The organism is Streptomyces sp. ISL-1 (genome assembly GCF_018614585.1).
Lineage (GTDB): Bacteria > Actinomycetota > Actinomycetes > Streptomycetales > Streptomycetaceae > Streptomyces > Streptomyces maoxianensis.
Window position 1 is genome coordinate 1 of record NZ_JAGGOI010000043.1, and the last position, 49,914, is coordinate 49,914.

A 49,914-nucleotide genomic window follows, 5' to 3' on the forward strand; every position below is an offset into this window, starting at 1 on the left:
CGGCGGCTCACCCGGCTCGTCGACGCCGCCGAGGAGGCCGCCCGCGCCGCCCGCGCGGACCTGGCGATGCGCGCCGCGACCGATCTGCTCGCCCGCGACGCCGCACCGGCCGACCGGGTCCGCGCGCGGCTCGCGGTACTGGACACGGCCGGGCAGGGACTGAGCGGCCTCGACGAGATCTATGTGCACGCGATGGAGGACTCGGAGGACGACACATCCCTGCGGGCTGCCGTCCAGCTCCGGCTGGCGCTGAAGTACGTGCTGGCCGACGGCGATCCGGCACGGTCCCAGGCCGCCGCCGTCGAATCCGCCGCACTTGCCGCCTCGGTGGGCGACCGGAAGACGGCGGCCAGGGCGCTGACCGTACAGGCGCGCATGGAGCGGGTCCTCGGCTCACCGGACGCGGAGCGGATCCTCGCCGAGGCGCGGGCCCTCGAAGTGTTCGAGCGCCCGCTCGGGATCCGTAACGCGGCCCAGATACTGACGATCCGTCATGCGATGTTCGACGACCGGCTCACCGATGCCCGCGACCAGTTGAACGCCCTGCTGCCGCTGGTCGAGCGGCGCGGTTCGGTCGAGGACGCCATCGAACTGTTCCGTACGCTCGCGGAGGTCGAGGCCAGGCAGGGGCAGTGCGCGGCGGCGCTCTCGCACGCCGGACGCTCGCTCGCCCTGACACTGGAGGCCGGCCTCTCTCCGGGGCCCGCCTGGTACGCGCTGGCTCTCGCCGAGACCGCGGGCGGCAGTTTCGCACGCGCCGCGAGCTACGCCCGGCGCAGCGCCCAGGCCTCCGAGGAGGAGTGCGACCATGTCTTCCTCTCCCGCAGTCTGTACGCACTCGGCCGGGTCCAGCTCGTCGCCGGGGATGTCGCCAACGCCGTGGACACCCTGCGCCGGGTGCAGGCCGGCGAACGCGCCCAGTCGACCGTCGACCCCTCCATGCTGCGCTGGCACGAGGAGCTGGCCGAGGCGCTGCTGGCGAACGACGCCCCGGAGGAGGCCGCGGCCCTGCTCGCCGACGTGCGGCCGGTCGCCGAGCGTCTCGGCCGCACCACGGTGCTGCTCGGCTGCGACCGGGCGTACGCCCTGTATCTGGCGGCGAGCGGGAACCTCGAGGACGCGACCCGGCTGCTGACGGAGACGGGCGAGCGCTTCGCCCTGGCGGGTCTGCCGCTGGATCGCGGCCGGACGCTGATCGCGCTCGCCCGGGTCGAGCGCCGCCGCCGCAGACGATCGGCCGCGCAGAACGCTCTGCAGGCCGCGGCCGCGGTCTTCGAACGGGCGGGGGCGTTCCCGTGGCTGGCACTGGCGACGGAGACGCCGTCCCGCACGACCGAACCCACCCCGGCCGGCGGCGGCGCCCCCTCCGCCCTCACGGACGCGGAGCTGCGCCTCGCGCAGCTGGTCCGCCAGGGGGCCAGCAACCAGGAGGCGGCGGCGAAGCTGTATCTCAGTGTGAAGACGGTCGAGGCGCGCCTCACCCGCATCTACCAGAAACTGGACGTCCGTTCACGCGCGCAGCTGGCGACCGCGCTGAACGCGTGGCCCGGCCACCGGCCGGCGCCGCGGACGACGGACAGCCCGGCGGCGGGCTGACAGCCCGGCTCCAGGGGATCATTGGTCTCATACCGGTCCGCAACGACCACACGGAGGCCAACGATGGGTGCGCAGTCCGAGAACCGGCCGGAGAAACGGCCCGCGAACCAACCCCACGACGCCGTGCGGATCTCCCGCCGCGAGCCTGCCGCGGCCGAGGCCGATATCACCTGGGAGCCCAGCGAGCGTTGGGTGCGCGGGACGAAGGGCGATGTGTCCGTCGTCGACAGCCGGCGGCCGATCCTTGTCTGGGAGCCCGGCCGTCCCGTGCCGCTCTACGCCTTCCCCGAGCAGGATGTCCGCACGGATCTGCTGCGCAAGGCCGCGAAGCCCCCGGCGAGCGGACGTCACGCGGGATCGACGGTCTTCTACGACCTGGAGATCGGCGGCAAGGTGACCGGGAACGCGGCGTGGACCTACCCCGGCGAGGAGCTCGCCGGCTACATCGCCTTCGAGTGGTTCGGGCGTGACGTCCTGGACCACTGGTACGAGGAGGAGGCGGAGATCTTCGTACACCCGCGTGACCCGCACAAGCGAGTCGACGCCATCCCCAGCAGCCGGCACGTCCAGGTCGAGATCAACGGCACGATCGTCGCCGACACCCGTGCCCCGGTGCTCCTCTTCGAGACGCGGCTGCCGATCCGCTACTACATCCCTCGCGAGGACATCAGGCTCGGCCTGCTGACCCCGGCCGCTCTGCACACCCAGTGCCCGTACAAGGGCACGGCGACGGAGTACTGGTCCTGGGCCGGCCCCGGCGACGCCCCGGCGAACCTGGCCTGGAGCTACCCGGATCCGCTTCCCGCCGTGCGCGAGATCAAGGACCTGATCGCCTTCTACAACGAAGCGGTCGACATCGTCGTCGACGGCGAGCGGCTGGAGCGCCCGGTCTCCCCATTCAGCGAGCTGTTCAAGTGAGGCGGCGCGGCCAACTGGCCCCGAGAAACGGGCGAGGCCGTATCGGATGCTTTCCGATACGGCCTCCGACCTGCGTAAACGCTGGTCGGGACGACAGGATTTGAACCTGCGACCCCTTGACCCCCAGTCAAGTGCGCTACCAAGCTGCGCCACGTCCCGATGCGCCGTGCCTCCGGGTTTCCCCATCGAGGGCGCAAGAGAACATTACCCCACTGGCCACGGCCGCCGGACGTCCGGCCTGCGGTCATGCCCTCATGTCATCGTCGATGGCAGCTTCGCCGACCGCACCGCGCCGCGCCCGTCTGTTGGCCGCCCTCGAGTAGTCCCGCGGAGCCGTTCGGGCCGTCCGCGGCGGCCCGGGGGACAATCGAGACGTGGACAACGCATCAGGCAGGGACCGCGACGCCGAAGGGCGCGCACGCAGCGCACGCCCTCGAGACGGGCTGGGACGGCCCCTTCCGTACGGAGAGCCGGGAGTGGAGCGACAGCCCGAGGGCGTGCTGCGGGCCCCGGGCCAGACGCTGGCCGAGGCCCAGCGACTGCTCGACGCGGGCATGCCCTTCCATGCCCACGAGGTCTTCGAGGACGCGTGGAAGTCCGGGCCCGCGGCGGAGCGTGAGCTGTGGCGCGGCCTCGCGCAGCTGGCGGTGGGACTCACGCACGCCGCCCGCGGCAACAGGGCGGGCGGCGCGCGGCTGCTGCTCCGGGGCGCGCACCGGATCTCGGGTTACCCGGATCCGTACGCCATCGATGTGGCCGGTCTGACGGCCTGGGCACGGGAGCTCGCGGCCCGGCTCGAAGGCCCTCTGGACACTGAGGTGGACGCGGGCGCCGAGGCGCCCCGGCTGACCTCAGTCCCGTAGCAGCACGACCTCGAGGGTTCGGGGGCCGTGCACGCCCTCGACCCGGTCGAGCTCGATGTCGCTGGTGGCGGAGGGCCCGGAGATCCAGGTCAGCGGGCGGGTCGGGTCCAGTCGCGGCATCGCCTGCGGTACGGACGCAACGACCTGGTCCGGGGCACGTACGACGCAGATGTGCAGATCCGGGACGAGGGTGAGCGCCCGGCGCCCCTGCCCCGGACCCGCGTCGAGGACGATCGTGCCCGTCTCGGCGATCGCCAGGGCGCAGCCGGTCACCACGGCGTCGACGGCGTCGAGTTCGTACGGAGTCAGGAGGCCGTCGTCCGTGCGCCGAACGACGTCGGCGGCGGCGAGCCAGGCGGCGGGCAGGCCGTCCGGCACGGCGACCGACCGCGCGCCGTGCGCGGCGAGCAACTGCGCCACCAGGGCGGGCAGTTCGGCCTCGCCCGCGCGGTGCACGTTCGCCCGGTAGTCGGCCAGGTTCTCGTGCAGCAGGTCGAGGATCGCGGCGGGGTCGTCGGGGGCGTGGCTGTCCAGATAGTCGCGGGCAGCCTCGGGGGCGTCGGGCGCGTCGGCGACGGCGGCGCGGATCCGGGCGAGGATGCGGTCACGGGAGCCGGTTTCGGTGCTCATGTGCGGTTCTTCTTCCACCAGTCACGGAAGGATTGGGCGGGAAGTTCGGGCAGTTCGCGGTCGGCGGTCCAGGCCCCGGCGCCCGGCGGCCTCCCCGGGTGCAGCCCGCGGGTCCCGGATGCCGTCTTCTCGACGGCAGCCAGCGCGGCCGGATGGTCGAGGATCCAGCCCGCCGCTTTGATCGCGGTCTTCTCCAGACGGTGGCCCTTGCCACCCTGGTCGACGACCTTCTCGCGGAGGTGGAGGAGGACTTCGGGGATGTCGATGGCGACCGGACACACCTCGTAGCAGGCCCCGCACAGGGAGGAGGCGTACGGCAGGGAGACGTCGATCTCGCTCTGGATGCCGCGCAGTTGGGGGCTGAGAATGGCGCCGATCGGGCCGGGGTACACGGAGCCGTACGCATGCCCGCCGGCCCGTTCGTACACCGGGCAGACATTGAGGCAGGCGGAACAGCGGATGCAGCGCAGCGCCTGGCGTCCGACCTCGTCGGCCAGTGTGCCGGTCCTGCCGTTGTCGAGCAGGACCAGGTGGAAGGTCCGCGGTCCGTCGGCGTCGGCGGTGCCGGTCCACATCGAGGTGTACGGGTTCATGCGCTCTGCGGTCGAGGAGCGCGGCAGCGTCTGCAGGAAGACCTCCAGATCGCGCCAGCCGGGGACTACTTTCTCGATGCCGACGACGGAGATCAGGGTCTCGGGGAGGGTCAGGCACATCCGGCCGTTGCCCTCGGACTCGAAGACGACGAGGGTTCCGGTCTCGGCGACCATGAAGTTGGCGCCGGAGATACCCACCTTGGCCCGCAGGAACTTCTCGCGGAGGTGGAGGCGGGCCGCCTCGGCGAGTTCGGCAGGGGAATCGGAGAGCCCGTCGGGTGCCGGCCGTCCCCAACTCCCCATCTTCCGCTCGAAGATGTCGCGGATCTCGGCGCGGTTGCGGTGGATTGCGGGGACCAGGATGTGGCTCGGCCGGTCATCGCCCAACTGCACGATCAGTTCGGCGAGATCGGTCTCGTACGCCGAGATGCCCTCGGCCTTAAGGGCTTCGTTGAGACCGATCTCCTGGGTGGCCATCGACTTGACCTTGACGACCTCGCTCTCGCCGGTCGCCTTCACCAGGTCAGCGACGATCCTGTTGGCCTCCTCGGCGTCGGCCGCCCAGTGGACGGTGCCTCCTGCCGCGGTGACCGCCGACTCCAACTGTTCCAGATAGCGGTCGAGATGACGGAGCGTATGGTCCTTGATCTGCTTTCCGGCCTCGCGCAGCAGCGCCCAGTCCTCGAGTTCCGCGACGGCCTTGGCGCGCTTGTCACGGATGGTGTGAGTGGCGTGCCGCAGGTTGGCGCGCAGCGTCACATTGTGCACGGCGTCCTTGGCGGCCTTCGGGAAGGACGGCATGCCCAGATACGTACCGCTCACAGCAGGGGCTCCTCTTCGGTGCTCGCGAGGATGTCGGCGATGTGCAGGGCGCGCTGCGGAGCGTCCTGGCGACGCAGGATGCCCCCGATGTGCATCAGACAGGAGTTGTCCGCGCCGCACAGCACATCGGCTCCGGTGGAGGCGGCGCCTCGGACCTTGTCCTGGCCCATGGCTGCTGAGACGTCGGAGTTCTTGACCGCGAAGGTCCCGCCGAAGCCGCAGCACTCCTCAGCGCCTGGCAGTTCGCGCAGCTCCAGCCCCTTCACCGCCTCCAGGAGCCTGCGCGGCCGCTCCCCCAGTCCCAGCGAGCGCAGGCCGTGGCAGGAAGGGTGGTAGGTGACCGTGTGCGGGAAGTACGCGCCGACGTCGGTGACGCCCAGCACGTCGACGAGGAACTCGGTGAGTTCGTAAGTACGGGCCGGGAGCGCCGTCTCCCCGAACTTCGGGTAGTGCTCGCGCACCATCGCCGCGCACGATCCGGACGGGATCACGACATACTCGTATCCCTCGAAGGCCCGTGCTGTGCGGCGGACCAGCGGCACGGTCTCACGCCGGTAGCCGGTGTTGAACTGAGGCTGTCCGCAACAGGTCTGCGCGGCGGGAAAGTCCACCACCACCCCGAGCCGCTCCAGGAGTCTCACGGTCGCGATTCCGGTGGCCGGATACAACGCGTCGTTGACGCAGGTGACGAATAGAGCGACACGCATGGTCGGAGGATATGCCGCTACCGGCGGCCCCGGTAGCTCCCGCGCTCAGCCGGGTACGGCAGACTCGTCAGCGTGAGAAGGATCTATGTGATCGGCATCGGGGCGGGCGACCCCGACCAGCTGACCCTGCAAGCGGTCAAGGCGCTGAACAAGGCGGATGCGTTCTTCATCCTCGACAAGGGCGAGGAGAAGGCGGATCTGACGCAGCTGCGCCGGGACATCCTCGACGCACACGTCGAGGACCCTTCGTACCGCCTGGTCGTGGCGGGCGATCCGGAGCGGGACCGGAAAACATCGGACTACTCCCCCGCGGTCGACGACTGGCGCCACCGCCGGGCCGATCTGTACGAGCGGTTCATCGCCGAGGAGCTGGGCGATGACGAGTGCGGGGCATTCCTGGTGTGGGGCGATCCCGCACTGTACGACTCCACCCTGGGCATTCTTGAGGAGATCCTCGAACGGGGCACGGTCGCCTTCAGCCATGAGGTGGTGCCCGGCATCAGCAGCGTCTCCGCGCTGCTGGCCAAGCACCGCACCGGCCTGAACAGGGTGGGCCGCCCGGTTCAGATCACCACGGGCCGGCGGCTCGCCGACGGGTGGCCACAGGGCGTGGACGACGTGGTCGTGATGCTCGACGCGCGCCAGGCCTTCACCAGGCATCTCGACCAGGATCTGTTCATCTATTGGGGAGCCTATGTGGGCACCGAGGACGAGATCCTGGTGTCGGGGAGGCTTTCGGAGGTGTCCGACCGCATCGAGGAACTGCGTGCGCAGGCGCGCGCCCGCAAGGGCTGGATCATGGACACCTATCTGCTGCGGCGGGACTGAGGCCTGAGACTTCACGGCCTGAGGGCCTCACGGCTTCTCACAGAAGGAATCCTGCGGGAAAGGGATCGGTGGGGTCGAGCAGGTACTGCGCGGTCCCGGTGATCCAGGCCCGGCCGGTGACGGTCGGCAGCACGGCGGGGCGCCCGCCGACTTCGGCCGCTCCGGTGAGGCGGCCGGTGAAAGCGGTGCCGATGAAGGACTCGTTGACGAAGTCCTGGTGGAGCGGGAGTTCGCCACGGGCGTGCAGCTGCGCCATCCGCGCGGAGGTTCCGGTACCGCAGGGGGAACGGTCGAACCAGCCGGGGTGGATGGCCATCGCGTGCCGCGAACGCTCGGCGGTCGATCCGGGGGCGAGCAGCTGCACATGGTGGCAGCCGGTGATGGCCGGGTCCTCGGGGTGCACCGGCGCCCCGCCGTCGTTGACGGCCGTCATGAGGGAGAGTCCCGCGGCGAGTATCTCGTCCTTGTGCGTGCGGTCGAAGGGCAGGTCGAACTCGGCGAGCGGCACGATGGCGTAGAAGTTGCCGCCGTAGGCGAGGTCGTAGGTGACGGTCCGGCCGTCGGGCAGGACCGCCTTGCGGTCGAGGGCGACGGAGAACGAGGGCACATTGCGCAGGGTCACGGCGGTGGCCGCGCCATTCTCCACGGCGACTTCGGCGGTCACCAGGCCCGCGGGGGTGTCGAGCCGGATGGTGGTGACGGGCTCGACGACCGGCACCATGCCGGTCTCCACGAGGACGGTCGCCACCCCGATGGTGCCGTGTCCGCACATCGGCAGACAGCCGGAGACCTCGATGAACAGCACGCCGTAGTCCGCGTCGGGGCGGGTGGGCGGCTGGAGGATCGCGCCGCTCATCGCCGCGTGGCCCCGCGGCTCGTACATCAGGAAGGTGCGCAGCTCATCGAGGTGGAGCATGAAGTGGCTGCGGCGTTCGGCCATGGTGGCGCCGGGCACGGTGCCGACGCCGCCGGTGATGACGCGGGTCGCCATGCCCTCGGTGTGCGAGTCGACGGCATGCAGGACGCGTGTGGTGCGCATGTCTCGCTTGTCCCTTCAGTGGGCGCGATCGGCGCGGTCAGTTGAGGCCTTCGGCGAGTGCCTTTCCGGTGGCGGCGCGCACGGTGGCCTCCTGCTCCGGCAGGAGCGGGCCGCGGGGCGGTCGGCACGGACCGCCGTGCCGGCCGGCGAGGTCCATGGAGAGCTTGATCGCCTGGACGAACTCGGGGCGGGAGTCCCAGCGCAGCAGCGGATGCAGCTCACGGTAGAGCTGCCGGGCACGGATCAGGTCGCCGCCGACGGCGGCGCGGTAGAGCTCGACGCCGGCGGCGGGCAGGGCGTTGGGATAGCCGGCCACCCAGCCCTTGGCCCCGGCGACGGCGAGTTCCAGCAGTACGTCGTCGGCTCCGGCCAGCAGGTCGAGTCCGGGGGCGAGTTCGGCGATGCTGTAGGCCCTGCGCACATCGCCGCTGAACTCCTTGACGGCCTGGATGTGGCCATCCGCGTGGAGCGCGGCAATGAGTTCGGGTGTGAGGTCGACCTTGGTGTCGTGCGGGTTGTTGTACGCGACGACCGGCAGGCCCTCCTGGGCGACCTCGGCGAAGTGGGCGCGTACGGCACGCTCGTCGGCCCGGTACGCGTTGGGCGGCAGCAGCATCACGCTTGCGCAGCCACTCTCGCGGGCGTGCTCGGCCCAGCGGCGGGCCTCCGCCGATCCGTACGCCGAGACTCCGGGCATCACCCGGTCGCCGCCCACCGCGGCCACGGCGGTCTCGACGACCTGGGCGCGCTCATCGGCGGTGAGGACCTGGTACTCGCCGAGCGAGCCGTTGGGCACGACCCCGTCGCAGCCCTGCCCGACGAGCCAGGCGCAGTGCGCGGCGTACGCGTCGAGGTCGATGCTCAGGTCTGCGCGGAACGGGAGTGGGGTGGCGACCATGACTCCGTGCCAGGGCTTTCGGGGGAGCTTCATTCCTGCCTGCCTTCCGTGGGACTGGGTGTGCGGGCGAGTACGGAGAGCGGGACGGGCCGCGCGAAGGGGCGGCGTACCGTTTCGGGCGGGCAGCCTGCGACACCCGCGACGCCGGGGCCGCAGACGCGGCCCTGGCACCAGCCCATGCCGGCGCGGGTGAGCAGCTTCACGGTGCGCAGATCGGCGGCGCCGAGTTCGGTGACGGCATGGCGAACGGCACCCGCGGTCACGTCCTCGCAGCGGCAGACGAGAGTGTCGTCGGCGACCTGCTCGGCCCAGTGGGCGGGCGGGGTGTGCACGGCGTCGAGCGCGGCCGCGAACTTCCGCAGTGCCGTACGGGAGGTGGCCGCCGTACTTCTGATGCGCGGCCGCTCGCCGGTGAGGTGTGCCACGACCGATCGTCCGGCGATCTCGCCCTCGGCGAGCGCGAGTGCCGCTCCCCCGACGCCGGCGGCCTCGCCCGCGGCCCACACCCCGGGCACATCGGTGCGCTGCTGGGCGTCGACGACGACTCGCGCAGGGTCGGTACGGCAGCCCAGCGCCCCGGCGAGATCGGTGTGGGGCAGCAGGCCGTGGCCGACAGCGAGGGTGTCGCAGGCGATGCGCCGCTCGGTTTTGGGCCGCGCGCGGCCGTCCGCGTCGAGTGCGGCGACGGTGACCGCCTCCACCCTGTCGGTGCCGTGGGCGGCGACGACGGTGTGCCGGGTGAGCACGGGCACGCGGTGGCGCAGCAGCCGTCCGGCGTATCCCGCGGCTTCGGCGAGCTTGCCCGGGTGGGCGGCGAGGGTGCGGGCATGCCGCCCGTACGCGCGAGGGTCGGCGGCCTCGATCAGGGCGGCCAGCCGCGCCCCGGCGGCCGCGAGGCCGGTGGCGACGGGCAGCAGCAGCGGCCCGCTTCCGGCGACGACGGCCATTCGGCCGGGCAGTACGAGGCCGCCCTTGAGCATGGCCTGAGCGCCTCCGGCGGTGACAACGCCGGGCAGGGTCCAGCCGGGAAACGGAAGCACCTTCTCGTACGCGCCGGTGGCGAGCAGAACGGCATCGGCGGCGAACACCTCCGGCTCGTCGTCGGCGGTGAGCGTACGGAGGATGAATCCCCGGTCCAGGAGTTCCACGAACCACACATGACGGCCCGGCAGATGGCGGATACGGCCTGCCGCGACATGCGCGTCGAGGCGGTCGCGGAGCCTCGCCCAGGTGCGCCATGCGTGGTGCAGGGCTTGGGGGCGACGCGCGCCGAGAGCGGCTGCGGGCTGCCGGTAGAACTGGCCGCCGGGCTGCGGGGCCGAGTCGATGAGCGTGACGGCGATGTTGTGGTGGGCCGCGGTCAGCGCCGCCGCGAGCCCGGCGGGCCCGGCGCCGACGACGGCGAGACGGTTAGTGGGCGAGGTCATCGTGTCCCTCTCCCCGTTGCGTACGGATGACGTCGCCCGAGGCCGCGGCGACGAGGCAGGCGCGTCTGTTGGGACGGTCGTTGACGGTTATCAGGCAGTCGAAGCAGACGCCGATCCCGCAGAACGCGCCGCGCGGGCGCCCGTCGCGCGTGACCCGCCAGGCGACCGTCCCGGCGGACCAGAGCACTGCCGCGACACTCTGCCCTTCAAGCGCGTCGACCGGCCGGCCGTCGACGGTGACGGTGAAGGACGGCCCCGGCCTGGCCCGTACGAGATCGAGTGGCCGGTCCTGTGCTCGGTCCAGTGGCAGATTCGGCGGCCGGTCCTGTGGATTGCGGCGGATCACCTCGCGCCCTCCTCGGATGCGGGGAAGCGGTCGGGGCGGAACGGCGCAAGGTCGAGGTCGGGGGTTGCGCCCGTCAGCGCCTGGGCGATCAACTGCCCCGTGCCGGTGGCCAGTCCGATGCCCGCGCCTTCGTGGCCGCAGGCGTGAAACAGCCCGGGCGCGCGCGGATCGGGGCCGATGGCCGGGAGGTGATCGGGCAGATAGGGGCGGAAGCCCAGATACGCGCGGATGGCGCTGACCCGCCCGAGGACCGGGAAGAGTGCGATCGCCCGCTCGGCGAGCACCTGCGTCACGGACAGCGAGAAGGTCCGGTCGAAGCCGACGCGTTCGCGGCTGGCGCCGATGAGCACCGGTCCGGCGTCGGTCGCTTCCACCACGGGCGAGGTCTGGAGCGCGGCCGAGTCGCTGGCCACGTCCGCGACATAGTCCGCCGCGTACACCTTGTGGCGGACGACGCGTGGCGGCAGCGGTTCGGTGACGAGGACGAAGCCGCGCCGGGGCCGTACGGGCAGCCGGACACCTGCCAGCGCCGCGAGGTCGCCGCCTCGGACGCCTGCGGCGTTGACCACGGCGGGCGCGTGGATGTCGCCCTTGTCGGTGCGTACGCCGCGTACGCGTCCGCCTGGGTCACGCAGTATCGAGGTGACGGCCGTGCCTGTCCGCAGTTCGGTTCCGTACCGGCGGGCCTGGCGTACGCAGTGTGCGGCGGCCAGGGCCGGCATGACCTGACTGTCCTCGGGATAGTGGACGCCGCCCGCGAGCCCGGGAGCCAGATGCGGTTCCAGATCGGCCAGTTGACTGGCGGCTAGGAGGCCTGTTTCGACTCCGGCCGACCGCTGTTTGCCGGCGAACGCTGACAGCGCGTCGAGATCGGAGGGATGGGCGGCGACGACCAGGCCGCCCTTGGCCCGGTACTCGACGGCCGCGCCGAAGCCGCCCGGCTCGGCGGCGAGTTCGCGCCACAACCTCAGCGATAGCAGCGCGAGTTGGAGCTCCGGTCCCGGCTCCTTGTCGGAGACCAGCAGATTGCCCTCACCGGCTCCGGTGGTGCCGCCGGCGACCGGCCCGCGCTCCACCAGTACGGTGCGCAGTCCTGCACGGCTCGCGTACAAGGCGCATGCGGCGCCGACCATTCCGGCTCCGACGATCACAACATCGCAGGTCAGACGAGTGCTCACGCCAGTACCATGTCACATGTCATAGCTGGGGGCCAGACTGCCGACAGCTTCTGTCCTGAATGGATCAACTCACCAGAGGAGATGGAGCGCTTCGGGCGAGCGGTGAATCAAGGTGGGCCGCATCACGACCGGCGCCTTGCCCTCGTCCAGCCGCAGGCCTGGCAGCCTGTCGGCGAACAGCTCAATGGTCAGTCGGAGTTGCTCGCGCGCGAGCTGCGAGCCTGGACAGCCGTGTGCCCCGTGACCGAAGGCCACATGCTGCCGGGAGAGCGGCCTGGTGATGTCGAAAACCTCAGGCCGGTCGTAGCGGCCCTCGTCGCGATTGGCCGATCCGTACGCCACGAACACGGTTGCTCCAGCGGGGAGTTCGGTCCCCGAGATCGTGACGGGCCGGGTGGTGGTCCGCCGGAAACCCTGGACCGCGGTGTCGAACCGGGCGGCTTCCTCCACGGCGGCCGGTATCAACTCCGGGTCGGCGCATATGAGTTCCCACTGCCGCCGGTCACTCAGCAGATGGAGCATCGTCGTGCCGATGAGAGCGGTGGTGGTGAGATGCCCGGCGATCAGGAAGTTCTGGAGGTTCGACACGAGCTCATGGCGCTGGTCCAGGGTGAGTTCGCCGTCGCCGGGCGCGAGCGCGGCGACCATTCCCGAACAGAGGTCGTCACGGTGGCTCTCCCGGCGCTCTCGTACGTACGTGTCGAGCAGTCGCTGCAGTGCGACGACATCCTCGGCCGCGTGAACCTGCGCGTCCGGGGCGAGCGGCCGGAACAGCAGCTGTTCGGCTCGGTAGCCGCCGTGCACCGCCACCGGAACGTCCGCGGGATCGAGCCCGATCAACCGCCCTATCACCTGGCCGGGCAGCTTCTTCGCGTACGCCGCCATCAGCTCGACGCCGCCGTCCGCCGCGAAGCCCTCCACGAGCGCCTCGGCACGCTCGGCGGCAAAGGGGACCAGCGCGGCGATCCGTCCGGCGGACAGACCGCGGTTGAGCGGGGCCCGGTGACGCTGATGGGCCGGGCCGTCGGTGGAGACGACGGTGGGCCGCTTGCCGTACCCCTTGGCCAGCACCTCAAGGGCGGCGGGCGAGGGCATGACATCGGGGAGCAGGGCGCGTACGGACGAGAACTCCTCGGGCCGCCGCAGGACTTCCCGTACGTCCGCGTCCCTGGCGACAAGCCAGGCGTCGAGTTCGGGGACGAAGATGAGGCCTTCGGACCTACGCGCCCGCGCGTAGAGCGGATAGGGATCGCGCTGCAACTCGTCGAGCCTGGCGTGATCTTTGCCGGCCACGCGGCGCCTCCAGGTCGGAAGGATTCTGCACGGTGGTCTCGCGGTATGTCCGGCCATCGTGCCCCAGCCCCGGCGCGCCGGGAAGGGGCCGCCTCCTGGCCAACCGCTGCACTGCGTTCATAACCGCGTGCGGCAGGATGGCAGATCGCGTCGGGTCGTCCGCGTACGTCCCCGCGTGTTCGCACACCCTAGAGACAAGCAGGTGGCATGGTGACGACACATCACATCCGGCCGGCGGCAGGACCGCTCCCCCGTGCAGCAGGAGTCGGCCGGTGAACCGGGCACTCACGCTGCATGACTTGATCGTCGCCGGAGCGGCGCTGGCCGCCGGCATCGTGGCCGGCCTGTTGCTGCGAGTGGCCCTGCGGTGGCTGGGAAAGCATGCGCTCAGGACGCGTTGGAGCGGGGACGACGTCATCGTTGACGCGCTGCGGTCCGTAGTCCCCTGGGCGACGGTATCCGCCGGCCTGGCGGCGGCGGCCGCGGCACTTCCGCTGACGGAGAGAGTTGGCCACAACGTCAACCGGACGTTGACCGTGCTGCTCATCCTGGTCGTCACGGTCACCGCGGCCCGGGTGATCACCGGTCTGGTGAAGTCCCTCGCGCAGTCCAGGTCCGGCGTGGCCGGATCGGCCACCATATTCGTCAACATCACGCGCGTCCTGGTGCTGGCGATGGGCTTCCTCGTCGTATTGCAGACACTGGGCATTTCCATCGCCCCTCTGCTCACCGCACTGGGTGTGGGCGGTCTCGCGGTCGCGCTGGCAATGCAGGACACCCTCGCCAACCTCTTCGCGGGCGTGCACATCCTCGCCTCGAAGACCGTGCAGCCCGGTGACTACATCCGGCTCAGCAGCGGCGAGGAGGGCTACGTCGTCGACATCAACTGGCGGAACACCGTGGTGCGATCGCTCTCCAACAACCTGGTGATCATCCCCAACGCCGAACTGGCCGGCACCAACATGACCAACTTCGCCCGGCCGGAACAGCAGCAGTCGATTCTGGTTCAGGTGGGAGTCGGCTACGACAGTGACCTCGAGCACGTCGAGCGGGTCACCACCGAGGTCGTCGAAAGCGTGATGACCGACATCACCGGTGGTGTCCCCGACCATGAAGCGGCCGTCCGCTTCCACACGTTCGGGGACTCCAGGATCAGCTTCACGGTGATCCTTGGGGTCGCCGAGTTCAGCGACCAGTACCGGATCAAGCACGAGTTCATCAAACGCCTGCATCGGCGGTACCAGGCGGAGGGCATCAGGATTCCCTCCCCTGCGCGGACCGTGGCGTTGCAGCAGTCCGGCGAGATCGCGATACCGCACCAGCGTGGAGCGTCGACGCCGGTGGCGTAAGCGGAATCGCCGCCCCAGGAGGACGGCACCGTCACTGACGGTGCCGTCACCGCCGTAACCAAGCGCGGCCGGGCCCGCTCCGTGATGCAGGCAGTCTGCGGACCATCGGCCCGCCGGGAACAAGACCGCTGAGCAGCGCTTCGGGGCGGTGCAGCGGAATGATGTGGCCGCAGTCCTCGATGATGTGGCCGACAACGTCGTCGGCCACGGGCTGAAGCTGCCGTTCGAGCGCCCGGCCCACCGGGTGGGCGCCGATGGCCACCTTGATGGTCACCATTAGTGATAACTAGACCGTAGGTAACTACCGTAGGTTAAGGCGGGGGTGCCAAGTCAGCACTTCCGCCACAGGTGGAGAGCCGCCGGACCCGCAATGCCCGACCCGTCGACTGCTCGACCGGATCGGGACGGTACGGCTGACCACTCCGCCGGAAGTCTCCATACGCCAGGCAGTCGAGGTCCGCAGGGCCTCACCGCCACGCGTAATCCGGCTCAGCCTTCGGTAACCGACGGAGCCGAACACCACTGACCACGCTCAGGTGGCACCCCCCAGGCCAGGGCCGATGGCCGCCTCAGGCATCGACATCAGCCGGCTGAGTGAGGATCCCGCCCCGAAGCCCGTGAGCTCACCGGCGGCCATCCGCTGAATCAGCAACCGGCTCCGCGGCCGGCCGACCCGGATCCACCCCCGCGGCCACAGGGCACGACAAAGGCCGCTCCCGATGATCGGAAACGGCCTCTGATCTGCGAAAAGCACCGTCGGGACGACAGGATTTGAACCTGCGACCCCTTGACCCCCAGTCAAGTGCGCTACCAAGCTGCGCCACGTCCCGGTGCCCGTCTGACCTGGGGTTTCCCCTGGACGAACGCGCATGAGAACAATACCGCACTTCGACCGGTGGTCACGAACCGCTTATCCCCCCTCGGCCCACCACCCCGACCGGGCTCTGGTGCCCCGCGAGATCGACAGCCGGTCGCTCGGGCACGGGCGGCCGCCGCCGTCGGCACCGCTCTGGGCTGCGGGCCCAAGGCGCCCGGAGCGGGTGATCATGCGGGGAGCCGGGAGCGGCAGAGGCTCGACGCGAGCGGCGGCATCGCGCTCACCGGGACGCGGCCGATCATGCACACCCCGCCGGCTTCCCCGTCGCCCCAGGTCCGCCACGCTAGGCCGACCGCCCAGTCCGGGCCGCCCGGGTGCAGGCTCGCCTGCCCTCGCCGGACGCACCCTGATCTTCTAGCCGTCCGGCGATTCAGGACAGGCTCGCACCGGGGACACCGGAACCCCGCGCCCCGGCCGCCGGCTCAAGCCACAGGCGGGCGGCCCAGCTCCGGATGCGCGTCCAGCAGCTTGCGCGGGGCCGCCTGACGCCAGGAGTCGAGCAGGATCGTGTACAGCTCCTCGTCGTCGTCCAGCGCCGCCAGCCGCACCCGCAGCCAGGCGTAGTTTTCGTCGTGCCCCACGCGGATGAAGAACTTCTCCGGCTCGCAGGCGATCAGCTCCTCCCGGTCCTCCTTCGGGCACTTCACGCCCATCACCTTGTCGTCGTCATCGAGCGAGGCGAAGACCTTGCCCCCGCCCTCCAGGCGAAACGTGGGCATGCCCCAGGCGAGCTTCTCCATCGCGCCGGGAAGCGAGAGCGCAAGTCTGCGTACGTCGTCGGCAGTGGCCATGGGAAGACCGTACGACGCGGCACTGACACTCACCCCTGCCCTTGCAACACAGGGCTTCTTCCGACCCATTGACCCCCTGTAAGGCGGGAACCTACGCTGTGCAACGCATTCAGAAAGCGCTTTCTAATTCTAATCACCCGAGCCGCGGTCCGCCCACCAGCACCGGGAGCGCCATGAGTAGTCGAAGAGCACGGCTGACCCCAGGAACACCGCTCAGCCGCAGGTTCCTCTCCCCCCTAACCGTCATCACCGTCCTACTGGCGCTCGTCGTGGCACTCGGGATCGCCTCGCCGCCCCGCGCCGACGCCGCGCCCTTTTCCGTACTGGTCTTCTCCAAGGTCACGAACTTCTACCACGACTCCATCCCCGCCGGGATCGAGGCGATCAAGAAACTCGGCAGCGAGAACGGCTTCGAGGTCGAAGTCACCGACGACGCCGCCGCGTTCAGCGACACGAACCTCGCGCGCTTCCAGGCGATCGTCTTCAACAACACCAACTCCACCCCGGAGAAGGGCGATCTGCTGGGCGCCGAGCAGCGCGCCGCGCTCCAGAAGTACATCCGGGGCGGCGGCGGCTGGGTAGGACTGCACGCCGCCTCCGCCAGCGAGCGCGACTGGGGCTGGTACGAGGGCCTGGTCGGCGCGATCTTCGACAAGCACCCGGCCGTGCAGACCGGGCGGATCAAGGTGCTCGACCACGCCCACCCCTCCACCAAGGGGCTTCCCGAGCTCTGGGAGCGGACGGAGGAGTGGTACAACTGGCGCACCAATCCCACCGGGAAGGTGCACACCCTCGCCCAGATCAAGGTGCGGGACGGCATCACCGGGCTCGACGAGGGTGTCGACCACCCGTGGTCCTGGTGCCAGAACTACGACGGCGGACGCTCCTGGTTCACCGCCGGCGGCCACGCCAAGTCCGCTTTCCAGGAAGAAGGTTTCCTGAAGCACATCCTCGGCGGAATCCAGTGGGCCGCCGGTAACAAGCCCGGCGACTGCACCGCCACCAAGGCCGGCGCCTTCCAGCGCACACCGCTGGTCACCAGCGATCTCGCCGACCCCTTCGAGCTCGCCGTCGCGCCCGACCGCCGGGTGTTCTTCATCCAGCGCACCGGCAAGGTCAAGGTGATCGACCAGCAGACGCTGAAGGTGACCACCGCGCTGGACTTCGCGTACACACCGGAAATGACGAGCCAGTCCGACGGCCTCCTCGGACTCGCGCTCGATCCGGACTTCGGGCAGAACAACTGGCTCTACCTGCTGAACTCCGACAAGACCGAGAAACGGCTAAACCTCTCGCGGTTCACGGTGACCGGCAACACAATCGACCCCGCCTCCGAGAAACGGCTCCTCACCATTCCCACCTGGCGCGGCGAGGGCCGGGCCAACTCCCATATGGCCGGTTCGATCGCCTTCGACAAGAAGGGCGAGCTGTACATCGCGACCGGCGACAACACCGACCCGTTCGCCTCCGAGGGCTTCACTCCGATCGACGAGGGCGAGGGGCGTCGTGCCTGGGACGCGCAGGGCACCGCGGGCAATACCAATGACCTGCGCGGCAAGATCCTGCGCATCACGCCCAAGGACGACGGTACCTACACCGTCCCCGAGGGCAATCTCTTCGCCCCCGGCGCCGAGAAGACACGCGGAGAGATCTACGCGATGGGGATGCGCAACCCCTTCCGCATCACAACCGATCCGCTGAGCGGCACGCTGCTGGTCGCGGACTACGGACCCGACGCCCGCGCCGCCAAGCCGGACCGCGGTCCCGAGGGCACGGTCGAGTTCACCCGTATCACCAAGGCGGGTAACTTCGGCTGGCCGTACTGCATCGGCGACAACACCCCGTTCAACGACTACGACTTCACCAACAAGACCGCGGGCCCGAAGTTCGACTGCGCGAAGCTGGTCAACAACTCACCCAACAACACGGGCCTGGCCGAGCTGCCGCCGGCCCAGCCCGCCACGGTCTGGTACGCGTACTCGGCGTCCGCGGAGTTCCCCGAGCTCGGCACGGGCGGCGGCGGGCCGATGAGCGGCCCGGTCTACGACTTCGACGCGGCGAACTCGTACCGCACCAAGTTCCCGGAGTACTTCGAGGGGAAGTGGCTGAACTACGAGCTGACCCGCAAGTGGTTCAAGTCCTTCTCCTTCCAGCAGCAGGACCAGACCTTCACCGATCCGCGCTTCGCACCGGCCAAGGCGGGCGACCTTCAGTCGATCAACTCCGTCTTCGGCGACATGGCGTGGAACCAGCCCTTCGAAGCCGACTTCGGACCCGACGGAGCGCTGTACGTCATCGACTTCGGCCTCGGCAGCGGTACGGGCCGGGGCGGCAGCAACGAAGGCTCGGGCATCTACCGCATCGACTACGTCGGCGACGGCCGGCTGCCCGACGCCAAGGTCACGGCATCTCCCGACACCGGCTCGGTGCCGCTGACCGTGAAGTTCTCCAGTGCGGGCTCTGGACTGCCTGGCGGCAAACCGGTGACGTACGCCTGGGACTTCGACGGGAACGGCACGACCGACTCGACCGAGGCGAACCCGACCCATGTCTACCGGACCAAGGGACGCTTCACCGCGCGACTGACGGTCACCGGGCCGGGGGACCTGACGGGGCTCGCCGTCCAGGACATCACCGTCGGCAACACCCGGCCCGTGGTGACCATCCAACAGCCTCCGAACGGCGGGATGTTCAGCTTCGGCGACACCATCCCCTTCACGGTGAAGGTCAACGACAGGGAGGACGGTCGGCGGATCGACTGCTCGCGGGTGGTCGTCCAGTCGCAGCTCGGCCACGACACCCACCTGCATCCGCTGGACAACTACACCGGCTGCACGGGCGAGATCGCGACCGACGCCGGCGACAGCCACGGTCCGGGGCAGAATCTGTATTACGGGATCACCGCGCAGTACGAGGACAAGGGAGCCCCTGGTGTGCCCGCGCTCACCGGCTCCAGCTCGCTGACCCTGCGTACGACCTTCCGTGAGGCCGAGCACATGACCGCCACCGGCGGCGCGCACGCCGGGGCAGTGGTGGCGAGCCGCGCCGACGCCTCGGGCGGAAGGCGACTGGCCGAGATCGAGGACGGCGACTGGATCAGCTTCGACCCCGTGCACCTGAAGGGGATCGAGTCGGTGACGGTCGGGGCGGCCTCGGGCGGCCTCGGCGGGGATGTGGAGTTCCGCGCCGGGTCGCCGACAGGTCCGCTGCTGGGCAAGGTGACCGTCCCGAACACCGGGGACTGGGGCAATGTCGTCTCGCCGACGACCGCCCTGACGAACCCGGGCGGCACCGTGAAGCTGTACGCGGTCTTCAGCAACCCGCAGTGGTCTGCCGAGAAGCCTGATCTGCTCGCTCTCGACTGGCTGCACTTCAACGGGCGTGGCGTCGAGAAGCACCCGGCGACCAAGGTCTCGCTGACGGCGACGCCCGCGACCGCGACCGGGGCCGCGCCGCTCGCGGTCCGGCTCGCCGGCGAGGTCACGCCGCTGCCCGGCCGCACCATCGCCTCGTACCACTGGGACTTCGGCGACAACACCAAGCCCACCACTCCCGAGGGAGCGACGGCGACCCACACCTACGCCCGCCCGGGCTCCTACACGGCGCATCTGACCGTCACCGACGACAAGGGCGATACCACGGTCAACTTCATCCGAATCAACGTGAGTTGAGAGGAAGACAGAATGAACGGCACAAGACGAGCGTTCCTCGGTACCGCCCTGGGCGCCGCCGCCGCGGCCACGGCCATGAGCCGGCCGGCGTACGCGACCGAGGCCGGCCGCCGCCAACGGCGCATCCCGCCCTCCGGCATCGGCATGCACCTCTACACGATGCGCGCATCGCTGGCGAAGGACTTCAAGGGGACCCTCGCACGGCTGGCCGCGATGGGATACGCGACGGTCGGGGTCAGCGGCCGGCACGGCAACAGCGCGGCCGCGATCCGGGGCATGCTGGACGAGACCCGCCTCAAGGCGGTGCTCGAGCATGTCGGCTACACCGTCGTCACCGGCGACGGTCTGCCGCAGGCGCTCGAGGACATCCACACGCTCGGCGCACGATGGATCGTGGTGCCGAGCCTGCCCGGCTCGATGCACACACCGGCCGGATTCCGCGAAGCGGCACGGCAGTTCAACAAGGCCGGGTTCGCCGCCCGCGAGTCCGGCCTCGGCCCGCTGCTCTTCCACAATCACGGCCTCGACCACGAGGTCGTCGACGGCGAGAATCTGTACGAGATCCTCCTCAACGAGACCGACCCGGAACTGGTGGCCTTCGAGCTGGATGTCTACTGGGCGGCGAAGGGCGGGGCGGATCCGCGTTCGCTGTTCGTGCGCCACCCGCGGCGCTTCCCGGCGCTGCACGTCAAGGACATGGCGCCGGACGGCGGCTTCGCCGATGTCGGCTCCGGAACCCTGGACTTCGCCTCGATGTTCGACACGGCGCGCAGCGGCGGTGTGAAGCAGTGGCTGGTCGAGCACGACTCGCCGGCCGATCCGTTCGCGACCGCGCAGAACAGCTACACGTACCTGGCGAATCTCAGGTACTGACAGCGGACAGACCGGCAGCGGGCAGGGCAAAGCCCCGTACCACCCCTCCTCGGGTGGTACGGGGCTCAGTCCTGGGCGGACGCCGCGCCGAGGAGCCCCCGGATATGGCTGGTTGCCTCGCGGAACTGCGGGCGCCCCATCGTCTCGGTGTAGTCACGCTCGGCCGGCAGACCGATCTCGATGATCTCGGTTATGGTGCCGGGCCGCGGGCTCATCACCACCACCCGGTCGGCGAGATAGCAGGCCTCCGAGATGGAGTGGGTGACCAGCAGCACGGTGGTGCCGGTCTCCCGCCAGATGCGGTTGAGCTCCATGTTCATCTGCTCGCGGGTCAGCGCGTCGAGCGCGCCGAACGGCTCGTCCATCAGCAGCACCGGCGGCTCGTGCAGCAGCGCGCGGCACAGCGCCACCCGCTGCTGCATGCCGCCGGACAGCTCGTGCGGAAAGGCGTCCTCGAAGCCGTCGAGTCCGGTCATGGCGATCAGTTCGTCCGCGCGCCCGCGGGCCACGGCGCCCGGCATCCTGCGCATCTCGGCCTGCAGCAGGATGTTGCGCCGCGCCGAGCGCCACTCCAGCAGGGCCGCGCGCTGGAATACGTATCCGATGTCGTGCCGTGGCCCCTGCACCTGCTCGCCGTGCAGCCGGACATCGCCCGCCGACGCCTTGAGCAGGCCGGCGACGAGTTTGAGCAGCGTGGACTTGCCGCAGCCCGACGGCCCCACGATGGCGACGAACTCCCCCATCGCGACATCGAGGGAGACATCGGTGAGCGCGGTGACGTCCCGGTTCTTGGTACGGAACCGGACGGCGACATCGTCGATGCCGACCGCCGCCGTGTTCCCCCGGCGGCCGTCCTCGAGCGTCGCTGCCGGCTCCCGTACCGTCGTGTCCTCGCCCATCGTCATCCCTTCATTGCCGTGGCGCTGTCCCAGTAGTCCGACACGGACTTGGGGCTCTTGACCAGACCCGCCTCGGCGAAGACGTCGATGGTCTGCTGCCAGTCGGCATCGGTGTTGACGCCCGGCGCCTTGCCCTCGGTCGCCTGGGTGTGCAGCAACGTCAGGGTCGTCTTGAACTGCTCGGACAGGACTTCCTTGGGCGGGAGTTGCTCGCTGGCGCCCTGCATCGCGGCGACGGCGGGATCGGGCGCCTTCTCGGCGGCGGCGAAGGATTCGCTGACCGCCTTGGCCATGCGCGCCGCGACATCCTTCTTGCCGGTCAGGAACTTCTGGCCGGTGATCAGGCCGTTGGAGTAGAAGTTGAGGCCGTTCTCCGAGAAGCGCAGATACCCGACCTGCTTCTTGGCCTTGTTCTGCATGGTCGGGCCCTGGTCGCTGGCGTAGCCGAGCAGGCCGTCCGTCTTGCCGGAGATCACCGCGGCGATCTTGCCCGCGGGGTCGGTGTTCTGCACCTTGACGTCGGACTCCGCGAGGTTGTTCTTCTTCAGGAAGATCGGGAACGTCTTGGAGAGCGCGTCGCCCGCGGTGCCCGCGATGGTCTTGCCCTTGAGGTCGGCGGGCGTCTTGATGCCCTTCGACTCGAAGAACTGCACGGAGGAGGGCGTCGTCTGCAGGAAGACGCCGAGGCTCTTCACCTTGACGCCCGAGTCGACACCGGAGAGCAGCGCGGGGGTGTCGGCCCAGCCGAAGTCGGTCTGTCCGGCGCCGGTCGCCTGGACGGTCTTCTGGGAGCCCTGCCCGGCCTGGATGTTGAGGTCGATGCCGTGCTTCTCGAATATCTTCTGCTGCTTGCCGTAGTAGAACGGCGCGTGTTCGCCGTACGGATACCAGTTGAGCGTCAGGGTGACCTTGTCGAGTTTCTTGCCGGAGTCGCTGGTGGTCTTGTCCGAGCCGTCCTCACCACAGGCCGTGGCGACCAGGAGCAGCGGAACGAGGCCGATGGCGAGTCTGCGCGCAGTCATGGCTGGGGTCCTTCTCGTCAGCGTGGTTCGTGCCGGTCAGTAAGTGGGCCGGTCAGTAAGTGGGCCGGTCAGTGGGCGGGCCGGTCAGTAGGCGGTGGTGACGCCCGCCTCGCGGCGGCTGGCGTGCCACGGGAGCAGCAGCTTCTCGGCGATCTCGACGAGGACGAAGAGGATCACGCCGATCAGCGACATCACGAGCAGTCCCGCGAAGAGCATGGGGGTGTCGAGGTTTCCGTTGGCCTGGAGGATCACATAGCCCAGTCCCTCGTTCGCCCCGACGAACTCGCCGACGACGGCGCCGGTCACGGCCAGCGTGACGGCGACCTTGAGGCCGGAGAAGAGATGCGGCAGTGAGGCGGGGAAGCGGATCTTGACGAAGGTCTGCCAGGGGCTCGCGCCCATGGTCGACGACAGCTGGAGCATCTCCGGGTCGACGGCCTTGAGTCCGGTCACCATCGAGATGACGACGGGGAAGAACGCGATGAGGACGGCGATGAGGATCTTCGGCGCGATGCCGAAGCCGAGCCAGACGACGAACAGCGGCGCGATCGCGATCTTCGGCACGACCTGGGCGAAGAGCAGGATCGGGTAGAGCGTTTTCTCGACGGTCGACGAGTAGACCATGATCACCGCGGCGAGCACGCCGACCGCTACGGCGATCAGGAAGCCGAGGAGCGTCTCATAGGTGGTCACCCAGGTGTGCTGCCAGATGTAGTCGGTCTTCCCGGTCAGTACGTCCACCGTCGCGCCGGGCGAGGGCACGAGATAGGGCTCGACCAGTTCGGCCGCGGCGATCACCCACCACACGCCGAAACAGGCCAGCAACAGCGCCACGGGCCGCCAGCTCTGCTCGATCGCACGGACGGCGCGCTCCCCCGCGCCCGGTCCATTCCGCGTGGCAACTCCCGCTACTTTCCGGGGTGCTGCCTTGATAGCGCTCTGGCTCACGGTCAACTCCTCTGGGAAAACGCTTTCAGAAAGCGCTTTCTGATAAGGTGCCGCCACGCTAATGACTGCCTGTACGCACGGTCAATAGGTCGTCCCGAAGTTTCGGGGGGTGCAGTGAGTGAACGGCCATCAACACCTGTCCATGTGACGCTGGACGTCGTCGCCCGCAGGGCGGGCGTGTCCCTGGCCACCGCGTCCCGGGCCCTCAACGGCACCACCCGGGTCCGGGAGGATCTGCGCCGGCGCGTGCGCGCGGCGGCCGATCTGCTCGGCTATATCCCCAACGCCCATGCCCAGGCGCTCGCCAGCGCCTCCAACAACACCGTGGGCCTCATCTGCCACGACGTCGGTGATCCCTACTTCGCCGCCATCGCCGGCGGTGTGATGCGGGCGGCCGCCGAGCAGGATCTGCTCGTCATGCTCGCCAGCACCTTCCGGGAACCGGCCCGGGAGATCGCGTACGTCTCCACCCTGCGCGCCCAGCGGGCGCGCGCCATCCTGCTGATCGGCTCGGGGTTCCAGGACCGGGCCTGGGAACGGGCGTTGGCGGCCGAGCTGGAACCGTATCTCCGCGCGGGCGGCCGGGTCGCGGTCGTCAGCCGGCACCGCACCCTGCGGGTGGACGCCGTACTGCCGGAGAACCGGGCCGGAGCCGCGGCTCTCGCCCAGGCCCTACTGGCTCTGGGGCACCGGGAGTTCGCGGTGCTGAGCGGGCCGCCCGAGCTCACCACCGTCACCGACCGGCTCGCCGGGTTCCGCGAAGGGCTGGCGCAGGGCGGGATCACGCTCGGGCCCGACAGGGTGGTGCACGGCGCCTTCACCCGCGAGGGCGGTCATGCCGCCGCCCGTGAACTCCTCGCCCGCTCCACCGGGCCCACCTGTGTCTTCGCGGTCACCGATGTGATGGCGGTGGGTGCGCTCGCCGCCTTCCGGGAGGCGGGTGTCCAGGTGCCGCAGGACATCTCGCTCGCGGGCTTCGACGACATTCCCCTCGTACGGGAGCTCACTCCCCCGCTCACCACGGTCGCGCTGCCGCTGACCGCCATGGGCCAGGAGGTGATCGCCCTCGCACTGCGCGAGCCGCGCGGCCCGCGTTCGCGGGTGCTGCGGGTCGGCGGCGAGGTCGTCCTGCGCGCCAGCACCGCGCCACCGGCCACCCCTCTTACCGGAAGGACCAGTTGATGAAAATCGAGCGCGTCGAGACCTTCGCGGTCGCCCTGCCCACCCGCCGCTCGTTCGGCGTATCCGGCGGCGCGATCGCCGTCGCCGGACAGCCGTCACTGCGGGTGCTGGTGAAGGTGAGCGCGGACGGGGCGCACGGCTGGGGCGAGGCGACGCCCATCCCCGCCTGGACGTACGAAACCGCCGAGTCCATCGTCACCACGATCGACCGCTATCTCGCCCCGGCCGTCGTCGGCCGGCCCGCCTGGAACCTGGACGCCGTCGACCGCGCCTTCGACCGGGCCATCAACCGCGGCTTCACCATCGGCGCGCCGCTGGCCAAGAGCGCGGTGGATGTGGCGTTGCACGATCTGCTGGGGCGGGCCGCCGGGGTGCCGCTCGGCGTGCTGTGGGGGCAGCGCAGGTCGGAGTCGATCGAGCTGGGCTGGATCGTGTCCGGGCAGTCCCCGGGCGAGGTCGGCGACAGCGTGGCGGAAGGCTCGGACGCCGGATACCGGGCGTTCAAGGTCAAAATCGGGCTGCACGACGAGGACACCGACGCGGCGGTGGTAGCGGCGGTGCGCGAACACGCGCCGGGTGCGCCGGTCTGGGTGGACGCCAACCAGGCGTACACCGTGGACGCCGCACTGCGCATGGCGCGGCGGCTGGACGCGATCGGGATCACCGCCTTCGAGCAGCCGCTGCCCGCCAATGACATCGCGGGGCTGCGGCGGCTGCGCGAGCACTCCCCGGTGCCGGTGGCGCTCGACGAGAGTCTGCGGCACCCCACCGACCTCGCGACCTTCGTCCGCCTTGAGGCCGTGGACGTGGCGATAGCCAAGGTGCAGCGCAGCGGCGGGCTCACGCTGTCACGGCGGCTGTGTGCGCTCGCCGAGGACTGCGGGGTGCGGCTGATGGGGTCCGGGCTGACCGACTCGGATCTGGGGCTTGCCGCATCACTGCATCTCTTCGCCGCGTACGGGATCGACACCCCGGTCGACCTGAATGGCCGCCAGTTCATTGAATCGCCTTACGCGGGACGGACGGTGCGGGTGGAGAAGGGGGTGGCTCAGGTGCCCGACTCCCCCGGGCTGGGGGTCGAGGTGGACGAGGCGGTGGTGCGTGAGCTGGCCGTCGACGTACTGGAACATCGGGCGTGAACAGCGCCCGGCGCGCGGGTCCATCGAGTCGCGCGCCCCGGGCACCCCCAGCGCGCCGTACGCGCCGGGCAACACTCCCGTGCGCCGGTACGGTCCACCTTCATTTCCATCATCCCTGCCCACAAGCGTTCTTTTCGGTCCGGGTCTGCGCCGGATTGGTACTTCCGGGGTTCCGGGATGCCACGGTTATGCACGTTTGAGACTTCCTACTTGTCCCTCAGTGCCATATGCCCACCAAACCTTTGCCGATGGCATGTGGCACAAAGAAGTACAGGGGGAATGCCGTACGGCAGGACCGGACGGGCGTGCACCACACGGAACACACCCTCAATCAAACGTCACTGGCCGCCTTTTGGACGAAATTGGCGATCTAGTGCCACCCGGAGACGACCAACACCATGATGTGATCGGCCCGTTCGGGACGGGACCACTGCCGATGCACCACCCGCTCGCACAACAGCCCGAACAGGCGTTTCGCAGAGGAGGGCTCGCGATGGACGGATACTTCGCCAGTCGACTGCATCACCAATTACGCGAACATGTCCGCTACTTCGCCGAAAAGGAGATACGTCCGAGAATCCCCGCGATGGAGGCCACCCGCTCGGTCCACCGCGATCTGTCCCGGCTGACAGCCCGGCAGGGGTGGCTCGGCGCGACCATCAGCAAGGAGCACGGCGGGATGGGTGTGGGCCACCTCGCCAAGACCATCATCATCGAGGAACTGTCCCGGGTCAGCGGGGCGATGGGCGCGATGGTGCAGGCCTCGCAGCTGGGTGTTGCCAAGATTGTCCACTTCGGCAGCGATCAGCAGAAGAAGACCTGGCTGCCGTCCATCGCCGCCGGCGAATGTCTGCCGACGATCGCGGTCACGGAACCCGAGTCGGGCGGCCATGTGCTGGGCATGAGAGCCACCGCGGTGCGAGACGGCGACGACTACATCATCAATGGCCGAAAGGTGTTCGTCGGCAACAGCCATGTAGGCGATCTGCACGGCGTTGTGGTCAGGACCGCTCCAGGTTCAAAAGGGCTGACGGCCTTCCTGGTCGAGTCGGACCGCCCGGGGTGCCGAGTGGGCCAGCAGCGGCCGACGATGGGGCTCCACGGCTTCAGCTTCGGCGAGCTGCACTTCCACAACTGCCGTGTCCCCGCCCCGAACCGGCTCGGCGACGAGGGCGACGGCCTGTCCGTGGCGTACTCCTCCAGCGTGCTGTACGGCCGCGCCAACCTCACCGCCGTGTCGCTCGGCATCCACCAGGCGATCCTGGAGGAGACGACCCGCTTCTGCAAGGAGCGACACCGGTATGGCAAACCGCTGCATGAACTTCCGTCCGTCAAGCTGAAGTTGGGAAAACTGCAGTCGCGGCTGATGACCGCCCGGCTCGCCGCGTACCACGCCGTCCACCTGCTCGACCAGGGCATGCCGTGTGACGCGGAGCTGATGAACGCCAAGCTGCTCAATGTCGAGTCGGCGATCGACTCCGCCCGCAACGCCATGGAGATCCATGCCGCTGCCGGGCTCTTCACCGACCGCCCCATCGAACGGTATCTGCGGGACGCGCTCCATATGTTCGCCCCCGCGGGGACCTCCGACATTCAGCTGCTGCGCCTGGCGGAGGTCGCGCTTGGCACGGCGAAGGGCGACTGGTCGCAGCGGCTTGCCGATGAGCTCAGGCTGGAGCCGGTGCTCTGACGGACCCTTCTGCGCAGTCTCCGGACGGGCTGACCACAGCCCGTCCGAGACCGAGGACCCGCCTCCTACGCCCGGCGCAGGAGGCGTAGGAGGCGTAGGAGGCGTAGGAGGCGTAGGAGGCGTAGGAGGCGTGCGAGGCTCAGATGCTGCTGTCCTCGCGCCGGTGGATCTGCTCGATCAGCTCCGTGGCAAGCGACTTGATGGTCTCCAGCCCCGCACGCCCCCACGGCCGCGGCTCGGTGTCGACGACGCAGATCGTGCCGAGCGCGATTCCCGTACGGTCGATCAGGGGCGCCCCGAGATAGGAGCGGATGCCGATCTCGTCGACGACCGGGTTCCCCGCGAACCTCGGATAGTCGCAGACGTCCTCCAGGACCAGCGCCTTGCGCCGTACGACCACATGCGGGCAGTAGCCGTGGTCGCGCGCCATGAAACGGCTGACGTCACCGCCGCCCGCCGCCGCCAGATCATTGTCGCTGTGCGTGCCGGCCGGCGTGTGCAGCCCGGCGAAGAACTGCCGGTTCTCGTCAATGAAGTTGACCATCGAGTACGGCGCGCCCGTCACCTCCGCGAGCCTGTGCGCGAATTCGTCGAAGGCGGGATCGGGCCGGTCCCCGAAGCCGAGCTGGCGCAGCCGCCGCACGCGGACGGGCGCTTCGCGGTCGACGGGGGTCAGCAGCAGATGACCGGTGGGGTCATACGTCATGTCGGTGCTCCGTAGCTCGGTGCCTGAGCCGGCACCGCGGTGGTGGTGAGCAAATGCTGGACGAGGGTGACCAGCGTCCTTGTCGCCGAGCTGGCGATCCGCGCGTCGCACAGCACGACCGGCACCTCCGGCTTGAGGTCGATCGCGGCCCGGACTTCCTCCGGTTCGTAGCGGTAGGCGCCGTCGAACTCATTGACGGCGACGACGAATCCGATGCCGCGCCGCTCGAAGAAGTCGACGGCGGAGAAGGAGTCCTCGAGCCGGCGGGTGTCGGCGAGGACGATCGCTCCGAGCGCGCCTTCGGATAGTTCGTCCCACATGAACCAGAAGCGCTCCTGGCCGGGGGTGCCGAAGAGATAGAGCACATGGCTCTTGTCCAGGGTGATCCGGCCGAAGTCCATGGCGACCGTCGTGGTGGTCTTGGACTCGATGCCTTCCAGGCTGTCGGTGGCCACGCTGACCTGCGTGAGCAGTTCCTCCGTACTCAGCGGTGCGATCTCGCTGACCGCTCCCACGAAGGTCGTCTTGCCCACCCCGAATCCGCCGGCTATCAGGATCTTCAGCGCGGTGGGGAAGAGGTCCCGGAGGTCAGAGCCGTCGTCGTAGGCCATCAAGCACCGCCTCCAGCAAAGAACGGTCGGTGGGTGTGTCACGGCTGCGAGGCGCCCGCGCGGTGACCGCGCCCCAGTCCACGAGATCGGAAAGCAGCACCTTGGTGACGACCGCCGGGAGCCTGAGGTGCGCCGAGATCTCGGCGACCGAGGTAGGACCGTCGCAGAGGCCGAGCGCCAGGGCGTGCTCGGGACCCAGGTGCCTCTGCGGCACGGTCCCGGTGGCCATCACCAGCGAGAGCAGGTCCAGTGCGGTTGTCGGACGGGTGCGCCCGCCGCTCACCGTGTACGGACGGATGAGCCGGCCGGCCGCGTCGTCGAGCAACGGCCCGTCCTTGGGGGACGGCACTCTCATTGCCCCGGGGCGCTCGGCGCCGCCGCCGACTGTCTGGCCGGCGTGGTCAGGTAGGGCCGTACGCTCTTGACCAGCATCGCCATCTCGTAGCCGAGGACCGCGGCGTCCGCCTCGCGCCCGGCGAGTACGGCGAGACAGGTGCCGGAGCCGGCCGTGGAGACGAACAGCAGTGTGGAGTCGAGTTCCACGACCACCTGGCGCACCTCCCCGCCGTCACCGAAGCGCGCTCCGGCGCTGCGGCCCAGGGAGTAGAGGCCGGAGGCGAGTGCCGCCATGTGGTCGGCGCTGTCGGGGTCCAGGCCGTGTACGGATTTCACCAGCCCGTCGGAGGAGAGCAGTACCGCGTTACGGGTGTACGGCACGCGCTGGACCAGGCCGCTGAGCAGCCAGTCGAGATCCGAGACATGACCGTTGGACACGTCGCTCGCCATGATGCATCTACTCCTTGGAGGTGTTGTCGTGGCGCTGCGGAGCGGTGTCCGCGGGGGAATGCGACTCCGCCAGTCCGATGCCCCGCTGGAAGGCCGCCATCAAGCCCGGGTCGTGCAGGGCGGGTTCGTCGTCCTCGCGGGGCGACGGAGCGTCCCTGAGCTGGGGAACGAGGTGTTCCTGACTGCGGCGTCGGGGCAACTGGGGGCGGCCCATGGTGCCGCGGACCACCCCGCCCGCCGACGGACCGGCGGTGGTGCCGGCGGGCTCGGCGGGCGAACTCTGCCGCGGCGCCGAGTGGTCGGCGCCGGGGAGGGCGGCGGCCGGGTTGGGCCTGTCGGCCTGGTCTCCGCGTACGGGAAGGGGACCCGCGCCAAGTGTGGCGTGCACCGTCTCACGCTGTGGCTGTGAATGTGGCTGTGAATGTGGCTGTGAATGCTGCGGGTGCTGCGGGTGCTGCGGCTGGAGCTGATCCAGGTACGGCGGGGAGTGCGGCTGCTGCGGGATCGAGGCGGACTGAGCCCCGGTCGCCCGGGGAACTGCCGTCCGGCCGTCCGGGCTTTGCCCGGCTTCGGCCGCCGAGTCGGCCGCCTGAGCCAGGCGCCCCGGCTCGGAGCCGAGCAGCCCCTGCGGCAGTACGAGGATGGCCTGGACGCCGCCGTAGATATTGGACTGGAGCCGGACCGCGATGCCGTGTCTGCGGGCCAGCGCCGAGACGACGAAGAGGCCGATCCGCCCGTCCTGCAGCAGGTGGGCGACGTTCACCTGGTCGGGGTCGGCGAGCAGGGCGTTCATCTTTTTCTGCTCGCCGACCGGCATGCCGAGACCGCGGTCCTCGACCTCGACGGCGAGCCCGGCCGTGACGTGCGAGGCCCGCATCAGCACCTGGGTGTGCGGTGCCGAGAACAGCGTGGCGTTCTCGACCAGTTCGGCCAGCAGATGGATCACGTCGGCGACGGCGTGGCCGCGCAGTGTGCCGTCGATCGGCGGCACCAGCTTGACCCTGGGGTACTGCTCCACTTCGGCGATCGCGGAGCGGAGCACCTCCGTCATGGTGACCGGATTGGACCACTGCCGCCGGGAGATCGCGCCGCCGAGGACGGCGAGGTTCTCCGCGTGCCTGCGGATGCGGGTGGCGAGGTGATCGACATGGAAGAGGCCCTTGAGCAGCTCGGGGTCCTCGACCTCGTTCTCCAGCTCGTCGAGGAGCTGGATCTCCCGGTGGACCAGCGACTGGAGCCGTCGGGCCAGGTTGACGAAGACCTCGACCTTCTGTTCATTGCCGACGCTGCTGGAGAGCCGGGACGCCTGCACCACCGCCGCCACCGCGGCCTCGTGCGAACGGCTCAACTCCTCGGTCAGCAGGTCGAATTCGTCCCCGCCGATCGGGGCGGGCGAGGGCATACCGCGAGCAGGCGGCCCCTCCCCCCGTCTGAGCTGCTCGACCACCGTGCGCAGGTCCGCCTGACTGCGCGCGGTGGAGCTGCGCAGGTCGGCGCACCGGTCGAGTACGGACTTGGTCATGCGGTCCGCGCCCATCGCCGCCGCGGCCACGGCGGCGATGGCGATCACGGCGGAGGCCGTGAGCACGGCCCACAGACTGGCGGACGGCTGGGGGGTGGCGACGCGGATCGTGAATATTACGGCGGCTGCGCCACTGAGCGCCGCGACGACCGCCGGCAGAACCGCGGTCCGCAGGAGTTGAGGGCGTATACGGGCTTCCGGCGAAGACGGCACGGGATGCGACCTTCCCGCTGACGACAGGGAGCGGGCGCCTGGCCGGCCGTGGCGCCCGCCCTCGCGGCGATCGGGCCGCGCGGCGGGTGCGCGTAGTTGAGACATCAGCGTCCTTGGTACGTGGGGCCCCAGGAATCGGCGTACTGCACTTGGTCAGCTTCGGCTCGGCGGACGGCTCGGCATACGCGATATCGGAATACGCAGTATCGGTACGCAACATGAGCCACCTGTCGATCACCGGCAACACACGGTAGTCGCCAAGCGGGCACGTGCGACGGGCAGTTGACAAACTTGCCCGGCATTCGTCCCGCTCTGGTATGAGGCTTCGCACTGCTGCCCGAAAACGCACCACCGGCCCCCGTCACCGCGTCAGCGGTGGCAGGGGCCGGGCTCCCGGGGAATCAGGCGGTCGGCGCCACCTCGGGGCTGCTCGCGCCGCCGGCGGTGGCCCAGCCTTCGACGGGCACGGGCGCCACCGCACGCCACCACAGCTCGGACGGAACGCCGGCGGCAGTCGGCTCGAAAGGCTCACCCGGTCGGGGCAACGCTATGGGCGCGCCCGCGGCAGCCGCGGCCGCGACCGTACCCTCGCCGGGCTCGGCCCACGGGTGCGGCGCGAGGTTGAACGTGCCCCAGTGGATCGGCAGCATCACGCCGGACGGGCGGTCGCCCTGAAGGTCGAGGTGGGCACGCATGCCCTCGGCGGGCGTCATATGGATGTCCGGCCAGTATTCGCTGTACGCACCGATCTGGATCATGGTGGCGTCGAAGGGGCCGTGCTCGGCGCCGATGTCCTTGAAGCCGGGGAAGTATCCGGTGTCGCCGCTGTGGTAGATCCGGTGCTCCGGACCCGCGACGGCCCAGGACGCCCAGAGTGTGTGCTGCTGGTTGCGCAGCCCGCGGCCGCAGAAGTGACGGGCCGGGGTGGCGGTCAGCCGGATGCCGGCGACCTCCGTCGACTCGTTCCAGTCCAGCTCACGCAGCCGGTCCGCGGGCACCCCCCAGCGCTCGAGGTGCGCGCCGACGCCCAGGGGCACCGCGAAGACCGTGTCGGTGGAGGCCAGGGCGCGGATGCTGGGCAGATCGAGGTGGTCGTAGTGGTCGTGGGAAATGACGACGACGTCGACCGGGCCGAGGTCCGCGAGCGGCGCGGGAACCGGGTGCAGCCGCTTGGGACCGGCGAAGGAGAAGGGTGAGCAGCGCTCGCCCCAGACCGGGTCGAAAAGAACTCGCCGACCGTCGATCTCGGCGAGGACGCTGGAGTGTCCGATCCAGGTGAGCCGGAGCCCGGAGGCCGGCGGTTTCGCCAGGTCGTCGAGGGTTGTGGGGTGTACGGGCACCACGCCGATCGGGGACCGGCGTGCCCGCGCCTCCTTGCGGAAGTAGATCTTGGCGAACTCGATCATGGAGCCGCCGGACGGCCTGGTCCTGGCTCCCACGGGGTTCTGGAAAGACCCGTCGGAGAAGTTCGGCGAGCGGCGGATCCGCGCCCACCGCTCTCCGGCCGGGTCGGCGCCGAACGCGGCGGGTCGCAGCGAGCGCAGCCGGGAGCTGAGGGGGTGGGGGGATTCAGCGCCGGTCACGGCACCTCCAGGTGTCGGGGTCTTTTCATTATGTGCGGGGGGTACGACAGTGCGGTAACGCGCTGGGGCCGCTCACCGTGCTCGCAGCGGCGGGCGTCACTTTGGGTGTGCCGGCGATGACGGACATCGGCACCCGCGGCGGCCTCAGCTTCGCGGCTGGCCATAGGCCCGTTCGACGTGCAGCCGCAGCACGAGACGCTTGTCGCGGACCATCGCGCGCCGGTAGTCGTCCCAGTCCGGGTGCTCGCCCTGCACGTCGCGGTAGAGCGTGATCAGCTCTTCGACGGTGGCGTCGTGCGGGTCGGCGGCGACCGGGGAGAGGTCGGCCGTGCCCTCGGCGACGGTCCAGGCCCAGCGATCGGGGCTGGTGACGTGGTAGCCGGCCCGCGGGTCCCGGCGCAGGTTCTTCGTCTTGGCCCGGCCGTCGGTGATGGACACCCGGATGATCCGCTCGTCCGGGTAGTAGGCGTGGTTCACATTGGACAACTGGGGCCTGCCGTCCCGCTTGATGGTGGCCAGCACGCCTCCGTCGCACTCGGCGATCAGCTCGAGGAGGGCGTCCTCGATCCGCCGCGGGCCTTGCTGCGCGTCCTGCTGTGCGTCCATGTCCGTCATGACCTGAGCAACGCCTGCCCCCGTGCGGGTGTTCCTGAAATTTCTTCCCCGCCATGTCACATCCGGGCCGTTCCGGCCGTCGTACGTGTGAAACGGCGTCGCCACAGGGCGGCGACCACACCTCAGGAGGCTCGTCATGGCCCGTATCTCGCTCACCCCGCGCCCCTCGCTCCTCTTCCGCGTCACCCAGTGGTACTCCAGGCGTGTGTACGGAAAGGTCCTCGACCCGGCCCGGGCACTGGCCCACAACCCCCGGGTGCTGTGGACGGATCTCCGTTTCGAGCAGTCGGTGGCCAAGTGGAAGACCCTCGACGCCGACCTCAAGGCGCTGGCCGTGATGGCCTCGGCGGCCTCGATCGGGTGCAGCTGGTGCATGGACTTCGGCCACTGGGAGAGCCGGCGGCACGGCATGGACGTGCGCAAGCTCCAGGATGTGCCGATGTGGCGCGACAGTGACGTCTACGCTCCGCTGGAGCGCGATGTCATGGAGTACGCGGAGGCGATGACCGCCAATCCGCCGCAGGTCGAGGACGAGCTGGCGAAGCGGCTGCTCGCGGCTCTCGGTGAGGCCGCGTTCGTCGAGCTGACCGCGATCGTGGCGGTGGAGAACCTGCGCTCGCGGATGAATACCGCACTCGGGCTGACCAGCCAGGGCTTCAAGGACAACTGCGAGATTCCGGCGCCTCCGCGCTCAACGGCGGCCTGACCGCGGTGACCGTTCGGTCCGCCGGGCGCGTTTGCTGACGATCATGTTGACAGGGGAGCCCACTCCTCCAGATACTGACCGACGGTTCAGTTAGTGTGTCCGTCGCCGTGCCTGGAGGCACCATGTCCGAGCTCCCCACCCAGCTGGTCCCGCTCACGACCCGGCCGGGCGCCGGATCCGACGGTGGCGTACTGCGGCTGATCATCTCGGGGAGCATGTGACATGGCGTCGACCACGCTGACGGGCGGCGAAGCCGTCGTACAGGCGCTGGCGGCGCACGGCGTCACCCAGGCCTTCGGGATCCCCGGCACGCACAACCTGGAGATCTACCGGCATCTCGCCGCCTACGGAGTCGCACATGTGACGCCGCGACATGAGCAGGGCGCGGGGTACGCGGCCGATGCGTACGCCCGGGTCAGCGGGCGGCCAGGGGTCGCGATCACCACCACGGGCCCCGCACTGCTGAACATCGCGGCGGCGGTCGGCCAGGCGTACTCCGACAGCGTGCCGCTGCTCGTCGTCTCCCCCGGAATGCCGCTGCGCCACCCGCGCCAGCCGACCGGGCTGCTGCACGAGATGCGCAGCCAGAGCGAAGCGCTGCGGGGGGTGGCGGCGTTCAGCCACCGGGTGTCGACGGTCGACGAGATCGGCGCGGCGGTCGCCCGGGCGTTCACGCTCTTCGCCACCCAGCGGCCGCGGCCGGGGCACATCGAGATTCCGCTGGATCTGCTGGAGGCCGCGGAGCCGGTCGGAGCGGTACGGACCGCCCCGCCGGCCGGGGCCGCCGTGCCCCCTTCGGGCGAGATCCGGCGGGCCGTCGACGCGCTGCTCGCGGCGCGGCGCCCCGCGCTGGTACTGGGCGGCGGCGCGCGTGGGGCCGCTGCTGAACTGCTCACCCTGGCCGAGGAGTTGGGCGCGCCCGTCGTCACCACCGGCAACGGCAAGGGAGTCGTGGACGAGTCCCATCCGCTGTCGCTCGGTGTCTCGCTGCACAGCCAGGCCGTCCAGAGGTGGCTGGCGCGGCGCGATGTGGTGCTGGCCGTGGGGACCGAGCTGGCGGAGTCCGATCTGTGGTCGCCGCCGCCGGCCTTGAGCGGCACGCTGGTACGCGTCGACCTGGACCCCGCCCAGATGTACGCGGCGATCCCGGCGGACGTGGCGCTGGTGGGCGACGCGCGGCAGGTGGTGGGCACGTTGCTGGCCGCGTACCGGATCGGCACGGGAGGTGTTGGCGAGCGGGTCGGGAGCGGAGCGGGTGCAGGAGAGCCGGATGAGCGCGGACCGGGTGGGGGCGAGCCCGGACGGGGTGAGCCCGGTGGGCGCGGGTCGGTCGGGCAACGGCCGGGTGCGGGCGAGCCGGGTGGTCACGGACCGCTCGGGGGCGAGCCGGGACGGGGTGAGCCGGACGTACGTGGCGTCAGTGCGACGCGTCCGGCGCGGGACGCCGGGGCGATGATGCCGCGCGGTGCGGAACTGCGGCTCGTACGCGACACCGGGAGCGGCGACGAGGACGCGGACGCCGGAATCGGAACGGCGTCCGGCGCCGCCGATCTGTGGCTCGCCCACGACGCCCGCGCCGAGGAAACCGCCGCCCCCAGCGCCGCCGAGCAGGTTGCCGGGCTGCGCCTCGCGCGGGACGCCGAGACCCAGGACAGGGATGCCCGCTGGCTGCCGTACCTCCGGGCGATCCGTACCGTCCTCGCGGCCGATGCCGTCATCACCTCCGACAGCGCCCAGTGCTGCTACTACGGCGCGCTCCCGCACCTGCCCGTCGGGCCCGACGGGCGCTATCTGCACCCCACCGGGTTCGGCACCCTCGGCTACGCGCTGCCTGCCGCGATCGGCGCCAAGACCGCACACCCGGACCGGCAGGTGATCGCGCTCAGCGGCGACGGCGGGCTGCAGTTCTCCGTGCAGGAGCTCGCCACCGCCGCCCAGCTCCGACTCCCACTGCCCGTCGTCGTGTTCGACAACGGCGGCTACGGCGAGATCCGCGACGAGATGGCCGCGCGCGGCGACGTCCCGGCCGCCGTCGACTTCGCGCCCGTCGACCTGCCGGCCCTCGCCCGCGCCTACGGCGGACACGGGGAGCACGCCGCGACCCCCGAAGCGCTCGCCGCCGCCCTCACCCGGGCCCTCGGCACCCCCGGCCCCACCGTGATCACCGTTCCCGAGGAGACCACCCGATGACCACTCCCCTGCTGTCGCTCACCTGGACCGACCATGTCACCGGCCGCCAGGGCCACTTGGTCGTCGACCGGCTCGTGCGCGGGGTCTCCAGCGGCGGTCTCAGGATGCGCGAGGGCTGCACGCTGGAGGAGGTGTCCGGGCTGGCCCGCGGCATGACGATGAAGGAGGCCCTGCACTACAACCCCGAGGGGCGGTACATCCCCCTCGGCGGCGCGAAGGGCGGCATCGACTGCGACCCGCAGGACCCGCGGGCGTACGACATCCTGGTCCGCTATCTGCGCGCCGTGCGGCCGTACATCGAGACGATGTGGACCACCGGCGAAGACCTCGGCCTCACCCAGGACATCGTCGACCGCGCAGCCGCCGAAGCGGGGCTCGCCTCCTCCATCCAGGCCGTCTACCCGCTGCTCGACGACGAGGCGACCGCGCGCCGGCGGCTCGCGGACGCCTTCGCCGTCGAGGTCGACGGCATCGGGCTCGACGAGCTCGTGGGCGGCTGCGGCGTCGCCGAGTCCGTGCTGGTGGCGCTCGACCGGGCGGGGGTCGCGTACGAAGGAACGCGCGTCTGTGTCCAGGGACTTGGCACGATGGGCGGGGCGACCGCCCGCTTCCTCGCCCGTGCCGGGCTCAAGATCGTCGCCGTCGCCGACGTCAAGGGCACCGTCGCCAACCCGGCCGGGCTGGACGTCGATGCGCTGCTGGCGGCCCGCGACTCCTACGGCACGGTCGACCGGACGGCCCTGCGGCCGGACGACCTCGAGCTGGCGGGTGACGCGTGGCTGTCGGTCGACGCGGAGGTGCTGGTGCCGGCCGCGGTCTCGTACGCCGTCGACACCGCCAATCAGAGTCAGATCACCGCTCGTTGGATCGTGGAGGCGGCGAACATGCCGGTGCTGCCGGACGCCGAGGAGCTGCTCGGGCGGCGCGGCATCACCGTACTGCCGGACGTCGTCGTCAACTCCGGTACGAACGCGTGGTGGTGGTGGACGCTGTTCGGGGACATCGACGCCGACGCGGACGAGGCGTTCGCGTACACGCGTCGCTCGATGCGCGCCCTGATCGACCAGATGCTGACGCGCGCGGAGGCGGACGGGACGACTCCGCGAGCCGCGGCGCACGCGATCGTCGCCGACCGGCTGCCGGTGATCGCCGAGCGCTTCGGCTGGTACAGATGACCGCGCGGCGCGCGAAGTGCGGGCACCGGCGGTACGGCCGCACGCACCTCACAACGCCCCAAGATCGGCTGTGTAGGGTGATGATGTGTCAAGAGTCCGGTTGAGCGTGGCGGAGCGGCGTGAGGAGCTGCTCAGTGCTGCCGTCGAGCAGATCGAGGAGCGCGGTGTGGCTGCCGTGCGCATCGCCGATGTCGCCTCCGCCCTCGGTGTGAGCAATGCCTTGGTCCTCTACCACTTCTCGACCAAGGAGAAGCTGGTCGCGGCCGCCTTCAGCTACGCCGCCGACGGTGACCTCGCCCATCTGCGCAAACTGCTGGGCCGCCGAACGTCCGCCCTGCGCCGGCTGCGGGCCGCTGTTCGCTGGTACGCGCCGACGGGCACGGCCAAGGGCTGGCGGCTGTGGATCGAGGGCTGGGCGGCCGCGCTGCGCGAGCCGACGCTGCGGGATGTAGCCCGCGATCTCGACCAGCAGTGGAAGGCCGCCCTGACCGAAGTCATCGCGGAGGGCGCGGCGGCGGGCGAGTTCCCGTGCGAGGACCCGGCGGCAACGGCTTGGCGGCTGACCGCGTTTCTGGACGGTCTCGCTGTGCAGATGACCTCGTACGCGGGATCGCTCTCACGCGCGGCGATGCTGGAGTGGACCGACGAGGCGCTCGCCCGTGAACTCGGCGTGGACCGCGCCGAGCTCACCGCAGCCGCTCGCTGAACTGCCGTGTGCTCAACTGCCGCTCGCTGTACTGCCGGGCGCTGAACCGCCGTGCGCTGTACTGCCGGGCGCTGAACTGCCGTGCGCACGCAGCCTCTTCCCGCATACTTGGCAACTGTGTCTCAGCAGCCGCAATCCCAGTCGCATTCTCAGCAGACAGATTCCCTCCCTCACGATGTGCTGGTGGTCGGCGGCAGCGGAGTGGACACGGTCGTCCGCGTCGACTCCCTGCCCGTCCCCTTGTCGGATTCCGTCGGAGTGGGCCCGATCCGCGAATCGCCGGGCCACACCGGCGGCAATGTGGCCCTGGGATGCCGGGCCCTCGGGCTGAATGTCACCCTCCTCGACTACATCGGCGACGACTGGCCGGGCCACCAGGTCCGCGCACGGCTTGCCGAAGGCGGGGTGGTCTTCGAGCCGCTTCTCTCTCCTACCGGAACCCGCCGAGCGGTCAACCTCGTCGACCCCGCCGGTCGCCGCATGTCCTTCTACGACGCCCGTGATCCCGGTGAGTTGCGGATGCCGCGCGACTTCTACCTCCCGCATCTGCGGCGGGCGCGCCACATCCATCTCTCGATCACGAACTTCGCGCGGTTCCTCTACGACGACATCGAGGCGCTCGGCGTACCCGTCTCCACCGACCTGCACGACTGGGACGGACTGGACGACCACCACCGGGAGTTCGCGCTCCGCTCGGACCTGGTCTTCCTGAGCACGGTGGGCGCGCGCGAGCGGATCGCCTCGGTGATGCGGGAGATCCTGCGCGACGGACGGGCCCGGGCGGTGATCGCGACGGCGGGCGCCGGCGGCTCCTACCTCCTCACCCGCGACGGCAGCAGCACCCCGCGCCCGATCCCCGCGGCGGTCCCGCCCGCACCTGTGGTGGACTCCAACGGCGCGGGTGACGCGTATCTCTGCGGCTTTCTGTACGGGCACCTGTCCGGCCGCGACCTGGAGGAGAGCGCGAGGCTGGGCGCGCTGGCGGGCGCCCACGCCTGCACGGCCGAGGGCAGCGCCTCGCTGATCGGCCCCGCCGAACTCGTGCCGCATCAGGTCTGACGCACCGGTTCGAGCTGGGTTTGACGCGCACCCCACTACGCCGTCGACATGCGTGAGATACGCGGCATCATCGACACCTGCACGGCGACCGAGGACTCAGCCGCGCCGGGGTGGGGCGCGAGGTCGACGAGCACGAGCACGCCGCCGCCGGCCCGGCACCTCGGCGCGCACGGTTCGCCCGGTCAGCCGGGGCAGGTCCCCGCGCCCCACCCCGCCGTCTTCACAGGGGCAGCAGGTCGGGGCGCTTGGCCTCGACGCGGTCGCCGGAGCTCTCGCCCCGAAGTCGGCGGCCGATCCACGGCACCAGGTGCTCGCGCGCCCACTGGACGTCGTCGCGGCGCACTTCGAACGGGCCGCGCGGCGGCTGGGGCGGCCACGGCTGGTCGGGGTCGGCCGGCACATCGAGTCCGAGTACTTGGGCGGCGCGCAGCGCGACCCGGGTGTGTCCCTCGGGCGACAGATGCAGCCGGTCGCTGTCCCAAGCCCGCCTTTCCTGGACAGACTTGAGGGACCAGAGGTCGAGGACGGGGCAGTCGTAGCGGTCGGCGATGGCACGCACATGCGCGGTGTACATGGCGATCTTGCCGCGCAGATGGCGCAGCACCGGCACGCCGCGCGTATCGAATCCCGTGGTCACCATGACCGTGCCGACCGCGCTCGCGAGGTCGGCGACGGCGCGCTCGAAGCGCTCGGCCACATCGTCGGGGTCGGTGCCCGGCCGGATGATGTCGTTGCCGCCGGCGCAGAACGTCACCAGATCCGGGGCGAGTTCCTTTGCTCGAGGCACCTGCTCCTCGACGATCTGGTCCAGGAGACGGCCGCGTACGGCGAGATTGGCGTACCTGAAGGAGTGCTCCGGCGTCCGGTCGCCGAGGAGGACCGCCAACCGGTCCGCCCAGCCGACGTACATCCCGTTGGGACCCGGGTCTCCGACGCCCTCGGTGAAGCTGTCACCGATCGCCGCGTACGACCCGAATGAGCCATATTTCCCTGTTCTCGAATCGTCTGCCACGAGTCCACATCTTTCCTTTACGGATGTGACCTACGCGACCGTAAGGAGGGGTTGACGACGAGTGATCTTTGCCACCGGTCAAGTTTCGTCCAACCCGGAATACGCCGACTCCCCTCGCCCCGCCGGGCGGCGGGGCGAGGGGAGAACGGTGTGCTGTCGCGCCTCTGATGGATCAGACGGATTCAGACGGATCAGATGGAGACGCCGTACTGGCGCAGGTACGCCAGCGGGTCGATGTCCGAGCCGTAGCTCGGGCCGGTGCGGATCTCGAAGTGCAGGTGCGGGCCGCTGGAGTTGCCGGTGGAGCCGGAGAGGCCGAGCTGCTGGCCGCCGCTCACGCTCTGGCCGCCGGAGACGGCGAGCGAGGAGAGGTGGGCGTACTGGGAGTAGTTGCCGTCGCTGTGCTGAATGACGACCTCGTTGCCGTAGGCGCCGCTCCAGCCGGCGGAGACGACGGTGCCCGCGCCGACGGCCTTGACGGTGGTGCCGGAGGAGGCAGCGAAGTCGACACCGGTGTGGTAACCGCTGGACCACATGGCGCCGGTCATGCGGTAGGCGGTGATGACGCTCGCGCCGTCGACGGGCGTAGTGAAGCCGGAGCCGCTGATCTGCGGGGCGCTCGCGGAGTCGCCGGAGGCGGACAGCGCGGGGGCGTCCGAGCCGGAGTCGGCGGAGGGAGCACCGGCCTTCGAGGCGACTTTGGACTCGGCCTTGGACTCGGCCTTGGACTCGGCCTTGGACTCGGCCTTGGACTCGGCCTTGGACTCGGCCTTGGACTCGGCCTTGGATTCAGCCTTGGACTCGGACTGGTTCTGGCTCTCCCGGCTCTCCTGGCGCGGCTTCGCCTTCTCCGGAGCCTTCGCCTGCGACTTGCCGCCGAGGTTCAGCTTGAGGCCCGGGTGGATCAGTGACGGGTTCTCGCCGACCTGCTCACGGTTGTCCTCATACAGCTTCTTCCAGCCGCCGCGCACATCGTGCTCCCTGGCGATCTTGGCCAGGTAGTCGCCGGGGACGACGGAGTACGCGGTGGGGGCGGCCGCCTGTTTGGCTGCCGCCGGGGTCGCGGCGGCGGTCACCGCCGTGGCGGGCGCCACGGCGGGAGCGGTCTTGCCCGCCGCGTGGGCGCCGGCGGCACCCATCAGCGGAAGCGCGATGGCGGCGCCACCCGTGCCGGCGGCGACAAAGCCGCGCGTGATCGGACTGGCCTTGGGACGGCGGTGCTTACCCTTTGCGGGCATGGCGCGTTTCCTCTCCGGCGCCTACGAGGTGAGCTGTCGGGTTCGGGCTGGAGATGCCCGGCCGCGCGGTGCGCGGCTGAACCCCAAGCCGATTCCGGAATTCCGGAATCGGCGTACTTACCTGGGTCCCCCGTTCCTGCCACACGTGGGTGGGTTTTCGAATTCCGGGCGGCGGCAGGATTAGGCGGTCCGTCCGGATTGACGGGAACGTAAGCGAAACGGACCTGCCGGTACAAGGCATCACTTTCGCGGGCTAATGATCCGTGCGACATAGCCGCAGATTTCCGGTCACCCTCCGTGAATTCCGGACTTCAACCGGACCCCAACTGGCCTTCCGGCAACGGAATTCGGTTCCCTCGAGCCACCACACACCGTCACGGATATGATCCTGCTCACGGGTCGCACCCCATTCCCCCTACAGACGGGGCACGTTATGCCTAAACGGCTAAACCGGACAGAAGCGTCATTTAGCGACTATTGCCCTATCACTCTCACTTACCCACTGAATCCAGCCCAGCGCCGCAGAATTCCAACGCGACCAGGCACTCCCGCTCGCCGACTGTCTCCCATTTTCGGCGACAAAATTGGATAAAATTCCGCCGCCGATGCTCACCCCGCGGTGTGAGTCGGGTCAGCGACGGCGCAGCCGGATCACCGTGGCGTCCATGTCGCCCTTGAGCCCGGTGTGCAGTCCGTGGTGCAGGAGTACCGCCCCCTGGTGTACGGCACCGGTGTCCAGGCACTCGTAGGCAGCCGCCGGGTCGAGGCCGCGCAGCCTGAGCGCGGGCGGCCGCTCGCCGTAGTGCTGCGCCTGCAGCCAGGCGAGGACGACGCTCTCGTCGCCGCGCACGTACTGCACGGCGCTGAGCCCGCCCTCGGGCGCCCGCAGCCGGTGCAGCTCGCCGTGCTGCACCAGCGGCCTGATCTTCTTGTAGAGGTCCACCCAGCCGCGCGCCTCGGCGAGCTCCTCATCGGTCCACTCGGTGAGGTCGCCGCCGACCCCGAGAACACCCGCCATGGCGCTGACGAAGCGGAACCGGAGCGTGCTGAACCGCCCATTGAGCTGGACATTGGGACTGTCGGTGACCCAGGCCGCCATGACCCGTGCCGGGTGCAATTGAGTGAAGCCATGCTGGATGGCGAGCCGGTCCAGCGGATCGGTGTTGTCGGAGGTCCACACCTGGTCGGTACGGGAGAGGATGCCGAGGTCGATCCGGCCGCCGCCGCCCGAGCAGGACTCGAAGGCGACCGACGGATGCGCGGCCCGCAACCGGTCGAGGAGTGCGTACAGCGCGTGCACATGCTCGACCCACAGCTTCTGCGGGTACTCCTCGCCGGGCCAGCCGGCGTCCGTGAAGCAGCGGTTGAAGTCCCACTTCACATAGTCGATGGCCGCGCCGCTGAGCAGCGCGTCCAACTGCTCCCAGAGGTACGCCTGCACGTCCTCGCGCGCGAGGTTCAGCACGAGCTGGTTGCGGAATTCGGTCCTTGCGCGGCCGGGGTGGTGCTGCACCCAGTCGGGGTGCGCGCGGTAGAGGTCGCTGTCGGCGTTGACCATCTCCGGCTCGACCCAGATGCCGAACTGCATCCCCAGCTCGTGCACTTCGTCGGCGAGCGGCCCCAGGCCCCGCGGGAAGCGCTCGGCGCTGGGCGTCCAGTCGCCGAGCCCGGCGCGGTCGCTGGTGCGCTGCCCGAACCAGGCGTCGTCCACCACGAACAGCTCGACACCCATGGCCGCGGCGCGCTTGGCGAGCGCCCGCTGCTGCTCCTCGGAGATGTCGAAACCGGTGGCTTCCCATGAGTTGTAGAGGACGGGCCGCTCGGTCGCCGCGTCGGGGACGACATGCGCCAGCTGCCAGGCGTGCCACGCCCGGCTGGCCCCACCGAATCCGCCATCGGTCCACAGCCCTGCGAAGACGGGCGAGGTGTACGACTGGCCGGGCGCGAGCCGCAGCAGTCCCGATTCGTCATAGCCCGCGCCGCCGGTGATCTGCACGAGTCCGTCGGGCAGCCGCTGTACGGAGATCCGCCACGACCCGGACCAGCCGAGGGCGCAGGCGTACACCTCGCCGCGTTCCTCCGTGGCCCCCTCCGCATCCAGCGCGACCCACGGCAGATGCTGGTGCCCGGTGTGCCCGCGGCGGCTGCCGATCACCTTCTCGCCGTACGTCAGCTCCGACCGTACGAGCAGCGATTCGGCCGCCCAGCGGCCGTGCAGCTGACTGAGCCGCCAGCGCTCACGCTGCGGCAGCGTCCAGGCGGCGGCGTCGGCCCGCAGCAGCTCAAGGTCAGGGCCGTCCCCTTCGTGGGCGAGGGTGACCCAGCGCTCGATGATGTCCGCGTCGTCGCGCACCCGGTGATGCAGGGTGAGACCGAGGCCGTGTACGGCGTCGGTGAAGCGGAGCCGCAGCTCGTCGCCGTCCACCGCGTGACCGGCGAAGCTCCACTGAGTGCCGCGCACTTGGGGTGTACGGACGGAGAGCGCCGGGCGTACGAAGCGGGGTCCGCCCTCGACCGGGTACTCCTCGTGGCCGTCGAGCCGCGACTCGAAGGGCCAGTAGGGCGGCAGTACCCGGCCCGCGAGTGCCTCCGCGTCGGCGCCGGAGATCCGTGGCCCCCAATGGAGATGCAGCAGTTCGTCGGCGTCGCTGAGGTGCAGCGCATAACTGCTCATAGGTCCGGAGAGAACCCACGTACGACCGTTGCCAACACTCTCGATCATCCCGACCCCTCAGATACTCACAGGTCCGCACAGGTCCGCACATCATCCGACGGCGGCCGTCGCCGGTGCAACGGCCTTGCGGGAGACGGTCGAGACGATTGCCTGATGAAGCAGTGTCGTATCGTCGGGAAAGCGCCATCGTCGGCGAGCAGCGCCGACGGCAGCCACTTCAGGAGTCCCCGTGACGCAGCAGCTGCCGCAGGTCCCGTCGACAGAGCCGGAGCTGTCCGGAGTGCGCAACTTCCGGGACGTGGGCGGCCTGCCGACCGTGGACGGCAGGAAGGTACGGCACGGCAGGCTCTTCCGCAGCGGTCATCTCGCACATGCGACCGAGTCCGACGCCTCGTTCCTCGGCACGCTGGGCCTGCACACGATCTTCGACTTCCGCAACGCGGCGGACATGCGGCTGGAGGGCCCCGACGTCGAGCTGCCCGGCGTACGCAATGTGAATCTGCCGCTGACCGACCCGGCCGACGGCGCCGAGTTCTGGAAGATGGTCAGGGACGGCAACCTCGACCAGCTGCGGTCGATCCTCGCGGACGGCAAGGCTGCCGGGCGGATGTCGGCCTCGTACCGGACGATCATCACGCAGCGCACCGCCGAGCAGAGCAAGGTGCTGCACGCCCTCGCGGAGGACAGCGTCCCGGCTCTGATGCACTGCGCGGCGGGGAAGGACCGAGCCGGTCTGTCGGTGGCCGTCTCCCTGCTGGCGGTCGGCGTCGAGCGGGATGCCATCGAGGCGGACTACCTGAAATCCAACGACCCGCACCGCCGCTACCTGGTACGGCGCAGCGACAACTCCCCCGCCGCGATGTCCCCGGAGGTGATGGAGCTGCTGTCCCCGCTCTTCGACGCGCGGGCCGAGTACCTGAGCGCGGCCTTCGAGGCGATCGAGCAGACCTGGGGTACCACCGAGCGCTACCTCACCGAGGACCTGAAGGTGAGCCCGCAGACGCGCGAGCGGCTGCGCGGCCGGCTCCTCGACGAGGGATGAGCCGGCCTCGCGGGTTCCGCGCCTACTGGTTCTGGCCGCCCAGCAGGAAGAGCAGGTAGAGGAAGAAGGCGAAGAGATGGCCCGCCACCAGATAGGCGAAGAGCCGGATCACCAGCCCTCGGGGGAATTTCCCCTCCTCGTTGTGCTTTGACATTGCTTGCCTCTTTCGCGTCTCAGATGTGGGGATGAACGTCCGGGCTCTGCAGCAGCGTGTGTACGAACAGCAGCTCGGCCCCGTCGGGCGTGACCGCCGCGATGCGGTGCGGGGTCAATGAGTCGAAGTGCGCGCTGTCCCCGGGGTTCAGTTCGTGCACCGCGTCCCCCAGGCCCAGCCGCAGCCGCCCGTGCAGGACGTGCAGCCACTCCTCGCCGGGATGCACCCGGACCAGATCGCCCTGGCTGCCGTACGGAACCACCAGCCGCAGGGCCTGCATCGCCCGCCCGGGGACTCCTGCCCGGTGGTACGTCCAGCCATCGGCCGGCGCGGGCTCGCCCCTGCCGGCGCGGATGATCGGCTCGCGTTCGGGCGCCGACTCGCCGAGGAGCTCGGCGACCGTCGTACCGTAGATGCGGGCGAGTCCCAGCAGCATCGGCAGCGACGGCTGGCGGTTGCCCGTCTCCAGACGGGACAGATGGGCGGGCGAGAGCCCCGCCCGCTTGGCGGCGGCTTCCAGGGTGAGGCCGCGGCCGCGGCGCAGATCGCGCAGCCGTGGTGCGATATCGGGCAGCGCGTCGGCCGTGCCCGCGGCAGTGGGAGACCCGTGGTCCGGGGGGTGCCCCCCAGGAGTGCTGAGCATGTCTCTATTGGGCCAATGATTTTCCTTTGAGGCAAATTTCGTGCCCCAGAGGCAAAAAAGTCAGCGGTTGCCGACCGCCTGCTTGACCAGCGTCTTGCCGAAGTCCCACATCAGCCCGCCGCCGCCGTGGGCGTCGTCCATCACGGCCGTGAAGGCCGCGACGAACCGATCGACCTCCCGCTCACCGATGGTCAACGGCGGAATCAGCTTGATCACTTCCAGATGGTCTCCGGAGACCTGGGTGAGGATCCGGTGCTTCTGCAGCAGCGGCACCACGACCATCTGCGCGAAGAGACCCTTGCGGGCCGCCTGAAGCATGGTCCAGCGGCTCCGCAGCTTGATCGAGTCGGGCCGGCCGAACTCGATGCCGATCATCAGGCCGCGCCCGCGCACCTCGTGCAGCAGCTCATAGCGGTCGACGAGCGCCGCCAGCCGGGAGCGGAGCAGCTCGCCGGTCATCCGCGCATTGGCGACGACCTGCTCGTCCTCGATCACCGAGAGGACGGCGAGCCCGGCGGCCATCGCCTGAGCGTTGGATCCGAAGCTCGCCGAGTGCACCAGCACCCGGTCCATCGACGAGTAGACCTTCTTGAAGATCCAGTCCTTGCCGAGGGTCGCTCCGACCGGTACGTAACCGCCCGAGAGCGCCTTCGCCACACAGACCAGATCCGGTTCGACCCCTTCCTCGTGCTGGTACGCGTAGAAGTCGCCGGTCCTGCCGAGGCCGGTCTGTACCTCGTCCGCGATCAGCAGCGCTTTGTGCTTGTGCAGCAGCTCCTGGGCCGCGTACAGGAATCCGGGGGGCGTCTCGTGCACGCCCTTGCCCTGGATCGGCTCCACGACGAAGCCCGCCACATCGCCGCGCCGCAGCTCCCGCTCCAGCGCGGCCAGGTCGCCGAGCCCGATGGCGGTGTCGGGCAGCAGCGGCGCGAATCCGTCCCGGAACCCCGCCTCCCCGTTGACCGACAGGGATCCGGTGGTCAGCCCGTGGAAGGCGTGCGAGCAGTACAGGACCCTCGGCTTCCCGGTGGCGTACCGGGCGAACTTGAGCGCGGTCTCCACCGCCTCCGTACCGCTGTTGCCGAAGAACACCCGGTCCAGGTGCGGACTGTGCGCGAGCAGTTTCTCCGCGAGCAGCCCCGGCAGCGGCTGGCAGTCGAAGCGCGTGAGGTCCGCGAGCGAAGCGTCCAGGACGTCGTGCAGCGCCTTGCGTACGACCGGGTGGTGGCGACCGAGACCCATCACCCCGAAGCCCGCGAGCATGTCGAGATAGTCGTTGCCGTCGGCGTCCCAGAAGTACGCGCCCTCGGCCCGCTCGTAGACCTTGTCGAAGCCGATGGTGTGCAGCATGCGCGGCAGCTGGTGGTTGAGATGCCGCGCATGCAGCTCATAGCGCTCGGCCCCGCGCTCCGCGAGGAGTCCGGCCAGATCGAAGCCCTTGAGCGGCTCGGTGCCCGTGGGCGGCTCGGTCATTCCTCAGCTCTCCTCTGCTTGACTGCCACGCCTTTGACTGCCGTGTCCTTGACTGCCGTGTCCTTGACTGCCGCGTCCTTGACCGCCATGTCCTTGACTGCCATGGCGGCACTGATCCGTCCCGCGATCTCCACCGGGGTGAGCCCGATGTCGGCGAGTACCTCGCCGCGTTTGGCGTGCGCGAGGAACTCCTCGGGGATGCCGAAGGTACGCAGCGGCACATCCACGCCGGCGTCCCGCAGTGCCTGTCCCACGGCCGAACCGACCCCGCCGTTACGGCTGTTGTCCTCCACCACGGCCACCAGACGGTGCTGCGCGGCGAGCGGCGCGAGCTGTTCGTCGACGGGCTTGACCCAGCGCGGGTCCACGACGGTGCAGGCGATGCCGCGGCCCTTGAGCAACTCGGCACTCTGCAGGCAGACCGGCGCAAGCGCGCCCACCGACACCACCAGCACATCGGCGTCGTCCGCCCGGTGCAGTACGTCCATCCCGCCGATCCGCCCGATCGCCTCGACCGGCTCGCCCACCGACTCCTTCGGGAAGCGCAGCACGGTCGGCGCGTCGTCCACGTCGACGGCCTCACGCAGCTCCGCGCGCAGCCTGTCGGCGTCGCGCGGAGCTGCGATCCGCAGCCCGGGGACGACCTGCAGGATCGACATGTCCCACATGCCGTTGTGCGAGGCCCCGTCGACGCCCGTGACACCCGCCCGGTCGAGTACGAACGTCACCCCGCACTTGTGCAGGGCCACGTCCATCAGCACCTGGTCGAAGGCGCGGTTGAGGAAGGTGGCGTACACGGCCACGACGGGGTGCAGCCCGCCGGTGGCGAGCCCGGCCGCGGAGACCGCGGCGTGCTGCTCGGCGATCCCGACGTCCCACACCCGGTCGGGGAACCGCTCGGCGAACTTCGTCAGGCCGACGGGATGCAGCATCGCCGCGGTGATCGCCACCACGTCCGGCCGCTCCGCCCCGATCGCGGCGATCTCGTCCCCGAACACCGAAGTCCAGGAAGGCCCGTTGGACGGCGCGAGCGGCTCGCAGGTCAGCGGGTCCATCACCCCGACGGTGTGGAAGCGGTCTGCCTCGTCCTCCAGGGCCGGCCGGTAGCCGCGGCCCTTCTCGGTCAGGCAGTGCACCAGTACGGGCCCGTGGAAGCGCTTGGCGCGGCGCAGCGCGGATTCGACGGCCGCGATGTCGTGCCCGTCTATCGGCCCCAGGTATTTCAGGCCCAGGTCCTCGAACATCCCCTGCGGCGCGAAGGCGTCCTTGAACCCCTTCTTCGCGCCGTGCAGCGATTCGTACAGCGGCTTTCCGACCACGGGCATGTGCTGCAGAACGTCCTTGCCCCAGGCCAGCGCCCGCTCATAGCCGTCAGTCGTACGGAGCGTGGCGAGGTGATTGGCGAGGCCGCCGATCGTCGGGGCGTACGAGCGCTTGTTGTCGTTGACGACGATGATCAGCGGCCGGTCCTTCGCCGCGGCGATGTTGTTGAGCGCCTCCCAGGCCATGCCTCCGGTGAGCGCGCCGTCCCCGATGACCGCCACGACATGATCACTGGTGCCCAGCACCTGACGCGCCTTGGCAAGACCGTCCGCCCACCCGAGGACCGTCGAGGCGTGGGAGTTCTCTATGACGTCGTGCTCGGACTCCTCGCGGGAGGGGTAGCCGGAGAGCCCACCCTTGCCGCGCAGTTTGGAGAAGTCCTGCCGGCCGGTGAGCAGTTTGTGTACGTAGCTCTGGTGCCCGGTGTCCCACAGAATGCGGTCGGCGGGCGAGTCGAAGACCCGGTGCAGGGCGACAGTCAGCTCCACCACCCCGAGGTTGGGGCCCAGATGCCCCCCTGTCCTGGCCACCGCGTGCACCAGGAACTCTCTGATCTCCTCGGCGAGCCCTTCGAGTTCCGTATCGGTCAGCGCCTTGAGATCGCGCGGCCCCCGGATGGTCTCAAGAATCGTCACGGTCGGACCCCCTTCACATGCTGTTCAGCTCACGGTGACTGCGGGCGGACCGGAGGCCGCCCCTGCGTCCTCCATGGATTCGGCGATCTTCATCGCCTCTTCGATGAGGGTCTCGACGATCTTCGACTCGGGCACGGTCTTGATGACCTCGCCCTTGACGAAGATCTGACCCTTGCCGTTTCCGGAGGCAACGCCGAGGTCGGCCTCGCGGGCCTCGCCCGGGCCGTTGACGACACACCCCATCACGGCGACGCGCAGCGGCACCTCCA

44 protein-coding genes, 2 tRNA genes, 1 pseudogene and 1 riboswitch are annotated in these 49,914 nt (G+C 70.0%); of the genes and pseudogenes, 16 read left to right on the top strand and 31 right to left on the bottom strand.

The genetic code is table 11. The annotated features are described in order from the left end of the window. On the top strand, positions 1 to 1,596 hold a 1,596-nt coding region (locus J7E87_RS28835), incomplete at its 5' end, for a helix-turn-helix transcriptional regulator (RefSeq protein ID WP_215097502.1). 63 nt (positions 1,597 to 1,659) lie between these two features. Next, complete coding sequence (locus tag J7E87_RS28840; protein ID WP_215097504.1) at positions 1,660 to 2,514, top strand: DUF427 domain-containing protein; 855 nt, start codon at positions 1,660 to 1,662, stop codon at positions 2,512 to 2,514. Positions 2,515 to 2,596: 82 nt separating this feature from the next. Here J7E87_RS28840 and J7E87_RS28845 read toward each other — a convergent pair. Then, a tRNA-Pro gene (locus tag J7E87_RS28845) sits at positions 2,597 to 2,673 on the bottom strand. A gap of 215 nt (positions 2,674 to 2,888) precedes the next feature. Here J7E87_RS28845 and J7E87_RS28850 point away from each other — a divergent pair. Further along, positions 2,889 to 3,377 (top strand): DUF309 domain-containing protein, encoded by a 489-nt coding sequence (locus J7E87_RS28850; RefSeq protein WP_215097506.1) that lies wholly within the window; start codon positions 2,889 to 2,891, stop codon positions 3,375 to 3,377. On the opposite strand, the gene J7E87_RS28855 is transcribed toward J7E87_RS28850, so the two are convergent. From J7E87_RS28855 to J7E87_RS28865, 3 genes are read right to left on the bottom strand one after another with little or no spacing between them, the layout of a single operon-like run. Next, on the bottom strand, positions 3,366 to 4,007 hold the full coding sequence (locus tag J7E87_RS28855; RefSeq protein WP_215097507.1) for an LUD domain-containing protein: 642 nt from the start codon (positions 4,005 to 4,007) through the stop codon (positions 3,366 to 3,368). The two genes, J7E87_RS28850 and J7E87_RS28855, sit on opposite strands and share 12 nt — an antisense overlap. Further along, positions 4,004 to 5,422 carry a LutB/LldF family L-lactate oxidation iron-sulfur protein gene (locus J7E87_RS28860; RefSeq protein ID WP_215097508.1) on the bottom strand — a complete coding sequence of 473 codons (1,419 nt, stop codon included), beginning with the start codon at positions 5,420 to 5,422 and terminating at the stop codon, positions 4,004 to 4,006. The genes J7E87_RS28855 and J7E87_RS28860 overlap by 4 nt, the downstream gene beginning before the upstream one ends. Further along, positions 5,419 to 6,129, bottom strand: a complete 711-nt coding sequence (locus tag J7E87_RS28865) for a (Fe-S)-binding protein (protein ID WP_215097510.1) — start codon at positions 6,127 to 6,129, stop codon at positions 5,419 to 5,421. Before J7E87_RS28865 ends, J7E87_RS28860 begins: the two co-directional genes overlap by 4 nt. Before the next feature lie 72 nt (positions 6,130 to 6,201). Here J7E87_RS28865 and cobF point away from each other — a divergent pair, with 72 nt between their 5' ends. Then, positions 6,202 to 6,957 (top strand): precorrin-6A synthase (deacetylating), encoded by a 756-nt coding sequence (gene cobF, locus J7E87_RS28870; protein ID WP_215097511.1) that lies wholly within the window; start codon positions 6,202 to 6,204, stop codon positions 6,955 to 6,957. 37 nt (positions 6,958 to 6,994) lie between these two features. On the opposite strand, the gene J7E87_RS28875 is transcribed toward cobF, so the two are convergent. From J7E87_RS28875 to J7E87_RS28900, 6 genes are all read right to left on the bottom strand, one after another. After that, positions 6,995 to 7,996 (bottom strand): proline racemase family protein, encoded by a 1,002-nt coding sequence (locus J7E87_RS28875; RefSeq protein ID WP_215097512.1) that lies wholly within the window; start codon positions 7,994 to 7,996, stop codon positions 6,995 to 6,997. A 37-nt stretch (positions 7,997 to 8,033) separates the two neighbouring features. Next, complete coding sequence (locus tag J7E87_RS28880; protein ID WP_215097513.1) at positions 8,034 to 8,927, bottom strand: dihydrodipicolinate synthase family protein; 894 nt, start codon at positions 8,925 to 8,927, stop codon at positions 8,034 to 8,036. Continuing rightward, a complete protein-coding gene (locus tag J7E87_RS28885; RefSeq protein WP_215097515.1) occupies positions 8,924 to 10,321 on the bottom strand; it encodes an NAD(P)/FAD-dependent oxidoreductase in 1,398 nt (465 codons plus the stop codon). Before J7E87_RS28885 ends, J7E87_RS28880 begins: the two co-directional genes overlap by 4 nt. Then, on the bottom strand, positions 10,305 to 10,664 hold the full coding sequence (locus J7E87_RS28890; protein WP_308313114.1) for a (2Fe-2S)-binding protein: 360 nt from the start codon (positions 10,662 to 10,664) through the stop codon (positions 10,305 to 10,307). Before J7E87_RS28890 ends, J7E87_RS28885 begins: the two co-directional genes overlap by 17 nt. After that, positions 10,664 to 11,845 carry an FAD-binding oxidoreductase gene (locus J7E87_RS28895; protein WP_215097517.1) on the bottom strand — a complete coding sequence of 394 codons (1,182 nt, stop codon included), beginning with the start codon at positions 11,843 to 11,845 and terminating at the stop codon, positions 10,664 to 10,666. The genes J7E87_RS28890 and J7E87_RS28895 overlap by 1 nt, the downstream gene beginning before the upstream one ends. Positions 11,846 to 11,914: 69 nt before the next feature. Continuing rightward, positions 11,915 to 13,138, bottom strand: a complete 1,224-nt coding sequence (locus J7E87_RS28900; RefSeq protein ID WP_215097518.1) for a cytochrome P450 — start codon at positions 13,136 to 13,138, stop codon at positions 11,915 to 11,917. A 272-nt stretch (positions 13,139 to 13,410) separates the two neighbouring features. Between J7E87_RS28900 and J7E87_RS28905 the strand changes: the two genes are divergently transcribed. Continuing rightward, positions 13,411 to 14,487: a mechanosensitive ion channel family protein gene (locus tag J7E87_RS28905; RefSeq protein WP_215097520.1), complete on the top strand. Its 1,077-nt coding sequence runs from the start codon at positions 13,411 to 13,413 to the stop codon at positions 14,485 to 14,487. A gap of 46 nt (positions 14,488 to 14,533) precedes the next feature. Here the strand turns inward: J7E87_RS28905 and J7E87_RS35545 are convergent. From J7E87_RS35545 to J7E87_RS28920, 3 genes and pseudogenes are all read right to left on the bottom strand, one after another. Then, positions 14,534 to 14,749 (bottom strand): annotated as a pseudogene (locus J7E87_RS35545) (hypothetical protein); the annotation flags it as partial. Positions 14,750 to 15,243: 494 nt separating this feature from the next. Further along, positions 15,244 to 15,317, bottom strand: a tRNA-Pro gene (locus J7E87_RS28915). A gap of 469 nt (positions 15,318 to 15,786) precedes the next feature. Continuing rightward, on the bottom strand, positions 15,787 to 16,155 hold the full coding sequence (locus J7E87_RS28920) for an MmcQ/YjbR family DNA-binding protein (RefSeq protein WP_215097522.1): 369 nt from the start codon (positions 16,153 to 16,155) through the stop codon (positions 15,787 to 15,789). 173 nt (positions 16,156 to 16,328) lie between these two features. On the opposite strand from J7E87_RS28920, the gene J7E87_RS28925 reads away from it, so the two are divergent. Both J7E87_RS28925 and J7E87_RS28930 read left to right on the top strand, forming a co-directional pair. Continuing rightward, positions 16,329 to 19,826 (top strand): ThuA domain-containing protein, encoded by a 3,498-nt coding sequence (locus J7E87_RS28925; RefSeq protein ID WP_215097523.1) that lies wholly within the window; start codon positions 16,329 to 16,331, stop codon positions 19,824 to 19,826. A gap of 12 nt (positions 19,827 to 19,838) precedes the next feature. Next, a complete protein-coding gene (locus J7E87_RS28930) occupies positions 19,839 to 20,699 on the top strand; it encodes a sugar phosphate isomerase/epimerase (RefSeq protein WP_215097525.1) in 861 nt (286 codons plus the stop codon). A gap of 65 nt (positions 20,700 to 20,764) precedes the next feature. Here J7E87_RS28930 and J7E87_RS28935 read toward each other — a convergent pair whose 3' ends face one another. The 3 genes from J7E87_RS28935 to J7E87_RS28945 all read right to left on the bottom strand — a co-directional run bounded on the left by J7E87_RS28935 (position 20,765) and on the right by J7E87_RS28945 (position 23,568). Next, positions 20,765 to 21,604, bottom strand: a complete 840-nt coding sequence (locus J7E87_RS28935; RefSeq protein WP_215097527.1) for an ABC transporter ATP-binding protein — start codon at positions 21,602 to 21,604, stop codon at positions 20,765 to 20,767. Further along, positions 21,601 to 22,620 (bottom strand): ABC transporter substrate-binding protein, encoded by a 1,020-nt coding sequence (locus J7E87_RS28940; protein ID WP_215097529.1) that lies wholly within the window; start codon positions 22,618 to 22,620, stop codon positions 21,601 to 21,603. The genes J7E87_RS28935 and J7E87_RS28940 overlap by 4 nt, the downstream gene beginning before the upstream one ends. Positions 22,621 to 22,704: 84 nt before the next feature. After that, entirely contained in the window at positions 22,705 to 23,568 is an 864-nt protein-coding gene (locus J7E87_RS28945; protein ID WP_215097530.1) for an ABC transporter permease, read from the bottom strand. 144 nt (positions 23,569 to 23,712) lie between these two features. Here J7E87_RS28945 and J7E87_RS28950 point away from each other — a divergent pair, with 144 nt between their 5' ends. The 3 genes from J7E87_RS28950 to J7E87_RS28960 all read left to right on the top strand — a co-directional run bounded on the left by J7E87_RS28950 (position 23,713) and on the right by J7E87_RS28960 (position 27,579). Continuing rightward, positions 23,713 to 24,750, top strand: coding sequence for a LacI family DNA-binding transcriptional regulator (locus tag J7E87_RS28950; RefSeq protein ID WP_215097560.1), 1,038 nt, complete (start codon positions 23,713 to 23,715; stop codon positions 24,748 to 24,750). Further along, positions 24,750 to 25,889, top strand: a complete 1,140-nt coding sequence (locus J7E87_RS28955; RefSeq protein ID WP_215097531.1) for a mandelate racemase/muconate lactonizing enzyme family protein — start codon at positions 24,750 to 24,752, stop codon at positions 25,887 to 25,889. The genes J7E87_RS28950 and J7E87_RS28955 overlap by 1 nt, the downstream gene beginning before the upstream one ends. Positions 25,890 to 26,382: 493 nt before the next feature. Next, a complete protein-coding gene (locus J7E87_RS28960; RefSeq protein ID WP_215097533.1) occupies positions 26,383 to 27,579 on the top strand; it encodes an acyl-CoA dehydrogenase family protein in 1,197 nt (398 codons plus the stop codon). A gap of 139 nt (positions 27,580 to 27,718) precedes the next feature. On the opposite strand, the gene J7E87_RS28965 is transcribed toward J7E87_RS28960, so the two are convergent. The 7 genes from J7E87_RS28965 to J7E87_RS28995 all read right to left on the bottom strand — a co-directional run bounded on the left by J7E87_RS28965 (position 27,719) and on the right by J7E87_RS28995 (position 33,615). Beyond that, positions 27,719 to 28,285 carry a GAF domain-containing protein gene (locus J7E87_RS28965; protein ID WP_215097534.1) on the bottom strand — a complete coding sequence of 189 codons (567 nt, stop codon included), beginning with the start codon at positions 28,283 to 28,285 and terminating at the stop codon, positions 27,719 to 27,721. Next, positions 28,282 to 28,896: an ATP/GTP-binding protein gene (locus J7E87_RS28970; RefSeq protein ID WP_215097536.1), complete on the bottom strand. Its 615-nt coding sequence runs from the start codon at positions 28,894 to 28,896 to the stop codon at positions 28,282 to 28,284. Before J7E87_RS28970 ends, J7E87_RS28965 begins: the two co-directional genes overlap by 4 nt. Beyond that, positions 28,874 to 29,245, bottom strand: a complete 372-nt coding sequence (locus J7E87_RS28975; protein WP_215097562.1) for a DUF742 domain-containing protein — start codon at positions 29,243 to 29,245, stop codon at positions 28,874 to 28,876. The genes J7E87_RS28970 and J7E87_RS28975 overlap by 23 nt, the downstream gene beginning before the upstream one ends. A 2-nt stretch (positions 29,246 to 29,247) precedes the next feature. Further along, a complete protein-coding gene (locus J7E87_RS28980) occupies positions 29,248 to 29,682 on the bottom strand; it encodes a roadblock/LC7 domain-containing protein (RefSeq protein ID WP_215097537.1) in 435 nt (144 codons plus the stop codon). Positions 29,683 to 29,689: 7 nt separating this feature from the next. Further along, positions 29,690 to 31,522, bottom strand: coding sequence for a sensor histidine kinase KdpD (locus J7E87_RS28985; protein WP_215097538.1), 1,833 nt, complete (start codon positions 31,520 to 31,522; stop codon positions 29,690 to 29,692). A gap of 296 nt (positions 31,523 to 31,818) precedes the next feature. Continuing rightward, positions 31,819 to 33,000 carry an MBL fold metallo-hydrolase gene (locus tag J7E87_RS28990; protein ID WP_215097540.1) on the bottom strand — a complete coding sequence of 394 codons (1,182 nt, stop codon included), beginning with the start codon at positions 32,998 to 33,000 and terminating at the stop codon, positions 31,819 to 31,821. A gap of 144 nt (positions 33,001 to 33,144) precedes the next feature. Then, the gene (locus J7E87_RS28995) at positions 33,145 to 33,615 is read right to left on the bottom strand and encodes a PPOX class F420-dependent oxidoreductase (protein ID WP_251018156.1); all 471 of its coding nucleotides are present in this window, start codon (positions 33,613 to 33,615) and stop codon (positions 33,145 to 33,147) included. A 136-nt stretch (positions 33,616 to 33,751) separates the two neighbouring features. Here J7E87_RS28995 and J7E87_RS29000 point away from each other — a divergent pair, with 136 nt between their 5' ends. The 5 genes from J7E87_RS29000 to J7E87_RS29020 all read left to right on the top strand — a co-directional run bounded on the left by J7E87_RS29000 (position 33,752) and on the right by J7E87_RS29020 (position 39,451). Further along, positions 33,752 to 34,321: a carboxymuconolactone decarboxylase family protein gene (locus J7E87_RS29000; protein WP_215097541.1), complete on the top strand. Its 570-nt coding sequence runs from the start codon at positions 33,752 to 33,754 to the stop codon at positions 34,319 to 34,321. Positions 34,322 to 34,543: 222 nt separating this feature from the next. Beyond that, positions 34,544 to 36,511 (top strand): thiamine pyrophosphate-dependent enzyme, encoded by a 1,968-nt coding sequence (locus J7E87_RS35550; protein ID WP_251018157.1) that lies wholly within the window; start codon positions 34,544 to 34,546, stop codon positions 36,509 to 36,511. Next, entirely contained in the window at positions 36,508 to 37,686 is a 1,179-nt protein-coding gene (locus J7E87_RS29010) for a Glu/Leu/Phe/Val dehydrogenase dimerization domain-containing protein (RefSeq protein ID WP_215097543.1), read from the top strand. The genes J7E87_RS35550 and J7E87_RS29010 overlap by 4 nt, the downstream gene beginning before the upstream one ends. Positions 37,687 to 37,771: 85 nt before the next feature. Then, on the top strand, positions 37,772 to 38,392 hold the full coding sequence (locus tag J7E87_RS29015; RefSeq protein WP_215097544.1) for a TetR/AcrR family transcriptional regulator: 621 nt from the start codon (positions 37,772 to 37,774) through the stop codon (positions 38,390 to 38,392). Between the two features lie 180 nt (positions 38,393 to 38,572). Next, positions 38,573 to 39,451 carry a carbohydrate kinase family protein gene (locus tag J7E87_RS29020; RefSeq protein ID WP_215097566.1) on the top strand — a complete coding sequence of 293 codons (879 nt, stop codon included), beginning with the start codon at positions 38,573 to 38,575 and terminating at the stop codon, positions 39,449 to 39,451. Between the two features lie 220 nt (positions 39,452 to 39,671). On the opposite strand, the gene J7E87_RS29025 is transcribed toward J7E87_RS29020, so the two are convergent. The 3 genes from J7E87_RS29025 to J7E87_RS29035 all read right to left on the bottom strand — a co-directional run bounded on the left by J7E87_RS29025 (position 39,672) and on the right by J7E87_RS29035 (position 44,423). After that, on the bottom strand, positions 39,672 to 40,463 hold the full coding sequence (locus J7E87_RS29025) for an SGNH/GDSL hydrolase family protein (RefSeq protein WP_215097546.1): 792 nt from the start codon (positions 40,461 to 40,463) through the stop codon (positions 39,672 to 39,674). Positions 40,464 to 40,654: 191 nt separating this feature from the next. After that, on the bottom strand, positions 40,655 to 41,701 hold the full coding sequence (locus tag J7E87_RS29030) for a M23 family metallopeptidase (protein WP_215097547.1): 1,047 nt from the start codon (positions 41,699 to 41,701) through the stop codon (positions 40,655 to 40,657). A gap of 3 nt (positions 41,702 to 41,704) precedes the next feature. Beyond that, positions 41,705 to 41,863: riboswitch (cyclic di-AMP (ydaO/yuaA leader) on the bottom strand. Positions 41,864 to 42,332: 469 nt separating this feature from the next. Continuing rightward, the gene (locus tag J7E87_RS29035) at positions 42,333 to 44,423 is read right to left on the bottom strand and encodes an alpha-galactosidase (protein ID WP_215097549.1); all 2,091 of its coding nucleotides are present in this window, start codon (positions 44,421 to 44,423) and stop codon (positions 42,333 to 42,335) included. Positions 44,424 to 44,604: 181 nt separating this feature from the next. Between J7E87_RS29035 and J7E87_RS29040 the strand changes: the two genes are divergently transcribed. Then, positions 44,605 to 45,417, top strand: a complete 813-nt coding sequence (locus J7E87_RS29040; RefSeq protein ID WP_215097550.1) for a tyrosine-protein phosphatase — start codon at positions 44,605 to 44,607, stop codon at positions 45,415 to 45,417. A 22-nt stretch (positions 45,418 to 45,439) separates the two neighbouring features. Here J7E87_RS29040 and J7E87_RS35555 read toward each other — a convergent pair whose 3' ends face one another. The 5 genes from J7E87_RS35555 to J7E87_RS29060 form a co-directional block, all read right to left on the bottom strand. Further along, a complete protein-coding gene (locus J7E87_RS35555; RefSeq protein ID WP_251018158.1) occupies positions 45,440 to 45,571 on the bottom strand; it encodes a DUF6126 family protein in 132 nt (43 codons plus the stop codon). 19 nt (positions 45,572 to 45,590) lie between these two features. Further along, entirely contained in the window at positions 45,591 to 46,214 is a 624-nt protein-coding gene (locus J7E87_RS29045) for a helix-turn-helix domain-containing protein (protein WP_215097552.1), read from the bottom strand. Positions 46,215 to 46,274: 60 nt separating this feature from the next. Further along, positions 46,275 to 47,687: an aspartate aminotransferase family protein gene (locus J7E87_RS29050; RefSeq protein ID WP_215097554.1), complete on the bottom strand. Its 1,413-nt coding sequence runs from the start codon at positions 47,685 to 47,687 to the stop codon at positions 46,275 to 46,277. Continuing rightward, the gene (dxs, locus tag J7E87_RS29055) at positions 47,684 to 49,645 is read right to left on the bottom strand and encodes a 1-deoxy-D-xylulose-5-phosphate synthase (RefSeq protein ID WP_215097556.1); all 1,962 of its coding nucleotides are present in this window, start codon (positions 49,643 to 49,645) and stop codon (positions 47,684 to 47,686) included. The genes J7E87_RS29050 and dxs overlap by 4 nt, the downstream gene beginning before the upstream one ends. A gap of 24 nt (positions 49,646 to 49,669) precedes the next feature. Further along, the coding region (locus tag J7E87_RS29060) for a flavodoxin-dependent (E)-4-hydroxy-3-methylbut-2-enyl-diphosphate synthase (RefSeq protein WP_215097558.1) at positions 49,670 to 49,914 on the bottom strand (245 nt) is incomplete at its 5' end.

Bases quoted from the DNA above. Each gene is read 5' to 3' on its own strand.
- J7E87_RS28840 (WP_215097504.1), top strand. From the start codon at position 1,660: ATGGGTGCGCAGTCCGAGAACCGGCCGGAGAAACGGCCCGCGAACCAA.
- J7E87_RS28855 (WP_215097507.1), bottom strand. From the start codon at position 4,007: ATGAGCACCGAAACCGGCTCCCGTGACCGCATCCTCGCCCGGATCCGC.
- J7E87_RS28865 (WP_215097510.1), bottom strand. From the start codon at position 6,129: ATGCGTGTCGCTCTATTCGTCACCTGCGTCAACGACGCGTTGTATCCG.
- J7E87_RS28875 (WP_215097512.1), bottom strand. From the start codon at position 7,996: ATGCGCACCACACGCGTCCTGCATGCCGTCGACTCGCACACCGAGGGC.
- J7E87_RS28880 (WP_215097513.1), bottom strand. From the start codon at position 8,927: ATGAAGCTCCCCCGAAAGCCCTGGCACGGAGTCATGGTCGCCACCCCA.
- J7E87_RS28885 (WP_215097515.1), bottom strand. From the start codon at position 10,321: ATGACCTCGCCCACTAACCGTCTCGCCGTCGTCGGCGCCGGGCCCGCC.
- J7E87_RS28920 (WP_215097522.1), bottom strand. From the start codon at position 16,155: ATGGCCACTGCCGACGACGTACGCAGACTTGCGCTCTCGCTTCCCGGC.
- J7E87_RS28925 (WP_215097523.1), top strand. From the start codon at position 16,329: ATGAGTAGTCGAAGAGCACGGCTGACCCCAGGAACACCGCTCAGCCGC.
- J7E87_RS28930 (WP_215097525.1), top strand. From the start codon at position 19,839: ATGAACGGCACAAGACGAGCGTTCCTCGGTACCGCCCTGGGCGCCGCC.
- J7E87_RS28935 (WP_215097527.1), bottom strand. From the start codon at position 21,604: ATGACGATGGGCGAGGACACGACGGTACGGGAGCCGGCAGCGACGCTC.
- J7E87_RS28940 (WP_215097529.1), bottom strand. From the start codon at position 22,620: ATGACTGCGCGCAGACTCGCCATCGGCCTCGTTCCGCTGCTCCTGGTC.
- J7E87_RS28955 (WP_215097531.1), top strand. From the start codon at position 24,750: ATGAAAATCGAGCGCGTCGAGACCTTCGCGGTCGCCCTGCCCACCCGC.
- J7E87_RS28960 (WP_215097533.1), top strand. From the start codon at position 26,383: ATGGACGGATACTTCGCCAGTCGACTGCATCACCAATTACGCGAACAT.
- J7E87_RS28965 (WP_215097534.1), bottom strand. From the start codon at position 28,285: ATGACGTATGACCCCACCGGTCATCTGCTGCTGACCCCCGTCGACCGC.
- J7E87_RS28970 (WP_215097536.1), bottom strand. From the start codon at position 28,896: ATGGCCTACGACGACGGCTCTGACCTCCGGGACCTCTTCCCCACCGCG.
- J7E87_RS28980 (WP_215097537.1), bottom strand. From the start codon at position 29,682: ATGGCGAGCGACGTGTCCAACGGTCATGTCTCGGATCTCGACTGGCTG.
- J7E87_RS28985 (WP_215097538.1), bottom strand. From the start codon at position 31,522: ATGTCTCAACTACGCGCACCCGCCGCGCGGCCCGATCGCCGCGAGGGC.
- J7E87_RS28995 (WP_251018156.1), bottom strand. From the start codon at position 33,615: ATGACGGACATGGACGCACAGCAGGACGCGCAGCAAGGCCCGCGGCGG.
- J7E87_RS29000 (WP_215097541.1), top strand. From the start codon at position 33,752: ATGGCCCGTATCTCGCTCACCCCGCGCCCCTCGCTCCTCTTCCGCGTC.
- J7E87_RS35550 (WP_251018157.1), top strand. From the start codon at position 34,544: ATGGCGTCGACCACGCTGACGGGCGGCGAAGCCGTCGTACAGGCGCTG.
- J7E87_RS29010 (WP_215097543.1), top strand. From the start codon at position 36,508: ATGACCACTCCCCTGCTGTCGCTCACCTGGACCGACCATGTCACCGGC.
- J7E87_RS29030 (WP_215097547.1), bottom strand. From the start codon at position 41,701: ATGCCCGCAAAGGGTAAGCACCGCCGTCCCAAGGCCAGTCCGATCACG.
- J7E87_RS29035 (WP_215097549.1), bottom strand. From the start codon at position 44,423: ATGATCGAGAGTGTTGGCAACGGTCGTACGTGGGTTCTCTCCGGACCT.
- J7E87_RS35555 (WP_251018158.1), bottom strand. From the start codon at position 45,571: ATGTCAAAGCACAACGAGGAGGGGAAATTCCCCCGAGGGCTGGTGATC.
- J7E87_RS29045 (WP_215097552.1), bottom strand. From the start codon at position 46,214: ATGCTCAGCACTCCTGGGGGGCACCCCCCGGACCACGGGTCTCCCACT.
- J7E87_RS29050 (WP_215097554.1), bottom strand. From the start codon at position 47,687: ATGACCGAGCCGCCCACGGGCACCGAGCCGCTCAAGGGCTTCGATCTG.